The 46,337-nt window shown below is 54.4% G+C and carries 54 protein-coding genes, 6 tRNA genes, 1 other RNA gene, 1 pseudogene and 1 other annotated feature; of the genes and pseudogenes, 5 read left to right on the plus strand and 57 right to left on the minus strand.

Features of this window, described 5'->3' with window-relative positions:
• The 24 genes from BR83_RS0110850 to metG all read right to left on the minus strand — a co-directional run.
• The coding region (locus BR83_RS0110850) for a tetrahydromethanopterin S-methyltransferase subunit H family protein (RefSeq protein ID WP_027357102.1) at positions 1 to 794 on the minus strand (794 nt) is incomplete at its 3' end.
• Between the two features lie 15 nt (positions 795 to 809).
• A complete protein-coding gene (locus tag BR83_RS0110855; protein ID WP_027357103.1) occupies positions 810 to 2,762 on the minus strand; it encodes an ASKHA domain-containing protein in 1,953 nt (650 codons plus the stop codon).
• An 18-nt stretch (positions 2,763 to 2,780) separates the two neighbouring features.
• Positions 2,781 to 3,446, minus strand: a complete 666-nt coding sequence (locus BR83_RS0110860) for a corrinoid protein (protein ID WP_027357104.1) — start codon at positions 3,444 to 3,446, stop codon at positions 2,781 to 2,783.
• Positions 3,447 to 3,826: 380 nt separating this feature from the next.
• A complete protein-coding gene (locus BR83_RS0110865; RefSeq protein WP_027357105.1) occupies positions 3,827 to 4,651 on the minus strand; it encodes an ABC transporter substrate-binding protein in 825 nt (274 codons plus the stop codon).
• Between the two features lie 16 nt (positions 4,652 to 4,667).
• On the minus strand, positions 4,668 to 5,690 hold the full coding sequence (locus BR83_RS0110870; protein ID WP_027357106.1) for a CobW family GTP-binding protein: 1,023 nt from the start codon (positions 5,688 to 5,690) through the stop codon (positions 4,668 to 4,670).
• Positions 5,691 to 5,705: 15 nt separating this feature from the next.
• The gene (locus tag BR83_RS0110875) at positions 5,706 to 6,002 is read right to left on the minus strand and encodes a hypothetical protein (RefSeq protein WP_027357107.1); all 297 of its coding nucleotides are present in this window, start codon (positions 6,000 to 6,002) and stop codon (positions 5,706 to 5,708) included.
• Between the two features lie 14 nt (positions 6,003 to 6,016).
• Positions 6,017 to 6,988 carry an AAA family ATPase gene (locus BR83_RS0110880; protein ID WP_027357108.1) on the minus strand — a complete coding sequence of 324 codons (972 nt, stop codon included), beginning with the start codon at positions 6,986 to 6,988 and terminating at the stop codon, positions 6,017 to 6,019.
• Positions 6,964 to 7,221 carry a thioredoxin domain-containing protein gene (locus BR83_RS0110885; RefSeq protein WP_027357109.1) on the minus strand — a complete coding sequence of 86 codons (258 nt, stop codon included), beginning with the start codon at positions 7,219 to 7,221 and terminating at the stop codon, positions 6,964 to 6,966. The genes BR83_RS0110880 and BR83_RS0110885 overlap by 25 nt, the downstream gene beginning before the upstream one ends.
• Positions 7,222 to 7,304: 83 nt before the next feature.
• Positions 7,305 to 7,520 (minus strand): thioredoxin domain-containing protein, encoded by a 216-nt coding sequence (locus BR83_RS0110890; RefSeq protein ID WP_027357110.1) that lies wholly within the window; start codon positions 7,518 to 7,520, stop codon positions 7,305 to 7,307.
• A gap of 79 nt (positions 7,521 to 7,599) precedes the next feature.
• Complete coding sequence (locus tag BR83_RS17825; protein WP_084327211.1) at positions 7,600 to 8,484, minus strand: TIGR03905 family TSCPD domain-containing protein; 885 nt, start codon at positions 8,482 to 8,484, stop codon at positions 7,600 to 7,602.
• A 3-nt stretch (positions 8,485 to 8,487) separates the two neighbouring features.
• Entirely contained in the window at positions 8,488 to 8,781 is a 294-nt protein-coding gene (locus BR83_RS0110900; protein WP_157833006.1) for an HUIPC motif thioredoxin-like (seleno)protein, read from the minus strand.
• Positions 8,782 to 8,826: 45 nt separating this feature from the next.
• Positions 8,827 to 9,090 carry a hypothetical protein gene (locus tag BR83_RS0110905; RefSeq protein ID WP_027357112.1) on the minus strand — a complete coding sequence of 88 codons (264 nt, stop codon included), beginning with the start codon at positions 9,088 to 9,090 and terminating at the stop codon, positions 8,827 to 8,829.
• Positions 9,078 to 9,350 (minus strand): thioredoxin family protein, encoded by a 273-nt coding sequence (locus BR83_RS0110910; protein ID WP_027357113.1) that lies wholly within the window; start codon positions 9,348 to 9,350, stop codon positions 9,078 to 9,080. The genes BR83_RS0110905 and BR83_RS0110910 overlap by 13 nt, the downstream gene beginning before the upstream one ends.
• 3 nt (positions 9,351 to 9,353) lie before the next feature.
• On the minus strand, positions 9,354 to 10,661 hold the full coding sequence (locus tag BR83_RS15755) for a thioredoxin family protein (protein WP_051618156.1): 1,308 nt from the start codon (positions 10,659 to 10,661) through the stop codon (positions 9,354 to 9,356).
• The gene (locus tag BR83_RS0110920) at positions 10,651 to 11,010 is read right to left on the minus strand and encodes a hypothetical protein (RefSeq protein WP_027357114.1); all 360 of its coding nucleotides are present in this window, start codon (positions 11,008 to 11,010) and stop codon (positions 10,651 to 10,653) included. Before BR83_RS0110920 ends, BR83_RS15755 begins: the two co-directional genes overlap by 11 nt.
• Positions 11,007 to 11,411: a hypothetical protein gene (locus BR83_RS0110925; protein ID WP_027357115.1), complete on the minus strand. Its 405-nt coding sequence runs from the start codon at positions 11,409 to 11,411 to the stop codon at positions 11,007 to 11,009. The genes BR83_RS0110920 and BR83_RS0110925 overlap by 4 nt, the downstream gene beginning before the upstream one ends.
• Positions 11,412 to 11,523: 112 nt before the next feature.
• A complete protein-coding gene (locus BR83_RS0110935) occupies positions 11,524 to 12,459 on the minus strand; it encodes a uroporphyrinogen decarboxylase family protein (protein WP_027357116.1) in 936 nt (311 codons plus the stop codon).
• A 328-nt stretch (positions 12,460 to 12,787) separates the two neighbouring features.
• On the minus strand, positions 12,788 to 13,468 hold the full coding sequence (locus tag BR83_RS0110940; protein ID WP_027357117.1) for a corrinoid protein: 681 nt from the start codon (positions 13,466 to 13,468) through the stop codon (positions 12,788 to 12,790).
• A gap of 126 nt (positions 13,469 to 13,594) precedes the next feature.
• The gene (locus tag BR83_RS0110945; RefSeq protein WP_027357118.1) at positions 13,595 to 14,269 is read right to left on the minus strand and encodes a cobalamin B12-binding domain-containing protein; all 675 of its coding nucleotides are present in this window, start codon (positions 14,267 to 14,269) and stop codon (positions 13,595 to 13,597) included.
• Positions 14,270 to 14,396: 127 nt separating this feature from the next.
• Positions 14,397 to 15,164: a helix-turn-helix domain-containing protein gene (locus BR83_RS0110950; RefSeq protein WP_027357119.1), complete on the minus strand. Its 768-nt coding sequence runs from the start codon at positions 15,162 to 15,164 to the stop codon at positions 14,397 to 14,399.
• Between the two features lie 102 nt (positions 15,165 to 15,266).
• Positions 15,267 to 16,349 (minus strand): CobW family GTP-binding protein, encoded by a 1,083-nt coding sequence (locus tag BR83_RS0110955; RefSeq protein ID WP_027357120.1) that lies wholly within the window; start codon positions 16,347 to 16,349, stop codon positions 15,267 to 15,269.
• Positions 16,350 to 16,518: 169 nt separating this feature from the next.
• Positions 16,519 to 17,052, minus strand: coding sequence for a cob(I)yrinic acid a,c-diamide adenosyltransferase (gene cobO / locus BR83_RS0110965; RefSeq protein ID WP_027357121.1), 534 nt, complete (start codon positions 17,050 to 17,052; stop codon positions 16,519 to 16,521).
• A gap of 42 nt (positions 17,053 to 17,094) precedes the next feature.
• Positions 17,095 to 17,883 carry a TatD family hydrolase gene (locus BR83_RS0110970; protein ID WP_027357122.1) on the minus strand — a complete coding sequence of 263 codons (789 nt, stop codon included), beginning with the start codon at positions 17,881 to 17,883 and terminating at the stop codon, positions 17,095 to 17,097.
• A gap of 54 nt (positions 17,884 to 17,937) precedes the next feature.
• Positions 17,938 to 19,491: a methionine--tRNA ligase gene (gene metG / locus BR83_RS0110975; RefSeq protein WP_027357123.1), complete on the minus strand. Its 1,554-nt coding sequence runs from the start codon at positions 19,489 to 19,491 to the stop codon at positions 17,938 to 17,940.
• A gap of 182 nt (positions 19,492 to 19,673) precedes the next feature.
• Positions 19,674 to 19,966 (minus strand) — a binding site (T-box leader).
• Positions 19,967 to 20,143: 177 nt separating this feature from the next.
• On the opposite strand from metG, the gene BR83_RS0110985 reads away from it, so the two are divergent.
• Positions 20,144 to 20,398 carry an AbrB/MazE/SpoVT family DNA-binding domain-containing protein gene (locus tag BR83_RS0110985; protein ID WP_027357124.1) on the plus strand — a complete coding sequence of 85 codons (255 nt, stop codon included), beginning with the start codon at positions 20,144 to 20,146 and terminating at the stop codon, positions 20,396 to 20,398.
• An 82-nt stretch (positions 20,399 to 20,480) separates the two neighbouring features.
• Here the strand turns inward: BR83_RS0110985 and rsmI are convergent, their stop codons facing one another.
• The 6 genes from rsmI to BR83_RS0111015 are packed head-to-tail and all read right to left on the minus strand — an operon-like array spanning position 20,481 to position 25,567.
• Positions 20,481 to 21,362 (minus strand): 16S rRNA (cytidine(1402)-2'-O)-methyltransferase, encoded by an 882-nt coding sequence (gene rsmI / locus BR83_RS0110990; RefSeq protein WP_027357125.1) that lies wholly within the window; start codon positions 21,360 to 21,362, stop codon positions 20,481 to 20,483.
• The gene (locus BR83_RS15760) at positions 21,359 to 21,646 is read right to left on the minus strand and encodes an initiation control protein YabA (protein WP_083543152.1); all 288 of its coding nucleotides are present in this window, start codon (positions 21,644 to 21,646) and stop codon (positions 21,359 to 21,361) included. The genes rsmI and BR83_RS15760 overlap by 4 nt, the downstream gene beginning before the upstream one ends.
• Positions 21,555 to 22,481: a PSP1 domain-containing protein gene (locus BR83_RS0111000; RefSeq protein WP_027357126.1), complete on the minus strand. Its 927-nt coding sequence runs from the start codon at positions 22,479 to 22,481 to the stop codon at positions 21,555 to 21,557. The genes BR83_RS15760 and BR83_RS0111000 overlap by 92 nt, the downstream gene beginning before the upstream one ends.
• A 45-nt stretch (positions 22,482 to 22,526) precedes the next feature.
• Complete coding sequence (gene holB / locus BR83_RS0111005) at positions 22,527 to 23,516, minus strand: DNA polymerase III subunit delta' (RefSeq protein WP_027357127.1); 990 nt, start codon at positions 23,514 to 23,516, stop codon at positions 22,527 to 22,529.
• Entirely contained in the window at positions 23,517 to 24,125 is a 609-nt protein-coding gene (gene tmk / locus BR83_RS0111010) for a dTMP kinase (protein ID WP_027357128.1), read from the minus strand.
• A complete protein-coding gene (locus tag BR83_RS0111015; protein ID WP_027357129.1) occupies positions 24,122 to 25,567 on the minus strand; it encodes an aminotransferase class I/II-fold pyridoxal phosphate-dependent enzyme in 1,446 nt (481 codons plus the stop codon). The genes tmk and BR83_RS0111015 overlap by 4 nt, the downstream gene beginning before the upstream one ends.
• Positions 25,568 to 25,726: 159 nt before the next feature.
• Between BR83_RS0111015 and BR83_RS15765 the strand changes: the two genes are divergently transcribed.
• The gene (locus BR83_RS15765; RefSeq protein WP_034635234.1) at positions 25,727 to 25,951 is read left to right on the plus strand and encodes a hypothetical protein; all 225 of its coding nucleotides are present in this window, start codon (positions 25,727 to 25,729) and stop codon (positions 25,949 to 25,951) included.
• 157 nt (positions 25,952 to 26,108) lie between these two features.
• On the opposite strand, the gene BR83_RS0111025 is transcribed toward BR83_RS15765, so the two are convergent.
• The 22 genes from BR83_RS0111025 to tadA form a co-directional block, all read right to left on the minus strand.
• Positions 26,109 to 26,369 (minus strand): 4Fe-4S binding protein, encoded by a 261-nt coding sequence (locus BR83_RS0111025; RefSeq protein ID WP_027357130.1) that lies wholly within the window; start codon positions 26,367 to 26,369, stop codon positions 26,109 to 26,111.
• 17 nt (positions 26,370 to 26,386) lie between these two features.
• A complete protein-coding gene (locus BR83_RS0111030) occupies positions 26,387 to 26,953 on the minus strand; it encodes a 2-oxoacid:acceptor oxidoreductase family protein (protein ID WP_027357131.1) in 567 nt (188 codons plus the stop codon).
• Positions 26,946 to 27,710, minus strand: a complete 765-nt coding sequence (locus tag BR83_RS0111035) for a thiamine pyrophosphate-dependent enzyme (protein ID WP_027357132.1) — start codon at positions 27,708 to 27,710, stop codon at positions 26,946 to 26,948. Before BR83_RS0111035 ends, BR83_RS0111030 begins: the two co-directional genes overlap by 8 nt.
• A gap of 27 nt (positions 27,711 to 27,737) precedes the next feature.
• On the minus strand, positions 27,738 to 28,826 hold the full coding sequence (locus tag BR83_RS0111040; RefSeq protein WP_027357133.1) for a transketolase C-terminal domain-containing protein: 1,089 nt from the start codon (positions 28,824 to 28,826) through the stop codon (positions 27,738 to 27,740).
• Positions 28,827 to 28,912: 86 nt separating this feature from the next.
• On the minus strand, positions 28,913 to 29,587 hold the full coding sequence (locus BR83_RS0111045; protein WP_027357134.1) for an ATP synthase: 675 nt from the start codon (positions 29,585 to 29,587) through the stop codon (positions 28,913 to 28,915).
• A gap of 241 nt (positions 29,588 to 29,828) precedes the next feature.
• The gene (locus BR83_RS0111050; protein ID WP_027357135.1) at positions 29,829 to 30,092 is read right to left on the minus strand and encodes a pro-sigmaK processing inhibitor BofA family protein; all 264 of its coding nucleotides are present in this window, start codon (positions 30,090 to 30,092) and stop codon (positions 29,829 to 29,831) included.
• A 73-nt stretch (positions 30,093 to 30,165) separates the two neighbouring features.
• On the minus strand, positions 30,166 to 30,768 hold the full coding sequence (gene recR / locus BR83_RS0111055; protein WP_027357136.1) for a recombination mediator RecR: 603 nt from the start codon (positions 30,766 to 30,768) through the stop codon (positions 30,166 to 30,168).
• A gap of 11 nt (positions 30,769 to 30,779) precedes the next feature.
• The gene (locus BR83_RS0111060) at positions 30,780 to 31,094 is read right to left on the minus strand and encodes a YbaB/EbfC family nucleoid-associated protein (RefSeq protein ID WP_207545634.1); all 315 of its coding nucleotides are present in this window, start codon (positions 31,092 to 31,094) and stop codon (positions 30,780 to 30,782) included.
• 49 nt (positions 31,095 to 31,143) lie between these two features.
• Positions 31,144 to 32,835 (minus strand): DNA polymerase III subunit gamma/tau, encoded by a 1,692-nt coding sequence (dnaX, locus tag BR83_RS0111065; RefSeq protein ID WP_027357138.1) that lies wholly within the window; start codon positions 32,833 to 32,835, stop codon positions 31,144 to 31,146.
• Between the two features lie 176 nt (positions 32,836 to 33,011).
• Positions 33,012 to 33,276, minus strand: an RNA gene (gene ffs, locus BR83_RS16755) — signal recognition particle sRNA large type.
• Positions 33,277 to 33,333: 57 nt separating this feature from the next.
• A tRNA-Ser gene (locus tag BR83_RS0111070) sits at positions 33,334 to 33,428 on the minus strand.
• Between the two features lie 512 nt (positions 33,429 to 33,940).
• A complete protein-coding gene (gene dmpI / locus BR83_RS0111080) occupies positions 33,941 to 34,129 on the minus strand; it encodes a 4-oxalocrotonate tautomerase DmpI (protein WP_027357139.1) in 189 nt (62 codons plus the stop codon).
• 66 nt (positions 34,130 to 34,195) lie between these two features.
• Positions 34,196 to 34,978, minus strand: coding sequence for an ABC transporter ATP-binding protein (locus BR83_RS0111085; protein ID WP_027357140.1), 783 nt, complete (start codon positions 34,976 to 34,978; stop codon positions 34,196 to 34,198).
• 2 nt (positions 34,979 to 34,980) lie between these two features.
• Complete coding sequence (locus BR83_RS0111090) at positions 34,981 to 35,760, minus strand: ABC transporter permease (protein WP_027357141.1); 780 nt, start codon at positions 35,758 to 35,760, stop codon at positions 34,981 to 34,983.
• 53 nt (positions 35,761 to 35,813) lie between these two features.
• Positions 35,814 to 36,818, minus strand: a complete 1,005-nt coding sequence (locus BR83_RS0111095; protein ID WP_207640198.1) for an ABC transporter substrate-binding protein — start codon at positions 36,816 to 36,818, stop codon at positions 35,814 to 35,816.
• A gap of 86 nt (positions 36,819 to 36,904) precedes the next feature.
• Positions 36,905 to 38,017, minus strand: a complete 1,113-nt coding sequence (hisC, locus tag BR83_RS0111100; RefSeq protein WP_034635238.1) for a histidinol-phosphate transaminase — start codon at positions 38,015 to 38,017, stop codon at positions 36,905 to 36,907.
• Positions 38,014 to 39,111 carry an iron-containing alcohol dehydrogenase family protein gene (locus BR83_RS0111105; RefSeq protein ID WP_027357144.1) on the minus strand — a complete coding sequence of 366 codons (1,098 nt, stop codon included), beginning with the start codon at positions 39,109 to 39,111 and terminating at the stop codon, positions 38,014 to 38,016. Before BR83_RS0111105 ends, hisC begins: the two co-directional genes overlap by 4 nt.
• A gap of 74 nt (positions 39,112 to 39,185) precedes the next feature.
• Positions 39,186 to 39,560, minus strand: a complete 375-nt coding sequence (locus tag BR83_RS0111110) for a DnaJ family domain-containing protein (protein WP_027357145.1) — start codon at positions 39,558 to 39,560, stop codon at positions 39,186 to 39,188.
• Positions 39,561 to 39,966: 406 nt separating this feature from the next.
• Positions 39,967 to 40,194 carry a type II toxin-antitoxin system HicA family toxin gene (locus BR83_RS0111115; RefSeq protein WP_027357146.1) on the minus strand — a complete coding sequence of 76 codons (228 nt, stop codon included), beginning with the start codon at positions 40,192 to 40,194 and terminating at the stop codon, positions 39,967 to 39,969.
• A gap of 7 nt (positions 40,195 to 40,201) precedes the next feature.
• Positions 40,202 to 40,429: a type II toxin-antitoxin system HicB family antitoxin gene (locus tag BR83_RS0111120; protein ID WP_027357147.1), complete on the minus strand. Its 228-nt coding sequence runs from the start codon at positions 40,427 to 40,429 to the stop codon at positions 40,202 to 40,204.
• Between the two features lie 353 nt (positions 40,430 to 40,782).
• A tRNA-Ser gene (locus BR83_RS0111130) sits at positions 40,783 to 40,875 on the minus strand.
• A gap of 16 nt (positions 40,876 to 40,891) precedes the next feature.
• Entirely contained in the window at positions 40,892 to 41,332 is a 441-nt protein-coding gene (gene tadA / locus BR83_RS0111135; protein ID WP_034635248.1) for a tRNA adenosine(34) deaminase TadA, read from the minus strand.
• A 288-nt stretch (positions 41,333 to 41,620) separates the two neighbouring features.
• Here tadA and mtaB point away from each other — a divergent pair, with 288 nt between their 5' ends.
• A complete protein-coding gene (gene mtaB / locus BR83_RS15770) occupies positions 41,621 to 42,928 on the plus strand; it encodes a tRNA (N(6)-L-threonylcarbamoyladenosine(37)-C(2))-methylthiotransferase MtaB (RefSeq protein ID WP_034635240.1) in 1,308 nt (435 codons plus the stop codon).
• Between the two features lie 363 nt (positions 42,929 to 43,291).
• On the opposite strand, the gene BR83_RS0111145 is transcribed toward mtaB, so the two are convergent.
• The 4 genes from BR83_RS0111145 to BR83_RS0111160 all read right to left on the minus strand — a co-directional run bounded on the left by BR83_RS0111145 (position 43,292) and on the right by BR83_RS0111160 (position 43,886).
• Positions 43,292 to 43,368: transfer RNA gene (locus BR83_RS0111145), tRNA-Arg, on the minus strand.
• A gap of 93 nt (positions 43,369 to 43,461) precedes the next feature.
• A tRNA-Arg gene (locus BR83_RS0111150) sits at positions 43,462 to 43,538 on the minus strand.
• A gap of 145 nt (positions 43,539 to 43,683) precedes the next feature.
• Positions 43,684 to 43,778: transfer RNA gene (locus BR83_RS0111155), tRNA-Ser, on the minus strand.
• A gap of 17 nt (positions 43,779 to 43,795) precedes the next feature.
• Positions 43,796 to 43,886 (minus strand) — tRNA-Ser (locus BR83_RS0111160).
• Positions 43,887 to 44,345: 459 nt separating this feature from the next.
• Between BR83_RS0111160 and BR83_RS0111170 the strand changes: the two genes are divergently transcribed.
• Both BR83_RS0111170 and BR83_RS0111175 read left to right on the plus strand, forming a co-directional pair.
• Entirely contained in the window at positions 44,346 to 44,618 is a 273-nt protein-coding gene (locus BR83_RS0111170) for a YlcI/YnfO family protein (RefSeq protein ID WP_027357149.1), read from the plus strand.
• Positions 44,606 to 45,010 (plus strand): type II toxin-antitoxin system VapC family toxin, encoded by a 405-nt coding sequence (locus BR83_RS0111175; protein ID WP_027357150.1) that lies wholly within the window; start codon positions 44,606 to 44,608, stop codon positions 45,008 to 45,010. The genes BR83_RS0111170 and BR83_RS0111175 overlap by 13 nt, the downstream gene beginning before the upstream one ends.
• Positions 45,011 to 45,246: 236 nt before the next feature.
• Here BR83_RS0111175 and BR83_RS17645 read toward each other — a convergent pair.
• Positions 45,247 to 46,337: pseudogene (locus tag BR83_RS17645) on the minus strand (IS3 family transposase); the annotation flags it as partial.

Below are 46,337 nucleotides of genomic sequence, written 5' to 3' on the forward strand. Positions count from 1 at the left end.
TTGACAATTGGGCCGCTGAACAGCAGGTCGCTCCACAGCAGGGCAGCTATAGCCTGCCCTGCGGCGTTCATAGCGTTGAAACCTTCACTGCCCCACATTTCCCGGGCCGCCTTCCACATGTAGGTGCCGTTGGAGGAAGCCACCCCGGCGGGCCAGCCAAACTCCTCCTTTACCAACCGGCAGGCAATACAGGAGAAAGAGGTGGAGGGCAGGTTCATTACGGCAGTATCCACCAGGATGGTTTCAAAGGTATCCTCGCCAATTATGTCCAGCATCTTCTTGAGCCCGGTTACCCGCCCTTTGGGGGTCTGGTCTTCCTGGTTGAAGGCCTGGACCACCACGTGCTTGATGCCCAGTTCCTTCAGGCGGGCCACCTGGCCGGGGATGTCCTTGTCCCAGGGGGTGATGCTGTTGTACAGCACCCGGTCCTGGATGCCCAGCCGGGCAATGTATTCGGCCACTTCCAGCCGGGTTTTTTCCACCCACACGTCGATCCCGAAGGGCTGGTCGCTGATGCTCAGGAAAAAGTCAATGTAGGTCTTCATCTCATCCACAGAAGTGGCCACCATGGCCACCAGGGCCGGTATGCCCGTTTGGGCCGAAAGTTCTTCCTGCCGTTTAACATATTCTTTTGCCTTTTCCCGGTCGAACTTCCTTTCTTTGCGGGACTCCAGAATTCGATCACCGTTATGAAACATGGAGGAAATCAACAGGGGCGAGTTTTCCCCGGGCTGCCCGCCGATGTTCCACCGTCCGATGCGGCACACCCGCTGGGGACGGCTCAGTTTAAACATGCAAAACTCCTCCTTTTACTTTCTTTTAGGAATGGCATCCAGGATGTGCTGAATATGCGGGAATTTATCCGTTGAGTGCGGCAGGGCCATGGCGGCGGCAAAACGGTTCTGGAAGTCCGGCTCAATGGCCGTTTCCACAAATTCCACCCGCCGGGCAATCCAGGCCGCCTCTTCCCGCTTGCCCACGTCCAGCAGGGCCAGCTTGGCGCCGTCCCCGGCGGCGTTGCCCACGGCCTGCACGTTTTCCAGGGCACAGTCCGGGAACATACCGATGACCATGGCACTTTCCCGGTCGATGTAGCTGCCGAAGGCACCGGCCAGGGTAACGCTGTCCACCTTATCCACGCCCAGCTTCTCCATCAAATACCTGGCCCCCACGTACAGCGCCGCCTTGGCCAGCTGTACGGCCCGTACGTCGGCCTGGGTGAAGGTAATATCCTTGCCGATAGCCGTTTCTTCAGCCCAGGCCACCACAAACTCCGGTTTACCGTCGGCACCGCGGCGAACCCGGGGGTGATTGATCTTCATGTTAAACCGGCCGGAGCGATCAATGACGCCGGAACGGAAAAGCTGAGCCACCATATCGATAATCCCGGAACCACAAATACCTTTGGCCTCCGTTTTTTGAATTTCCGGGTACCACTTCTCCTGTCCGATGACCTTGTAGGAAACATCCAGGGTTTCCGGGTTGATGCGGATCTTTTCAATGGCCCCCGGAGCAGCACGCATGCCGAACTTGATCTGGGCCCCTTCCAGAGCCGGACCGGTGGCACAGGAAGTACAGAGCAGGCGCTTTTCATTGCCCAGGTCGATTTCCCCGTTGGTACCGATGTCGATGATCAGCCGGATTTTTTCCGGTTCCCGGTAGGGTTCCTCGGCAATGAGTACGGCCACGTTATCTGGCCCCACAAAACCCGATTCCACGGGAAGGGTATGGATGATGGCGCCGCGGCAGATATTCACGCCCAGATCCCGGGCCTTGATGTTCCTCGATTGTTTGGTCCCCGGGGCAAAGGGTGAGCGGCCGAGGAATTTGGGATCAATACAGAGGGCAATATGCTGCATGGCGGTATTGAAGACCAGGGTCATATCCACGATATCGGCGGGCAAAAGGCCAATTTTTTCGGTCATGCGCCGGGCCAGGGTGTTCAGCCCTTCGATAATGGCCTGGTGCATCTTCTCCAGACCGTCTTCATTCATCATGGAGTAGGTGATCCGGGAGAGCACATCCTCGCCGTAGCGCACCTGGGGGTTCATCATGGAGTCCACCACCAGCACCTGGCCGGTGCGCAGGTCGCAGAGGTAGGCAGCCACCGTGGTGGTACCGATGTCCACCGCCAGGCCCACCAGCGTATCCTTTAGCCCCGGTTCCACCCGGATAATTTCCCGGTCACACCAGACGGTTGCCGTGACCTTCCACTGCCCCTCCCGGACCGCATTGGGCAGGTCCCGCAGGACAAAATAGTCGATTTCCAGGTCTGCCGGCAGGCCGTGCTGCTCGTGGAGGGCTTCCCGCAGGCGTTCAAAATCCCCCCGGTGATCTTCCAGGGTGGCCGGTGGCATTTCCACATAATACTTGCGTACGGCGGGGTTCAAATTGAACTTCCGTTCCTTGCCGGTTTCCAGCACTACCTGCTTGGCTCCCCGGCTTTCTTCAGGCACGAAGACCAGCACATCGCCCAGCACTTCGCAGCAGCAGGCCAGGCGGTAATTGTCCGCCAGTTCCGCTTCGTTAAGGCAATCCCTTTCTTCCTCCTGGAGTGGTGAAAGGTGCTCCATGCTGGACTCGATGCCGAATTTTTCAAAAAAACCTTCTTCTATTTTAACCTTGCATTTCCCACAGACCTTGGCACCGCCACAGAGGTTTTCAATGTCCACACCCAGTTCCCTGGCCGCTTCCAGCAGGGTGATACCCCGCTCCACCATTCCCCGGCGCCCGGAAGGCTGAAAGATTACTTGGTGCTGCACTTTTGCTTCATCCTCCCTTTACAACTCTCTTAAAGAAGCAATCATGTTTATGGCTTCCTTCAGGGCGTTGCTGGCATCTTTGGCATAACCATCCGCGCCAAAACGGTCGGCAATCTCATCGGTTACCGGAGCGCCGCCAATCATAATTTTGGCCTTGGGGTTCTTCTCCTTAATAGCTTTAATAATATCTTTCATGCCCACCATGGTGGTGGTCATCATGGCCGAGAGGGCCACAATCTCCGAATCGGTTCTCAGTTGTTCCTCCACGAACTTCTCCAAGGGCACGTCTTTGCCCAGGTCGTGCACCTCAAAACCGGAAGCTTCAAACATGATCTTCACCAGGTTTTTGCCGATATCGTGCACGTCTCCCTGCACTACTCCCATGACCACCTGGCCTTTTACCCCGCCGTCTTCTTTCGTTGATTTCATATGCGGACGAAGTATTTCCAGCCCGGCGTACAAAGCATCGGCGCACATGAGGAGCTCGGGGACAAAGTACTCCTGTTTTTCATACAAGTCACCTGCTTCCTTCATACCGGCCACCAATCCATCAAAAACCGCTTTATTTGCGTCCATCCCTTCATCCAGTGCCTCCTGAGCCGCCTGGCGCACCATTTCCTCATCATAATTGAGTACACCCTCGGCCAGTCTCCCCAGAATGTCCTTTTCCCTTTCAGGTGTCATTTCCCATTCTCCTTTCTTTTAACAATTGTTTTCTTAACCGAACGGTTAAAACTTACACTTTGGTCAACCTGCAATGTCAGTAGCAAGCCACTGTTAAAGTCTCTAAAAAGTTAAACTTTTTAGTAATCTCCTGCGTTAAGGCCCCAAAGCCACTGCCGGAAATTTGCCTCTCCTTTTCGTCCGGTCGCTCTACCCCCCCTCTTTTTTTATAAAATTTAAATTATACTTGCGTGATTACGACGTTGAAGCTTATTGCTCTGCTACTAAACATTTATCTATAGCTAACGTAACCAACATTTTTTCAGAATTGTAAAACGGTTGCCGCCCCAGCGCAAGATTCTTTTCTTCAACGGGCAAAACAGCCCCCTGAATGGTTTATTTTAGCCGGTTAGCGGACGAGAAATTTTCTGCAACAGTTGGGCCACCCTCTCCATCCCGTCGAATAGGCGTGGTCCGGGCCGGCACAACCAGTGGCAGGGAACGGCATGGACGCACTTCTTCTCTACCGCGTCAACCCCCGTCAACAGGGGGTGGTTCAGCATGTCTGCCACATCCCGTACGCAGGGGCGTTCTGGCCGGTCGCAGCCCGGGCACCTCTTTTTTGGCGGTTCACCGGAAACCCGACCGCAGGCCAAAATTACCTCCGGGTTAAAGCGACGTACCCCGTCCCGGGAAAGCAAAATGGCAGGTTCGTGCGCGGGAGCGGGCAAAAGTTCCGCCCCGGCCACTCTCAGGGCGTCATACTGGCAGGAAGCCGGTCCGGGCGTAACCAGGGTCTTCTCACCCATGACAAAAAGAACCCTGATACGGGAACGGCGTGCCACCTTTTCGCGGAGCCCGGCTACTCTGGCCCCGAACGTGGCCACCGCCGAACGGCCCGCTTCACCGGCCCGTGTAATACGCACTATCTCTTCCATTCCCTCCAGCAGTTCCGCAACCCGGCGGGGTGCAAAGTCAAAAACCGTTATTCCCGCCCGGCACAACTCCTCCACGCAACCCCGGTGTATAGCTCCCCCGGCCAGGACCAGGTCGGGCCGCAAGGAGATAATCCTGCCTACGTCCGGACGGTTAAAAAGACCAACCTTTTCTTTACCCGTTGCCTGCGGGGGGTAATCACAGTGGGCGGTAACCCCCACCACCTTCTCGCCAAGCCCCAGGGCGAAAAGGGTTTCCGTATGACCGGGTACCAGCGAGACAATACGCATAATTACCTCCTGCAAACTACCGCTTTTGAAAAAATTCCTGGCGGTTGATTTCCCCCGTTTTCACAAAGTTAAAATCGCCCATGAGCTTTTCCACTGCTGGCATGATTTGCGGCGGGGCAATAAAGACCAGCACATTGATCTGGTTCTTCTTCACCGGCACATCTTGCATCTCAATGGTGCACTGGCCCATCACATAGTTGTACAGGTGAAGCCGGCCCTCTATTTGCACAAAGCCCTTTACCCGGAGCACTTCCCGGGGTAACCGGGCCGTCATTTCCCGGAGATCGGATGGCGCGCCTCCCTTCCAGAAAAAGGATGCAGACATTAGCAGGTCAGGGGGCGTAAGGGATTCATGAATATCGGACAACAGCTCTTCCACGTATCGTTCCAGTTCCTCTTCGCTCATTGGCCGCCCCGGTTCATACCTCGCACCTTCAAGCGGCTGCTCCAAAGATAAAAGCTCGGCCACGTTTATATCGGCATATGTTGCCTCGTAAAATTGGGGATCGGGGTGGTACTTTTTTACGAGATTTTTTATTTCTTCAACCTGCTCCCGGGAAGCCAGGTCGATCTTGTTGATAATAAATCTGGTGGAGGAGGATATCTGCTTTTCCACCGAAGCATAGACCTGGAAGGCATCCAGGAAGTTGGCCGCATCGATAATGCAAAACTGCTCTTTAAACTGAAAACGACCCTTAAATATGGGCAGGTTCAGGTCCTTTTTGAGGTCAACGGGATTGGCCACACCGGTAGATTCAATCAACAAAATGTCCGGCTTGATTTTTTGGGCAATCTCGTAAAGGCCCTTGATAAAATCCGTTTTCACGCAGGCGCAAAAGATGGACCCCTTGCTGATTTCCAGGATATCCAGGTCTTCACCGGCCACCAGCGTGCCGTCAACGCCAATTTCACCAAACTCATTCATTAATACCATCAATTTCCGGTTCCTGGGAAACTGGCGGATGAGACGGTTCAAAAAAGTGGTCTTACCGCTGCCCAAAAAGCCGGTAATAAGGTAAACGTCCGTGAAGTCGGCCATAGTCCTCACCCCCTGCTACCATTCGCCTAAAGGCACCGCTCTTCTCGCCCCGGTCTGAACCTGTAAAATGTTACGGCAGAACCTGCAAACAGCCAGGCTATTATCCGGATGTAATTCACGCCACACCCTTGCGTAAAGAGCCATCTCCTGCTGTCCCAGCTCCTTACTTAATTCCTCCGGAGGCTCCAGCGGCCTGATGCGGTCGTTCTTGCCGCAGTAGGGGCAGACAATCCCAAACAAAACCATGTCCGTCCTGGGAAGCCCCAACTTAAGGACCAAATTCCTGAATTGTTCGATGGTTTCCAGTTCCATGTAACTCGCCCCTCTTAACAACAACATTGGTAAGCCCTTAGGATACGTTCGTCCATGTCAAAGTAGAACTTCGCGTAGGAGGTGCCGTCCCTGCGGGCACGAATCCCGTGCAGGGTATCCGCCAGCTCGATGGTACTGCGCAGGTGGGTGATCATGATCAGCTGCCTGTGCTGGGCCAGCCTTCTGAACAACTGCTGCATATGGTGGTGATATATCCAGTCCAGAGCCGGTTCCACTTCATCCAGCAGGTAAATGGGGCTGTGTAATTCTTCAAAAAGGGCCAGGCTGGCGGCCAGCGAACAGATGGCTTTTTCGCCGCCGGAAAAAAGGAGCGGGTTCTTTTTTCCTTTTCCAGGGAAAAAGACTTCTATGGCCAGGCCGGGCTCACCACCGGCATCCACCGGGAACAGCTCGCCCCCGCCCTCCGGGACAAGTATGCCCAGGAAACTTTGAAAATGGGCGTTGATCCTACCGATAAGATCGCCATCCACCTTTTCGTTAAACAGTGCTTTTACATACTTGAACCGCTCTGCGGGCCCCATTTGCAGAAAACTATCCACCTGGCCCTGCCGGATTACTGTTTTTGTAACATTTTCCAGGCCCAGTTCGGTTAATTTCTGGTAATAACCTGCGGCCGTCAGCTCAACCCCGTCACAGAAGAATTCTTCCGTTCCCTGGCGGCGGGCCTGCCGGGTCAGCTTAACCTGCGGGGCTTTTTTATCCTCACCTAGCTTAATGGTCAGGGCCACCCTGGCCGTTTCCGCCGGAGGGTATTCCTGCGACCCGCTGAAAAACAGGTCCCCATATTGCTGGCAGCGCAGGCGCTGCAGATCGCTCTCGCCCACGGCCCAGGCAATGGCATCCAGTACATTTGTTTTGCCCACGCCATTATTACCGATGATTACTCCAATGCCAGATTTAAAATTAACCACTGTTTCCGTGGCGTAGGATTTAAAACCGCTCAGGACAACTTCCTGCAGATACACCGGGCCTTTCCCCCTTGCATCTTTGCCTTTGCTTTTAAAATGGCGGCAATCAATTCATCCCGGGGAGGAATGGTAGACTCAAAAACCATTTCCCCGTTCAGCGCAAGGGCAGGTATAACCCTGGCTCCCAGTTCCTGCTTGCGCATGATTCCCTCCAGGGTTTTCACATTCCAGATAAACAGCTCGATTCCGTCCAGTATTTCCCGTGGTAAGGACCTTACCGCTTCGGCCATATACGGCCCGGACGCTCACTGGTCGGTGAGCAATAGTTCCACTGTAACCTTTGACATGATCCTCCCACACCCCCACGCCAGAACTAACCGGTATATCTTGCTTTAATGGCCGCGATCAGATCTTCCTGCGGCGGAATAACGGCTTCAAAGACCAGTTCGTTATCCAGGGCAATGCTGGGCAGGGATTTCGCCTTTAACTCCAGAAAACGTTTTATTCCCTCCCGCGTCCTCATGTCCCACTCGTGAACCTCGATTATGTCCCTGATTTCCTGCGGTAAAGCCTTTACCGCTTCCGCCATGTAGACGCAGGCCGCTCATTGCCGGAAATCGGTCAGCAATACATCCACCAGTACCCGGCGCACGTCCCTTCCCTCCCCGCTATGCCTTCACCGTTTCAAAGGAAACTTGTAATTCTTCCCCCGCCCACTCCAGCAAGACGTATTTAAACTGGCCGCCCTCTTTTAGAGGACCCACGTTAATGAAGTCCACTTTACCCAGGCGTACATGTTTCCACTCATTGGTAGAAGCAAAGAGAACCAAATCGACGGAAAACTGTTCGGTCATGGCTTCCAGGGCGGAAAAGACGCTCTCATTGCGCAAGTAGTCGGATAGATTGCTCACCATGAGCAACTCCAGGGAATAGGGGGCATAATCCGAAAAGCCGCTTAATTCCTGGATAAAACCGCTGTAAAACCCCAGGACACGGCACCGCCCCAGTTGAAACCGCAGATAGAGGGGTGCCCGCCGGAGAAATTCTCGATTCTCCGGTTTGGTACAGGGGAGAGTACGGTCAAATGGGCCCTGTACAAAAACCAACTTCTCCCTTCGCACCAGTTCAACCACCCCGTCGTTGTCCCCTGCCGGACCGGTAAGGTTACCCAGGCAGAAAACGGCTTCCACAGGCTGGCGCAACGCTACCCGCAATGCCTCCACATTTCCGTTTACCTCGGCAATTACCGCTACCCTTTGATAGGACGCTGGAGCTTCATAAACAGTGATCGGCTCCTCTTCCCTGAGCTTCCCCTCCCGGGCCAACTGGATGGCCTGGAATAGCTGGTCGGGGCAGGATGTGTCATTCCGGCATTGAATTCCTTTCAGGAGGGGGAGCACTTCACTTAGCTCCCGGCCCTCCAGCAGGCGGCTGATGAGCTGGGCGTTGCCCCGGCAGCCCCCGCCCACAAACCTCACGCCTGTCAGGATATTCCCCGCCAGTTGAAAGTGGATTTCGGGCGGACAAATCCCCTTGGTCTTGTATATATACATGACCTATTCACCCGCCTGTAAGAGCCCCTGCAGGGTCTGTTTTAGCTCTTCCACCGGCGGTGTGGTGCTGAAATACAACCTTCCGTTAATGAAAATGGACGGGATGGGAGCCGGCCCGCCCAGCTCTTCCGACAGCTCCTTGTAACGACGGCCGCCCGTTTCCTGCCGGAGGTAGACCAGTTCCAGCTTAACCCTGTCCCCCATATCGCCTATGGCCTCTTCCACTGTTTCAAGCATATAAACGCAAGGGATACAGTGGTCGCCTTCATAGATGATTTCGATAAGGATGGGTCTCACCTTTCCCACTCCCGGACCTGCCTTTACAGCGCACGCGGCAGGTTTTTATATAATACCGCATTCCCGCAGGGCGGCCACAACCGTTTCCCTGTCGGGACACACGCCCATAATTCTGACCAGATCCCCAATAACTAGAGCCGGTGTAGAGGACAACTTTAATTCCTCTGCCCTTGGATTGGGCCCCCTGTAAAAATGGAGCTCCACCTTTTCTGCAAACTCGTTCTTAATCTCCTCCAGCAAGCGGGTCAAAGCAATGCCGCCCGAACAGGGAGGTACGGACAGAAAAGCTTCGATTTTTACCTTAGACATAATCCTCCCTCCCTCAAGGCGTTAAGCAAGGTAAAGCGGCTGGGTACAACCCCTTCGATCTTGATCAGGCCGTTGATCACCACTGCGGGCACGCAAAACATGTTGTACTCATGGAATTTCTCCATTCCTTCTTCACCCACATATTTGATCAACTGGACCTCTTCCCTGTACTCGTCAGCCACGGCCTGGCACAGCTTGATCATCTCGGTGCATCCGGGACAGGGAGGATTCCCGCTGAAAACTTCCATTTTTACAGCCATTCTCTACACCCCGGCTTCTTTCTTGATGATCTCCACCAGCTCGGATTCCTTCAGCACCCTGCCCACGGCTACCGTTTTGCCGTTAACCACCACCGTCGGGGTGAGCATGACGCCGTATTTTTGCCCCAACTCTGAAAGGGCGTCATGTTTCTCCACCGTCACCCGGCCAGGGGGAAATTTTTCCGCCGCCTGCCGGGCTTCCCTTTCGGCCTGCTGGCACCTGGCGCAAGGCGGTTGGGTTCCAAAAACCAGTACCCTGACATTGCTTTTTAATTCACCTGGATTTTTCTCTTTAAAACGCCAACGCCCCTGAAATACTTTGGACGGGCCCTCTAAAGGAATGTAACCTGCTTCTTTTAACATATTTTTACAGGTCTCTACCGAGAAGCCCCTGCCTCTAGAGGTATCCTCAACCGTATCCCGAGGATTGGGACCTGTCTCAGCATAAATCTGATTAGCACCCGCCAGTAGAGGCAACATTCTTGGCTCGTGAACACCCATGGCTCTGATGGAGTTGCCGACAACTATCCTGGTTACCGCCACCACCTTAGCTAACGCAAGCTCGGATATTTTTCCAAGCTTAGCCAGGGGAACGCCCGGAACCGGCACCCTCCACATAGACGCGCAGTTAACCGCGCCCAATTCCTTTCCCCGAAACATTTCTTCAACTAATTCTTCGGGTGGATGTTCGGGACCTATGGGTTCAACACAATAGCTGAGATCGAGCGCCGAATTTTTGATGGCTTCAAGAGTTCTCAGTCTGCTAGCAGGATCTATCCCCGTGTCTTTACCTTCACGCAACCGAAATACATGGTACACACCTTGAAAACCTGCGTCCAGCAGCTCCGTAGCCTGTTCTTCAGTAAAATCTCCTATGTTGGCAACCATCGGCATATCCGGTGCAAGAGCTTTCCGCACGGCTTTTGCAATCTTTATATAACGGTCAAACGGATAATCCGCGGTGGTCATCAAAAAGATGGCATTTGCTCCTGCATTTTCAAATTCCTTTGCCCTTTCAACAACCTCCTCGAGACTGAGTTCCACACGTGACTCAATCACATTCCAATCTGCCCCAAATGAACAGAAACCGCAATTTCTGGGGCAGGGCCATACGTTTATACCTACTTGAGCAAATATTTCCCCCTTGTTACCAAATTGCCTCCGTGTTAAGGTGTTGGCCACCGACATAAGAGCGTACATTTCGTACGAATGTTCATTTATTTTAACCAGTTCTACTGCTTCCTCTCTGTTTATTTCTTTTCCCGCCAGCGCCTTATTCAAAATGGACTCAATTTTTGGATCAATCTTCACGTGGGCTCCCCCCAAGTTGTTGCGCCCCATCCCCTGCACGTCTTAACACCCACTCGATAATGTCTTTCAGTTCTTCCACCGACGGAATACGGTCGCACACCAGTTCACCGTTAATAAAGATGGAAGGAATGGGGGCATGGTAATGGTATTTCCTGACGTTGTCTTCCCCGAATAGCGAAACGGAGAACTCGTAAAACCTCCGGGCGCCTTCTTTTTGCCTGATATATACCTTTTCCCACTCAAGCAAGTTGGGGAAAAAGGGGACCACAGCCTCCACCACCTTTGCAGCATAGTAGCAGGAAAGGTTGTGATCCCCTGCGTAAATCAGCTCCAGGCGCAGTGACTTCATTCCACAGCGGAATCCCTTCTGGTATGCTGACCGGCGCCCGCTTTCTCCAGGTTCTCTTTGATCCGATCAAAATCAAAGCCTTTATCGCGCAAGGACAGTATACGCTCGCGCATCTCGGGGGTGGGAGCCCTTTTGGCCAGTTCATCAATCAGTTCTTCATACTGGGGGATAACGCTCTCGAAAACCAGATCGCCTTCAATGCAGATGGTGGGCAGAACGCGGCCATTGAGCTCCAGAAACTTCTGAATGCCGGACTGGTTTTTAATGGACCATTCTTTGTATTCGATCATCTCCTGTACATCGGGGGGCATGGCCGCTATGGACTCCATCATGTAGCCACAGGCGGCGCACTGCACGCTGTCCAGGGTAAGCACATCAATCTTGATTTTCCGCTCGGACATATTCTACCCCCCTTTACCAGGACTCGGGATACTTGGCATAGTACTTTTCAAACCATTCCCTGGCCTCCAGAACCTGCTCTATGTGTTCCAACGGAACATCATAGGGCATATCTCACCCGGGGGCGAATACATAACCGTGCGTACCACCGGCAGCCAGGCTGACAATGGCGTCTTCCCGGGGCGAAATAATCCCCAGTGAAAGGGCCAGTGTAAGTTTCAGGTTGCCGCCAAAACCAACCCCATATTTCCTGGCCAGGTCCCGCACAAAAGTCAGGTTCAACTGCTCGTCAATGGCAAATCCGTGGGTACCAATCTGACAAACGGACTCCAGCACTTTTGTGGCGTCGCCGCAGATAAAGAAGCTGGATGTCTTTCCCCTTTCGTGAATAACGGCGATGGCATCCTGGCAATAGGGGTGAACAAACTCCTTGAATGTGGCATCCCGAATCTGGGAAGCCACCGGGTCAACGATAGCAATAATGTCGCAATCCATGTCACAGTACATTTCGACCGATTTTTTTACCACCTGGGCACAGAACTTTAATACATGATGCGCTTTTTCCTTGTTCTTGACCACGTCGGTAAAAATACGCACACCGGCCAGGTGGCTGGCCAGGGTGAGCGGCCCGCAGGCAAGTCCAATTAAGGCACAATCAAGCTCGTCCAGCTGGGGTTTGGCAATCCTGGCGGCCTCAAAAAGCACCGGCCAGCGACCGTCGCTGGGACCGGGAACCTTCAGGCCGGCCTCTTCCACGGTCTTGTCGGACAAGGGGTGGGACTGAACCGATGGAACGTTATCCTTCCAGTATTTGATTTCCAATCCCATGGATTCCGATTCCACGGAAAGATCGAAAACCAGGGGGATCCCGTCGGCCTTGTACTTCCTGGCCGTTTCCACAACGCCTTTGGCAAGCAGTTGCGGATCCTTTAGGAATTTATCCGCCGGTTCGCCAATAACAAAAGCACAGTGGACGCCGGCATAAGGAACCCACGGCGCTCTCGGGGTTCTCTTTCCCCGGATGGCATCAATCAGCATCTGCTTCGCCATAACCTACCCCCCATATTAAAAAATTAAACTCGAGAGACGTTTGTGAATTTTAAATTTTAAAACAATTCACCCCCTGTGTTTATAATCTGCTGAAATAATATTTCACCTCCTTATTCAAGGGGCATCGTAAAAAAGGAGTTTAATCGTGTAAAATTTAAATGCGCTTTGGCTAAACATAAGGCAGAAAAAAGCTTTGCTTCATTTTACCAGGATTACTGCTCCATGTAAATTTCCGTGCGATTAACGGCAATTAATGCCCGGCAAAAGGTCAATATTTAAACCCCAATGGTTTTCCGGTCATGCAAAGAACTCTTTGCCATTCTCAAGCTCACCCCGCACTACCCGCCAGGTGGTTCCTTACCGCCACCAGCAGGTCGATGGCCGCCTTCAATGCCCGGGAAGCATTGGGAGCATAACCGTCGGCTCCCCAGCGGGCGGCCACGTGTTCCGTAACCGGCGCTCCGCCCACCATAATCCGCACCTGCGGATTTACTTCCTTCAGCCTGGCAATAATGGGTTTCATCCTGAGCATGGTGGTGGTCATCATGGCCGACAGGCAAACCAGATCCGGTTTTAGCCTTATATATTCTCTTACAAAGGTTTCCAGGGGAACATCCCTCCCCAGGTCGTAAACCTCGAAGGAGGAAGCTTCAAACATCATTTTCACGATGTTCTTTCCAATATCATGGATGTCACCTTCCACCACCCCGATGAGTACCCTTCCCCTGACGCCCACGTCTTTTTTAACCACGTGCTCCCGGAGCAGCGCCAGGCCCCGGTAAAGGGCGTCAGCGCACAAAAGCATTTCGGGAATGAAATATACCTCTTCTTCATAAAGTCGGCCCACTTCTTCAATTCCCGGCACCAGCCCGTCAAAAATGGCCCTGGTGGCATCCATGCCCAGCTCTATACATTCCCTGGCCGCCTCCACCACCGCTTCCTCATCAAAGTTAATTACCCCCTCCCGCAGGCGCCTCAGCAGTTCCCTCTCCTTTTGCAGGCCAAGCACGCTTGATCTACCTCCATCCCATAAGTCTTCTATACCAGAACCCCGGGCAACGCTACGGTTGAATATTTAGAACTTACCGACTCTTTTCTTCGTTTTTCTACTCCCTGTGGGAATTATGCGGGGAAATTACCGATCATCACAGTTTTCCTTCACCGATTGCATGATCTCCACTGCCTTCTTTAAAGCCAGGTGGGCATCGGGAGCGTAACCGCTAACCCCCCAGCGTCTGGCTATGCAATCGCTCAACGGGGCACCTCCGACCATGATTTTTACCCGGGGGTTACGTTTCCGCAGTTCCTTAATCACTTTCTTCATTTCGGCCAGGGTGGTGGTCATCATGGTGGAAAGACAGACGATATCGGGGCGTACCTTCCGGTGCTCGGAAAGAAAGCTGTGCAGGGGCACATCCCGTCCCAGGTCAATTACTTCAAAACCGGCTCCCTCCAGCATCATTTTGACCAGGTTTTTGCCGATATCGTGAATATCCCCCTCCACCACCCCGATTATTACCGTACCTTTTATCCCCAGATCCTTCTTTTCCACATGCTCTTTAAAAACGGACAGGCCCCGGTACAATACCTCGGCACAAAGGAGTAATTCGGGAATGTAGTAAACCTCTTCCTCATAGAGGCGGCTGACCTCCTCCATGCCGGGTACCAGCCCCTCGAAGATGGCCCTGCGGGCATCCAGACCTTCACGGAAGGCATCTTCAATGGCGGCCAGGAGGTCTCCCTCGTTATACTCCACCACCGCTTTTTTCAGCCTGGCCAGCAATTCCCGTTCCCGCTCCGCCTCCAGCACCCGCCCCCCACCTCCGGACCCTCTAAAGGTACCTATTTACTTAATATCCTAAAGGGAAAACCAGAAATAGACAACAGGTAATCCATAAACCGTCCATTTTTGTCCCCGAAAGGACCGGCAGCCGGTATCAGAGCAGGTGGCGGTTTTGCTTGAAAAACTGGATAAAGTTAAGGATATATTTGATTTCACTGGCATTGAAATCCCGTACCGCCCGCAAAACCGCCTGCACGTTAGGATCTCCCAGAGTTTCAAGAATATCGGAATTCAATGTGGCCAGAAGATCCTCTACATCTTCCTGTTTCATCAGAAAGTAACTAACTGAAGTATTGAGCACCCTGGCAATTTTTTCAAGGGTGTCCAGCAGGGGAGTGGTCTGCCCGTTTTCTATCTGGCTCAACAGGCCCGGGGATACCCCGGCCTTTTCCGCCAGGGCGGCCACAGTCAGCCCCTGCTTTTGCCGCAATTTGCGCAGGCGGTAGCCCAGGCTGTCGGGGCGGTCCGTCTGGTCGAGAAAGTAACGCAGGGTCACATTCAGGGCTTCGGATAATTTCTTCAAATCTTCCAGGTCCGGGGTGGCCTGGCCGTTCTCAAACTTCTCCAGCAAGGATACGGGCAGTTCGCTGATTTCGGCCAGGTCCTGGAGGGAAAGGCCGCGGCTTTCCCGCATAAAGCGCAGCTTTTCCCCGGTAACCGTATCATCGGTATCACCCACCAGGTAGCTCACCGAAACATTGAGCGCCTCGCTGATCCTCTTTAACATGGGGATGGAAGGCTTGCGGATTTCCCTTTCCACCGCGCTGAGATAGGAAGGGGATATTTTCAACTGGCCGGCCAGTTCGGTCAGCGTAATACCCCTTTCCTTGCGGAAGTCCCTTATTTTCTGCCCCAAACTCATACCGTCATCCCTTTCTGCCCACAACTTTTACGAAATCATAGCACAGGGGCAGCAGGAGGTTCAAGCAGCTTTCATAATAAAAAACCCCCTGCGGGGGATTTCTTACGAACCCAGTTCCTTTTTATTCTGGCCAAAACGGTAGGCAGAACTGCCACAACCATCCGGTGCGGTGCAGGCCGAAACGCGCCTGGGGGCCAGTTCCGCCGGCCGGCAGGTTCTGCGCCGGTTGCCGTTGCCTTCGCAGTGGGCCGGAAATTCTTCATTCAGGCAATCCAGCAGGGCAGCGGTAAGCTTACCGGCAGCCAGGGTGGAACCGATAACCAGTATCCTGCTTTCGTGAAAACGGCCCTTTAACGGTTCAAGGGTAGTGCAGGAGGGAAGATAATCCAGCCGCATCCACCCCTCTTCGCACTTAAAAATGCCCTTGGCCCGCACGATCTCACCAAGGCTGGTCGTGGACAGGTTTTCAAACAGGGCGGTAAGCCGCGTCCTGGAAAATACGCCCTGAAACCGGCGCGAAAAACCATAATAATTGGGAATGTCAGCGGCACTTTGAGGTCTCCGGCACACCTTCCTCTCCCGGGGAGAAGAAAACCCGGTTTGCGAAACAACTTCCAGCTCCGCCGGGTTTACCTGCCCGTGATGGGCAGTAATAAAATGGGCCCGGTTATTGAGTTCCTTGATTTTCCTGGCCAGTGCCCGCACCTTATTTTCCGGAACCAGGTCGCACTTATTCAGCACCAGCACATTGGCCCGGCAAATTTGAGATTCGGTAAAAAAAGGCGAGCGGCTATACAACTCCTCAAAGTTGCAGGCATCAATAACATGAACAATGCTAAAACAATGTTCCGTTAAATGCAGGCCCATTACCTTTGCCGCCGCCAGCAGCCCCTGAACCGCTGCCACCCCGGGATATTCTATGATCAGCCTGTCCGGTGCAAGGGAGCTGGCCACATAGGGGATCTGCCTGGCCAGGTCAGCACTCAAGGTGCAGTATATGCATTCACAACCCAGCTCCAGTACATCCGGAGCATCCTGGGCCAGCAGAGCCCCGTCAATGCCCACCTCTCCAAATTCCCCCACCAGAACGGCCACCCGCTCACGGGAGGACAGCTGGCTGACCAGGTGGTGAATAAGGGTGGTTTTCCCGCTCCCCAGATAACCCGTTATTATATTAATGATCATGGTCACTACACCCTGTTTTTTATTAAATAAAAATTTGTCTTTTATTTTACTTTTAATCCCTTAATCTGTAAAGCCGTTTTCCGAAAATAATAGCCGGTGCCGTGTGCTGGTTACCATAAAACCCACCCTGCAAAAAGGGTGGGTGCGGGGTATTTTCAAATTCAGTTCTTTAAAACTCAACCCCCCGCTGGGCTTTGATTCCCTTTCGGTAGTGGTGTTTGACTTCCCTCATTTCAGTGACCAGATCCGCCCGGTCGATAATCTCCGGCGGGGCATCCCGGCCGGTCAGCACCAGGTGCAGGTGGGGCGGCTTTTTGTCCAGCAGGGCCATAACCTCTTCCAGGGTTATCAGGCCGAACTTCAGGGCGTAGAGGATTTCATCCAGGATGATCAGGTCGAAATTGCCGGCGGTGATTTCTTTACCTGCTTCCTCCAGAGCATGCCGGGCCGCCTCCCGGTGATCTTCCATGGTTTTACCGTTACCCGCCCGGGTGAACCCTTCCCCCAGCTGGCGAATTTCAAAACGTTCACCCAGCCGGGGAGGAACGTTCAGCTCACCATAGTGCCAGCCTCCCTTGATAAACTGCAGAACCAGCACCCTCATCCCCTGCCCCCAGGCCCGCAGGCCCATCCCCAGGGCGGCGGTAGTTTTACCCTTACCGTTGCCGGTAAAAACCAGAATCAGCCCTCTGGTCTCGCTCATTTACCTCTCCCCCCAGCTAATTGTTCACCAGCAAGAATAATATCAAATATCACCCACTGCAGGCAGCCCGAACAGCCGCCGGGCATTCTCCGTCGTCACCCGGGCCAGTTCCTCCAGGGACATATCTCTTATGGCGGCTATTTCTTCAGCCACGTAGCGAACATAGGCCGGCTCGTTACGCTTTCCCCTCCTGGCCTGGGGAGTGAGGTAAGGAGCGTCGGTTTCCACCAGCAGGCGCGACAGGTCCACCCGGGCGGCCACCTCCCTGGGCCGGCGGGCATTGGGATAGGTCACCGGCCCGGCAAAGGAAATGTACAGCCCCATGGCCATACATTCCCTGGCCATTTCCCAGCTGCCGGAAAAACAATGCATTACTCCCCCCGCCGGTCCAACACCGTCCCTGCGCAGAATTTCCAGGATGTCGCCGTGGGCTTCCCGGTCGTGAATGATTACCGGCAGATCCAGTTCCCGGGCCAGGGCCAGCTGCTCCCGGAAAACCCTCTGCTGCACGTCCCGCGGGCTCAGGTCCCGGTAATAGTCCAGGCCAATCTCCCCGATGGCCACCACTCCCTGCTGGCGGGCCATTTCCCGCAGCCGGTCGAGGTAATCCACCGGCAGGCCGGCAGCATCATGGGGATGAATACCCACGGCGGCAAATACACAGGGGTATTTTGCAACCAGGCCTGTAGAACGGGCGGAAGAAGGGAGATCATAACCGGCATTAATAATTTGTACCACTCCCTCCCTCCGGGCCCGATCCAGCACTTCTTCCCGGTCGTCTTCAAATTTGCTGTCATCCAGGTGGGCGTGGCTGTCAATAAGATGAAACATGCTCATCCCCTGTCCTGAAAAATGTTTACTGCCTGTCGTTTTATACATGGTTGCCTAATTATCCTTTTCCAGGGTCTTCAGGTCAATGCGCGGGAAGAGGGCTTCCCCCCGCTTCACCCTGATCCCCGCCGGCAGGCGACCCCAGCTCAGGGATTCCCAGGTATGGAGCTCCGGCCGGTCGGCAATGCCCAGCTGGGACCAGATCCGGCCGGGTGTACGGGGCATAAAGGCAGTGACCAGCACGCCGATAAAGCGCACGCTTTCCGCCAGGTTGTAGAGCACGGTATGCAAACGCTCCCGGCGGGCGGGATCCCGGTTTAAAACCCAGGGCTCCGTCTCATCGACGTACTTATTGGCCCTGTTGACCAGCTTCCAGATAGCGCCCAGGGCGCTGGATAGCTCCCGGCGGTCGATCAACTCTTCCACTGCTGCCGGTGTCTGTTCAGCTACCTCAACCAGATCCCTGTCCACTTCTTCTGCCGGGCCGGGTTGCGGCAGAACCCCCCGGGAGTACTTTTCAATCATCCCCAGGGTCCGGCTGACCAGGTTGCCCAGATCATTGGCCAGATCTGTATTAATGCGCTGGACCAGCGCCTCCTCGGAATAGTAAGCATCGGCACCGAAGGGCATTTCCCGGAGCAGGTAGTAGCGAATGGCATCTGACCCGTATTTATCAATTAAAATCAGGGGATCCACCACGTTACCCTTGGATTTGCTCATCTTCCCGCTCTCCAGCAGGAGCCAGCCGTGGCCCACCACCTGCCGGGGCAGCTCAATGCCCGCGGCCATGAGGATGATGGGCCAGATGATACTGTGGAAACGGACGATATCCTTCCCCACCAGGTGGACATCGGCCGGCCAGAATTTGCGGAACAGGCTGTCATCCTCGCTGCCGTAGCCGAGCGCCGAAATATAATTGGTAAGGGCATCCACCCAGACATAGATCACGTGTTTGGGATCGAAGGGTACCGGAATACCCCAATCGAAGGTGGTGCGGGAAACACATAAATCTTCCAGGCCGCTTTTGATAAAGCTGATCATTTCGTTGCGCCGGGAAACGGGCTGGATGAAATGGGGATTTTCCTCGATATACTGCAGCAGCCGGTCGGCATAACGGGAGAGGCGGAAGAAATAACTTTCCTCCTGTACCAGTTCCACCGGGCGGCCGCAGTCCGGGCAGTTGCCCTCCTCCAGCCGGCTTTCCGTCCAGAATGTTTCGCAGGGCGTGCAGTACCAGCCCTCATAAGTGGCCTTGTATATGTCACCCTGGTCGTAAAGCTTCTGAAAAACGGCCTGAACCACCCGCTTGTGCCTTTCCTCGGTGGTACGGATAAAATCGTTATAACTTATATCCAGCTGTTTCCATAAATGCTTAAAACCGGCCACAATCCCGTCCACATATTCCTGAGGAGACATTCCTCTGGCCCGGGCAGTACGTTCAATTTTCTGGCCGTGTTCGTCTGAACCGGTTAAAAACCAGACGTCATAACCGGTAAGGCGCTTGAACCGGGCCATGGTATCGGCGGCCACGGTGGTATAGGCATGGCCGATATGCAGGTTGTCGCTGGGATAATAAATGGGTGTGGTGATATAAAACGTCTTCCGCAAAAACAGATCCCTCCTGTATGCCGGATATTCAAATTTTATTGCAGGCTGAAACAAGCGCCGGTCCGGCCTGTGAGGCAAACGGAGCGCGCCCGTGCAAACGGCAATATTTCGCCCGGCCCGGAGCGCTGGCGGGAATCAGGGCACCATTGCCCGCCCCCGCTATAAAAAAACTCCGTCCTCTTCACCGGGACGGAGGTCTTTCCGTGGTACCACCCAGATTTACCCCGGCCTCACGGTCCGGGGCCTCGGCCAGTACGGCTGCAAAGGCACAAAAACCCTTGCCGCGATACTGCAAGCATGGATAACGGGTGCCTGAACCCGGCCCCACCTACTGACCCCTTTCCCAACCCTTCAGGGCGTTCAGCGGGCAGCTCCAGGGCCATGTTCAAACTGTCTTCCCCGGCAGGGCTTTCACCTTACCCCCGCTCTCTGTACGGGTACTGGCAGCTTTACTCTTCCCCTTCATCACCTTTTCCCGACAACTTGATTGTATTGAAATAGACCTTACTTGTCAAGTTTTCCCTGGAGATAAAAAATTTATACAAAAAAAACCAAAAACTATTGACTTTAACTGGGTATCTTGGTACCATTTACTTGTATAATAAAATAATTTCTTGTCGATTAATGCAATATATAAGGGGAGGGAAAGTCTTTGAAATCGACAGGTGTTGTCAGAAAGGTGGACGAGCTGGGAAGGGTGGTCATACCTATTGAGCTGCGGCGGACGCTGGGTATTGATGAAAAGGACGCCCTGGAAATCTACGTAGATAACGAAAAAATCATCCTCAAAAAATATGAACCGGGCTGCGTTTTCTGCGGCAACGCATCGGACGTGCAGCTCTACCGCGGTAAGCTCGTGTGCCGGAACTGCGCCATGGAGATGTTTGAAAACGCCAAGGCCATGTAGAATACGTAACATGTAAGGAATTATAAATACTTTATTCCTTATATTACCTGTGAAGGACCATGGCGGAGGGCCGGGAGGAATTTTATTCACCCACCGGCCCTTTTAAATTCTCTCCAGCGTTCCGGACCACCAGATTGTAAACTTCCCGCCTGGGCATTCCCCGCAGCCGGGCCACTTCCCGGATAGCTTCCTTCTTATCCATCCCCCGGGACTGGAGAAGGTAAACATGTTCCACCGGGGTAAGCTGCCGCCAGGGCTCGTCTTCTGCACCTGCTGTTTTTCCCTCCCCGGCGCCGGCTACCACCAGGGTAAACTCGCCCCGGGGAGAGTTAAGGCGAAAATATTCCACCGCCCGGGGCAGTGTTCCCCGCCATATTTCCTCAAATTTCTTGGTCAGTTCACGGGCCACAGCTATTTTTCTCTCCCCGAAAATTTCCGCCATATCGGACAGGCTTTCCACCAGGCGGTGGGGAGCTTCGTAAAAAATTATGGTTCGCTTTTCTCCCTTTAATTCCTGGAGCTTACGGCGGCGGGCACCGGCAGCCGCCGGAAGAAAGCCCTCAAAACAAAAGGATGAAGCAGGCAAACCGGATGCTACCAGGGCGGCAAGGGCTGCATTGGGACCGGGCAGGGGTACCACCGGAATGCCCTGGCTCACCACCAGGGCAACCAGTTCTTCCCCGGGATCGGAAATACCCGGCATACCGGCATCGGAAACCAGGGCAATTTTTTGCCCCCCGGCCAGCAGGTTTAAAAGGTGACGGGCCATTTGCCTGTGGTTATGTTCGCGGTAGCTGACCACCGGGGTGTGGATATCGTAATGGGCCAGGAGCTTCCTGGTCCGGCGGGTATCCTCCGCGGCAATCAGATCCACTTCCCGGAGCACCCGCAGGACACGCAGGGTAATATCCTCCAGGTTGCCGATGGGGGTGGCGCAGAGAAAGAGAGTTCCCTGCTGGCTCACCTTCCCCCCTCCCGCTCCCTGTCCCAAAACGCCTCACAAAACAGGCATTCCGTAGTCCGGATGCGGCCAAAGTGAACGTTGCAAATATGGAAACCCTGCTGGTAGAGGTCCCACAGGTTTTTCAGCCCTTCCCGGGCAGGAATGTTCTCGCTTGCCTGCCCGTAGGCCCTGGCCAACTCCTCCCGCAATTTATCATTTTCCTCCATCAGCAGGCGGATCTGCTTTTTCAGCTTCTGCATATCGTTCCCCAGCGTCTGGATCCTGGCTTCCATTTCCTTGATCATTGCGGTCAGAGCCTGCACACTGGTCACCCCTCGTCCTGGTGATTACCTCGTTAAAAGAATACTCCCTGTTGAGCCTGGTTTCCTTTAATTCCACCATTACGGTTTTACGAAAAATATTTACCGCCGTAACCCGGCCCTCTCCCTGGGGCGTCAGCACCCGGGCACCAATTTCGGGATGTTCATTCCGGGCCTCTTCATAAATTTCATTTTCATATTTTAAACAGCACATCAACCGGCCACAGATACCGGAAATCTTGGTGGGGTTCAGGGAAAGGTTCTGCTCCTTGGCCATACGTATGGAAACGGAGGCAAAATCGCATAACCAGGTACTGCAGCATAACTCCCGGCCACAGCAGCCCAGGCCCCCCATCATTTTGGCCTCATCCCGGACCCCGATTTGCCGCAGCTCAATGCGGGTACGGAAAACCGCAGCCAGATCCCTCACCAGTTCCCGGAAGTCAACCCGCCCCTCAGCGGTGAAATAGAAAATAATCTTGTTCCCATCAAAGGTCTGTTCCACATCAACAAGTTTCATGGGCAGGCCGTGAGCGGCAATCTTCTCCAGGCAAATATGGAAAGCCTTTTTTTCCTTCTGTTTGTTTGCGGCTATTTTTTCCAGATCTTCATCCGTAGCCCGGCGGATCACTTTTTTTAAAGGGGTGACCACCTCTTCATCCGGTACAATGGTAGGGCCGATTACCACCTGCCCGTTTTCTATACCCCGGGCTGTCTCCACGATAACCGTATCGCCGGGCTTGAGCTGGTGTTCACCCGGGTCAAAATAGTAGATTTTGCCCGCTCTTTTAAATCTAACCCCTACAACCCGGTAGGGCATGTCTTTCCCTCCATTCCAGCCTGCACAACCAGGCACCGCCGTTCATTAACCGGCGCCAGCCAGGCGCATAAATAGCATTTCCATTGCCAGCCTGGTATTAACATTTGCCAGAAGAGAATCCCTGGTCTTTTCAATTTCTTTAATTATCCTCAACAGGCGGCCGCGGCTATAAATGCGGGCTTCCCTGTCGATCAGAGGAAAAAGGTCCCGGTTGAAAAGCAGTTCCGGCGTCCCGGTTTCCTTACAGACCAGCAAATCCCGGTACCATAACAGGAAAAGTTCCAGGCAGGTCAAAGCGTCTTCCTTATCCCCGGCCACAGCAGCTGCCAGCTGTAAAGCCTCCGCCAGGGACGCCCGGTTTAAACCTGCCGCCAGATCCAGCATTTTCTGCCGCAGGCCAAAATAACCGCCTTCCGTACCGGCCAGCCGTACGGCCCGGCCGGGACAGCCCCCGGAGAGCCGGGAGAGCAGTTCCACTTCTTCATCGGGAGCATCCGTTACTCTCTTCAGGATCACGGACACCTGTTCGGGAAGCAGCGGCTGGAAAGTAAGAACCTGGCAGCGGGAAATAATTGTGGGCAGCAAAGCATGCGGACGGTCGGAAATTAAAATGAGCACCGTACCGGCGGGCGGCTCTTCCAGGGTCTTTAAAAGGCAGTTGGCCGCTTCCTGGGTCATCAGATCCGACTGTTCCACCACAAATACCTGCCGCTGCCCCTGGAAAGGAGAAAGGGTAATAAGGCGCAATACTTCCCGTACCTGTCCAATCTTGATGGACGCCCCCTCGGGGACAAGCCGGTGCAGGTCGGGGTGGTTCCGGGCGGCCACCTGCCGGCAATCCCGGCACCGGCCGCAGGCATCCCCCTGTTCGGGGTTCCGGCACAGCAGGGCAGCCCCAAAAGCCAGGGCCGTGGTGGTTTTACCCACACCTTCCGGTCCGGCAAATAAATAGGCATGGCTGGCCCGGTTTTGCTCCACTGCCCGGCGCAGGGCCCGAATTATCTCTTCATGTCCTGTCAGGTCCGCCAGTTTCATTTAAATTCTCTCCTCTACCGCCTTCAAGATCCGCCGGTGGAGTTCGCTGCAGTCCAGGCACCCGTCCAGCACCAGGTAGCGCCCGGGCTCCTGCCGGACAAGCTGCAGGTAGCCCCGGCGTACCCGGTCGAAAAAACCCGGTTCTTCCCTTTCTATGCGGTCCCTGCCCGCCAGCCGGGCCAGGGCCGCGGCCGGCGGCATGTCAAGCAGCACCGTCAGGTCCGCCGTCAACCCTCCCGTGGCCAGAGCGTTAATTTTTTTCAGCTCGCTTAAATCAAGATGGCGCCCGTAGCCCTGGTAGGCCAGGCTGGAATCCACATAACGATCGCTGATTACCACCCGGCCCCGGGCCAGAGCAGGCCGGATGATGCTGGCCACCAGCTCGGCCCGGGCACCGGCGTAAAACAGGGCTTCGGCCAGGGGGCTCAAGCCAGACAGTGCCGGGTCGAGTAAAAGGTTGCGCATTTTCTCCCCCAGCGGGGTACCCCCGGGTTCCCGGGTAAGTACCACCGGGTAACCCCGCCGGATCAGGGCTTCCGCCAGCAGCCGGGCCTGGGTTGTCTTCCCGGCACCATCAATACCTTCAAAAACGATGAAAAAGCCCTTCAACAAACCACCACCCGCAACCTGGCCAGCCCGGGATCTTCAGGGCCATGCACAGGAAACGATAGTTTTCTCACCCATTGCAAATAGTCCACCATTTCCGGACCAATCTCCTCCCCGGGGTAAAGCAGCGGTATGCCCGGCGGCGAAACGCTTACCAGTTCGGCACAAATGTGACCGGCACACTCTTTGAGGGGCAAAGAGCGGCTGGAAGCCAGCCAGGCCTCCCGGGGCGTAAGCCGGACCCGGGGAAGCGGCGGCCGCTCCGGATAAATTTCCGGGGCCCGCCTTCCCCGCTCCCGGCAGGCAATTTCCTGCAGGCCGCGGACAAGAAGGCGGCAGTCCCGGGGAGTGGTGCCTATGCCGATAACAACTACCAGGTTATAATAATCGGCCATTTCCACCTGCACCCGGTAATCCCGGGCCAGAATGCAGGCTGCCTGCAAACCCGTCAGGCCCAGGTCCCGCACACAAATTACCAGCCGGGTGGGATCCAGGCGGGAGGCCCCCGGACGGCCCAGGTGTTCTTCCCCCAGCACGGTTATGCCCGGTAAACGGGAGAGGGCCCGCCTGGTTTCCCGGGCCAGGTCCAGCGCCCTTTCCAGCATATCCCTGCCCCGCACGGCCAGCTGCCGGCGGGCTCCGTCCAGGGAAGCCAGGAGGAGATACGAAGGGCTGCTGCTCTGCAGGAGACTCAAGGCCCGGGCTGTTTTCCAGGCATCTATCCTCTTCCCTTTAAGATGCAGGAATGAAGACTGCGTTAGGGAACCGCCCATTTTATGCATGCTCTGCACGGTGGCATCCACACCGCAGAGCAGTGCTGCCGGCGGGAATTCCTCGTGAAAATGAAAATGTACCCCGTGAGCTTCGTCAGTTACCACAGGCCTGTCCAGCCCGTGGCCCAGTTCCACCAGCCGGGGCAGGTCAGCCGTAATTCCATAATATGTGGGATGGATCACCAGGAGCCCCCTGGCCTGCGGGTGTTCACGCAGGGCCCTGGCAACACTTGCGGGAGCAGGCCCGGCAGCTATACCAAACTCGTCCAGGATTACAGGTTCAAGAAAAACAGGCCTGGCCCCGGAAAATATCAGCCCTCCCAGCACGGACCTGTGGGCGTTGCGGGGAAGCAGAATCTCCTCCCCGGGGCTGCACAGGGCCAGCAACAGCGCCATTATGCCCACCGTGCTGCCGTTAATCAGGAAAAAAGTCTGCCCGGCACCGAAAAGTTCTGCCGCCAGGGCCTGGGCCCGGGCAATTACACCACCTGGCCGGTGCAGATCATCCAGGCCGGGCAACTCGGTGAGATCCAGCTGAAGGATCTCCTTATTTCCCTGCCATTCGGGGAAAATGGCCTGGCCCTGGCGGTGCGCGGGCACGTGCAGGTGAGCATAATTCCGGGCACAATGGGCATAAAGGGCTGCCAACAGGGGTGCATCCTGCTGGTTCATAAAAGTTTTCACCTGTTAATAAGTCAAATTTTTGGTTTGGCAGCTTTATTTTAACATAGCTGCCCTGCGTCATAAAGCATTGCCATTACTTTAATCTTATATCCGGGTAAGGTGGCGGTCAAAATAACTTTAAAGAAAAAAGAAAGGAGAGGCTTCCAGATGAGAGGTGAAGAAATTGATGTAAAAAGCCTTTCCCGTAAGTACAGGACCAACGTCTCCCGCCTGATCCGGGCCTGGAAAAAGGGCCTTTCGGACATGGAAATCGCCAGCACCACCGGTATTGATCCCGCCACCCTGAACAGAATCCGCAGCGATATTGAAATGGCCCACCGGCGCCTGCGCCTGGCCCGGAGAAAGGATTTAAGCCACCTGCTTTATCTCTAGAACCATTGCCTGCATTGCTTCATAGTCTTATAGTAGCTATCATTTCTTTTTAAATTTATGATGCCCGGGCATCGTAATAATTTTGCAACCAGCCCCGCCGTATGGCGGTGCTGTTAAGATAAAGGCCCTTTCCCCGCGGGGAAAGGGCCCTTGATTATCAGCCGGCTTTTTTCTCTTCTTTCTTTTTGCTGACGCTAATGGCACAATCAGGGCAAACTATCTGACAGATGCCGCAGGCAATGCACTCGTCATTGGGTTCCACCGAAGGAGTGCCGTATACCCCCAGGACATCTGACCAGGAGAGGCATTTTTTGGGGCATTTTTGCATACATAACCCGCAGCCCTTGCAAAGGCCGGGGAAAATTGTCCAGAAGCCTTTGGCAACTTCTATGGTCCGGGCTTTAAAGTGCTGTGTCATTTACTCACGCCCCCTTCCTAAATAAGTTGAGCCACAAGCTCCATACCCCGTTCCAGGGCCCGGAAATTCAATTCCCGCAACTTCGGGTTCTTTTCAAATTTATATCCCAGTTTTTTCTCAATGGCATTCCGGGCATCTTCCACGGAGATAACCCCTGTAGCCTTGATTACCGCACCCATAATGACAATGTTGAATACCCGGGGGTGCAGTTCCTTTTTGGAAACCTCAATGGCGGGAATGGGCAGGATTTTTTTAGCCTGGGTGGGCAGGGCATCCTCGATGCCCTCAATGCTGGAATCATATACAAACAGGGTTTGCGGCCCCACATACTGCCGGGTCCGGTGGACCGCCCGGTCGCTCAAAGCAATTACAATGTCCCCGGTTTGAAATTTGGGCGCCCCAATGGGTTCATCACCGATCTGCAGGTAGGCAATGGAAACGCCCCCGCGCTGCTCCACGCCAAAGTTGGGAATGTACAGGGCCTCGCGGCCTTCCTCATTGGCCGCCTCGGCGATGATCTCCGCCACCGATTGTACCCCCTGGCCGCCTTCCCCGGCCAGAAGGATCTTCACCGCTTTAGCCATTCGCTTCGCCCTCCTTCTGGCCGCCGGGTACTTTAATTTCTCCCACTTTGAAGTACTTGGGCATCTCTTCTTCCACCATCTTCCAGGTTTCTTCGGCGTTGGTGCGCCAGTTCGTCGGACAGGCGGAGAGGACCTCTACAAAGGAAAAACCATTACCGGCCATCTGGTTCTCCAGGGCCTTCTTCAGGTAATTTTTCAGCTGCCGCAGGTTGGCCACCGTACCCCGGGCCACATATGCCCCTTCGCGGGTAATGGCGGCGACCATCTCCGGACCCTGGGTGGGATAGCCGGTTTTTTCCGGATCCCGGCCATAGGGTGAAGTTTCTGTTTTCTGCCCGGGCAGCGTCGTCGGCGCCATCTGGCCTCCCGTCATACCGTACTGGGTATTGTTGACCAGGATTACCGTAATCTTTTCATTCCGGGCCGCAGCGTTTACCAGGTGCTGCGAACCGATGGCATAGCCGCCCCCATCGCCCATATAGGCAATTCCGATAAGGTTGGGATTGGCCCGCTTTAAACCGGTTATAACAGGTGTGGTCCGGCCGTGGTGGGTCTGGATGGTATCCACGTTAAAGAAATCCCAGGCCAGCAGGGAACAACCGATATCACAGCCAAAAACCGCACGATCCTGTATGCCCAGTTCATCAATGGCCTGTCCCAGCGCCTTCAATACCAGGCCGTGGCCGCAGCCGGGGCAAAATTTATGGGGTTTGGTATCTACACGCCAGCTCTTGGGCATGGCAGGTTGTACAGACATCCAAAAAAGCCTCCTTTCTCAATTCCTTTAACCGGTAATCTCCTTCACGCGGCTGACCACATCTTCAGCAGTGATACCCACACCGGGCTTGAAAAGCTCCAGCATTTCCACGGGGCATCCAAAGGCCGCTTCCTTCAGAAGCCGGGCCAGCTGTCCCTGGGCCGATTCCACTACCAGGAATTTCCCGACCTTTTCCGCAGTTTCCCGCAGGGCTTTCACCGGAAGGGGCCGCAGGGTGATGGGGCGGAAATAGCCAACCCTGACACCTTCTTCCCGCAGCTCTTTTACAGCAGCCTTACAGGCCCGGGATACCACACCGTGGGATACTACCACCAGCTCGGCATCCTCCAGACCAAAGGCTTCATGCTCGGCTACTTCGGGGGCAATTTTTTCATAGTCCTTGAAGTATCCTTCCAGCACCTCGTATAATTCTTCTTCCACGTTGTAGGTATTGCGCAGTTGCGTGGGAGGCCTGTCCACTCCGGGAACACCGGGTTTGCCTAAAAATGGCTCCGCCTGAACCAGTTCAATACCTCTAATGGCGGGGTCGTAAATGGTGAGGGACTCCCTCATTTTTGCCTGGTAGCCGTCACCCAGGACAAAAGTGGGGAAACGATATTTCCAGGCTGTGTTAAAGGCTTTGATGGTATAATCAAAAAGCTCCTGGTGATTGGCCGTGGAGTAAACAATGCGCAGGCCCTCGCCGTTACCTCCCAGCGTGGTCATGGTTACTTCTTGCTGGGAGTAAATTACGGTGGCTGTGGAAGGACCACCCCGTTGCTGGATTACCACTACGGTAGGCAGGCGCATGGCTTCAGCCATGGACATGGGTTCCTGCATCAGGGTGTTACCCGGCCCTGCCGTTGCCGTGAAAGCCTTCCGTCCCGCCAGTACCCCGCCGCAGGTGGTAAAGCCGGCGGAAAGTTCATCTTCCGTCTGCAGGAACTCCCGGCCGTACCTGGGTGCCAGGCGGGTCCAGTAGTGCATGATTTCGTTTTGAGGGGTAATCGGATAGCCGTACATAATATCAGCACCCGCTGCCAGCGCAGCCCAGGCTACCACCTCATTGCCGGTCATAAAGACCCGCTTTTCACCCTCAATTGGTTTGTCAGGCATAAAGACCTACACCTCCTGAAAATCTTATCCTGAAAATGTCCAGTGCGGTTTTCCTGAACATTCCTCTGGCCTTTATAAAATAAAAGTTACCACAGGGCATGGGGCATGAATCGCTTAATGGGCCAGACCGGGTGACCTGCCGCATCACGGGTGCCGATAACCCGGGCCAGTTCCTCCAGAACAGTAGTGGCTACCACCGGAACGCCCAGTTGCCTGGCGGCTTCGTCCACCATCCTGGCTCCATCCTGAACAAATTCCACGGTGGTTTCATCCCCCAGGTGGCTGTTGTTGATCAGCCCATCCACTCTGCCCAGGGACCGCACATATTCCACAATTTCCTGGACCGAGCCGGTCATGGGCCGGCCTACATTTACCACCGCAAAAATTTTTAAATCAGGATCGGTAGCTGCACCTTCCACCAGGTTCAGGGTTCTGGCTCCCTCTACGCCATAACCTATATCGAGAATTACATCCCCGGGAAACCTCAGGGCCCAGCGGTTGGCAGGATAAAAAATGCTCCCGGTTTCCCCCAAACCCATCATCTCCCTGGTTTCCCAGGCCACGACATTTATCCCCATTTCCGCCAGCTTTTTTTTAAGCGGCCGCAAAGTATAACATGGCTCTACAATATCCAGATCAACCAGGTTAACCCGCCGGCCGCGGGCAGCCAGCAATAAAGCCCGGTTAACCGCCACTTCGCTCTTCCCGCTGGCATATTCTCCAATATAGGCTTCTACTATCCGGCCGGAAATACACCTCACCCCCGTAAAAAATTGAAGTCAAAAATTTAAAAACTTATATTTACTTTCTAAAAAGACTATAAAGATCACAAGAATGAAAACCGGGACAGCGGGGGGTTACTGTCCCTGACTAACTTATGTTCAATTTAAGGTTTTTTTTATTACATTTGCCATTTCCCAATCCTTACTTAGTATATTGCAAAATGGATTCTACGTCAACACAAGTTAATAATTGCATAATTTTATATATCATAGCAAAAAATCACACAAAAAAGTAATGCAATAAAATTAACAGAAGCACACCGGGTACCTGAAGCAATCCAGCAGTGAGGAGAGTCACCGGGTTAATTGCGATTTTTAGACCCAACTGGCCCAAAAAGGTATTGAACAGTAACAACAAAATTCCCCCCACAAGAATACACAATACCAGCTTCAAGCTTAATTTAAAAAACCGGTACAAAACACCACCCATTAGAAATAACCCTAAAAGCCCCAGACATATTAAAAATATCAGCTTTAATTCCATTATCCCCACTCCTCCCGCCAGCAATCCTGTCCCACGGCATGTATATGGAGCGGGGTGGTAAAATATGCCTTATTTATGTTATTTCCCGGCGGCCCTCCAGGGCCATGGCCAGGGTCATCTCATCGGCATATTCCAGGTGGGCGCCCACGGGCAAACCGTGGGCAATACGCGTTACCTTTAAGCCCAGGGGTTTAATCAGCCGGGCCAGGTAAAGGGCGGTGGCATCCCCCTCTACATCCGGATTGGTGGCCAGAATTACCTCCCTGATCACTCCCTTATTCAGGCGGGCCAGGAGCTGCTTGATGGTAAGGTCTTCCGGGCCCACCCCCGCCAGGGGGGAAATAGCCCCCCTTAGAACGTGATAAAGACCCCGGTAACCCCGGGTTTTTTCCATGGCCACCACATCCCGCGGTTCCTGAACCACACAGACCAGCGTGGGATCCCGTTCCGGGTCGGAACAAATCTGGCAGATTTCCCGGTCAGTGAGATTGGCACAAATTGAACAGTAACGCACACTGTCACGGGCAGAAACCAGGGCCCTGGCCAGGTTATGGGCTACTTCCGGCGGGGCGTTCAAAAGATAAAAGGCCAGGCGCTGGGCCGTTTTGGGCCCGATACCGGGAAGCCTGGCGAGTTCTTCAATCAGACGGTTTACGGGGCCGGAAAGGTACCTCACCGTTTTCACCCCTAAAAGAGGCCGGGCAGGTTTAACCCACCGGTCAGCTTGCCCATCTCCCTGGTCACCATTTCCCGGGACTGGTTGAGCGCGCTGTTAACGGCTGTCAGGACCAGTTCCGTCAACATCTCCACATCTTCCGGGTCCACTGCTTCCGGCTTTATTTCCAGGGCCACCAGCTCCTGCTTGCCATTTACCACGGCCCTGACAACCCCTCCCCCGGCCGTGGCTTCCACGGTCCGGTTGCCCAGCTCCTCCTGCAGGCGCATCATTTCCGCCTGCATCTTCTGAACCTGCTTGAGCATTTTGTTCATATTGCCCATCATAATTTGCTCTCTCCTTTACATTACATTTTTCGCAATTCAACCGGCCTGCTTACTTTTCGTCTATTTCCTCTCCCCCGAACAGCTGGATGGCTGCCGCCGCATCAAGCCGTTCCTCTACCTCCAGCACCTGCTTCTTCTCCGGTGAAGCCTTGCCGTACACTATATTCACCCGCCAGGTCCCCGGGAACAGAGCAGACAGAACCTCTTCCAGCACCCGGCGGTTTGCCGTTGCCTCCAGCAACTCCTTAAACATGTCGTCGGGTTCAAAGGCTACAGTCAGGCAGTTTTCCTCGAGCTGTTCCGGCCAGCCATGGGAAAGGTAATTGTATACAGGAACACTTTTGCTGCGCACCAGGTCGAGGAATTGCGGCCAGCACTGCCTGACCCTGTCCAGGGAAACTCCCTCGCCGTCGTTTCCGGATGCAGGTTTTCCCGGGGGATTTTCTTTTACTTCCCGCACCCTGTCCCTTTCTACCGCGGCATCCTTTTCACCGGCCCGTGAACGCACGGCGTTTTTATCCATTATTTCCCCCCGGAGCTGGATCTTTTCCTTCTTTTCTTTTTTTCCTGCCGGGTTCTGCAGCCCACCAGCCTCCAGCTGTTCCAGCCGGGATTCCAGCTGTTCCAGCCTCAAGGCTAAAGCGCTCAGGGAATCAGCCCCGCCGGGGCGGGTGGCTTCCACCAGGGCCACCTCCAGCAGGATACGGGGCTGGCTGGCCCACTTCATTTCCTGTTCCACCCGGGTGAGCAACTGGAGGATATACAGCAAATGTTCCCGGCTGAATTCATTGCTCCGTTCAAGCAAGCGTTCCTTTTCTCCGGGTAGCAACGCCAGTTCCCGGTGGGGTGAAATCTGGACCAGCATGAGACGGCGCAGGTACGCTGCCAGCTCCTGGACAAAAAGGCGCAGGTCCTTTCCTTCCGCCGCCACTTCCGCTACCAGGTGCAACAGGCGGTCCGCCCGGCCGGCTGCCAGCGCGCGGGCAGCCTCATCCAGCAGATCGTCCCGGACGGTGCCCATGATCCGGTGGACATTTTCTGCCGTAACAACCATATTACCATAAGCTGCTGCCTGATCCAGGATGCCCAGGGCGTCCCGCAGGCTGCCGCCGGCAGCCCGGGCAATCAGATATAAGGCTTCTTCTTCCACCTGAAAACCTGACCCGTCAGCCACCTTCCGGAGGCGGGCCAGCATATCTTCAAGGGCAATGGGACGGAAGTCAAAGCGCTGGCAGCGGGAAAGAATGGTCAGAGGAACCTTATGCGGTTCAGTGGTGGCCAGCACAAAAACCACATGGGCAGGTGGCTCTTCCAAAGTTTTCAGGAGAGCATTAAAAGCTTCACTGGTGAGCATATGCACTTCGTCAATAATATAAACCCGGTAACCGGATTGGACAGGTGAGTATCTTACTTTTTCCCGCAGGTCCCGGATCTCGTCTATCCCCCGGTGGGAGGCAGCATCTATCTCCACCACGTCCATGGAAATGCCCGCGCTGATCTCCCGGCACACCGCACACTCATTGCAGGGTTCGGGACCCTGGCGGGCAGGACAATTCAATGCTCTGGCCAGGATTTTAGCCGTGGTTGTTTTGCCCGTACCCCGGGGACCGCAGAAGAGGTAGGCATGGGCAACTCTCCCGGAAAGCAGGGCATTTTGCAGCGTTGTGGTGACGTGTTTTTGCCCAACAACTTCCTCAAAGCGGCCGGGGCGCCACCTGCGGTACAGGGCCTGGTATGACATGGCATCTCAACTCCGCGGATTTGTTGGTGCACCATTATTTAAACTGCAGGATAATTTGCTTTACTCCAGATGCCTTAGCACAAATTCGTCACCGGTGAGTAATTTCCTCTTTAAATTTCCCGGCAACAAAAAATAAAGAACTGCCTTTAAAGCAGTTCGTAACGAAACTTTATTGGCCGTGCACCTGCCGTTGAATGATGACTTCCGGGCGTTACCCCTGCAGGTAGCTCGGGTCAGGCACCCTTGCGGCACCCGGAGGTGCTTCCTTAGTGCTGCTTCCGCCAGGACCTGACACGGTTCAGAAGTCTCCGTCGCGCAAGACCCAACCGTCGTCACCCCTTACAGGGGCCAGACCCCACAAGTCACACCCGCGGGCAGGAATTCGACCCCGCTACAGCGGCTTGCGGGTTCAGGGCACCGCTACCTCCCCGTCTAGCACGGCCAATGCCTCCACCGGTCGCAGGCCACTCAGGTCAAGTCCTGGACCGCATGTTACAATGGCGGAGAGAGTGGGATTCGAACCCACGAGACAGGCTTTGCACCCGTCTACTCGCTCTCCAGGCGAGCGCCTTCAACCACTCAGCCATCTCTCCACACCATGGCCGTGGCCTACAATAACCGGTATATTGTTTCTCCCAGGAAATATTATAACCATCTTGCTTCAAAAACTCAAGAGGGAGGTATACGGTAAATGCCCACAAGGAAGCATTTACTTTTCTCCCCCTTAAATATTTTATAAAGGCAGGCGGCATTTGGCAAGCACCATCGGGATGCAAAAAACCCGGGCATTATGCCCGGATCAGACTGCCGATAAAGTGCCACCAGGGTGTGCCCTGGTTTTAGTCGTCGCTCCCGGTCGTATCGCTGGCCGGGCCGAAAGGCCCCGGCTCCGGTCTTCGGCGGGTACCGGCCACATTCACACCTCCTGTGTTCAGGTGGCCTCCGCGGACATCCGGTCCGCGGCCCCGCCTCATCCCGTCACCGTGGCCTGGCCCGGCAGCGCTCACTCCAGGTCGCTCCTCCTTTAAAACCAGGGCCCATAGGGAGTTTGTTAACACTCTACCCCACCCGGGCATTATACCCGGGGTTATCAGTTTAAGCACCCCTATTTATCTCTGTCTACCAGCAGGACTCCCCCCACGCCCACGTTTTCACGTTCCGTTTCCTGAATAAGAATTGTAAACGCCTGGGTGGGGATATTCATGATTTTGCTGGCCGCCTCGGTAAAAGACTTAACCAGTTCCGCTTTCTGCTCCTTGTTCATCTTCGGGCCGTGAACCATTATTACGGGCATCCTGACACCCCCTTTACAGGACTTTTCACCGGCAGCGCCTTTTTTGCGTAAGGCGCTTCACCCACATCAGACCGCTTTCAGGCTTTCCGTCCGGATGAGATCCAGTAAATATTTTTTCAGGTGCCAGAATTCGGGATCATCTTTCATCTCGTAAGTACGGGGCCGGGGCAGGGGAATCTGCACCGTTTCTTTAATCTGCCCGGGGCGTGCAGTCATTATGTGCACCGTATCGCTCAAAAAAACCGCTTCTTCCACATCATGGGTTACAAACAGAATGGTCTTCCGGGATTCCTCCCACACTTTCAGCAGGATCTCCTGCATGATTAACCTGGTCTGGGCATCCAGGGCGCCAAAGGGCTCGTCCATAAGCAATATCTCGGGATCGTTGGCCAGGGCGCGGGCGATAGCCACCCGCTGTTTCATCCCCCCGGAAAGGCTTACCGGGTAAGCTTCTTCAAACCCCTTCAACCCGATCAGTTCAGTGTAATGCTCGGAAATGGCATGACGATCTGCCGCCGGTACACCACGCAACTCCAGGCCGAATTCGATGTTGCGCCGCACCGTCAACCAGGGGAAAAGGGTATAGGATTGAAAAACCATCCCCCGGTCCGGCCCGGCTCCCTTAATTTCCCGGCCGTCCAGCAGCACCTTCCCGGCAGTGGGCTCGGTTAACCCGGCTACAATTCGCAGGATGGTGGATTTACCGCACCCCGATGGACCGAGAATGGTCACAAATTCCCCTTCCCGCACATCAAAGCTGGTGGCCTTAAGGGCCTCCACACTGCTGCGGCCGCCGTTAAAGGTTTTGGATACTCCCTGAATACTTAACTTCACGTTTTTAGGCAACACTTCTACGTCCCCCGCCGCTGGTAGGCAAACAAAGTATTGTAGATAAACTTAAAGATTAAGTCGGTAATCATGCCCAGGAGGCCGATGGTCAGGATGCAGACAAATATCTTTCCCGTGTGGCCAAACCTGGCCGCATGCATAATGGCATACCCCAGGCCGGAACTTGCCCCCACAATCTCAGCCACCACCAGGTAGGTCCAGGCCCAGCCGAAGGTAATGCGCAGGGTATCTACAATTCCCGGCAGGGAAGCGGGAATAATTACCCGGCTGAAAACGGAAAGCCCCCTGGCCCCCAGGGTATAGCTCACTTCAATGAGCTCAAGGGGCACGTTTTTGGTCACATCCATGATCATGAGCACCTGCTGAAAAAAGGTCCCCCAGAAAATAACCATGATCTTTTCCGGCTCACCAAGGCCCAACCACAGGATAAACAGGGGGATAAAAGCCGAAGCAGGCATATAGCGGATAAAGCCAAACATGGGCTCAAAAAATCCCAGGGCCCACTTCCAGGTGCCCATGAGCATACCCAGGGGAACCGCAATCACGGCTGAGAGCAGGAAGCCGGAGGTAACGCGAAAGGTGCTGACCAGGGCATGTTCAAAGAGTGAGCCATCCCGGATCATCTCTACCGCCGTCCGGGCCACTTCACCGGGGGTCGGCAGTAAAGATGCCGGCACCAGTTGCCCGTAGGCCAGCAGGGACCAGATAGCAAACAGAAGGGCAAAATGTGCGGCCCCCAGGGTGCCGTATAAAGATTTGTTAATTTCCTGCCGCAATAACATTGTCCAACCTCGTTATACTGGCGCAAAAAGGCGCCGGATATTAAGCTGATCAGTTATTTAGTAACATTTTTTAAGTAGCTGCCATCAATCATTTTATTGACATCGGGCTTGTTGTTGATCACCTTCTTATCATAATAGAAGTCCACTGCTTTCTGCAAGGTATTCTGGATTCCGCCATCGAAAAACTTGAGGTTATCCTCCAGGCTGTACAGGCGGATGCCATCCATAAAAGTCTCCGGGTCCATATCCATCGCCCTGGCCATGATTTCTACGGCTTCTTTCTGGTTCTGGGCAAAGAATTCCATAGCCTTGGCCAGGCCATTCACCAGGGCCTGCATCTCCCGGGGGTGGCTTTCGGCAAAATCCCTGCGGAATGCTACCGCGTCAACAATCAAACCCGGCGTTTCCCTGGAGGTTATGATCAGATTGCCCTTGCCATCTTCAATTCCCCTGGACAGCCAGGGTTCCCAGGTCACCGCCGCATCCACTTTCCCGGCAACGAAGGCCTGCCCGGCATCCCCGGCACTGCCGGACTGCACCATTACAATGTCGTCCTCGCTCAAGCCGGCTTTTTCCAGGCAGTTCAGCAGGAAGAAGTGACTGGTGGTACCCACATCCAGGGCCACGGTTTTACCTTTCAGGTCGGCCACCGACTTTATATCCTTCCTGGCCACTATACCGTCGCCGCCATAGGAGTCGTCCAGTGCCCAGACAATTGTCAGCGGTACTCCTTCCGCTTCCAGGGTGGACTCAATATCCAGGGTGGTCGCAACTCCATCCACCTTGTTGCCCTTCAGGGCTGCCTTTCGCTCGGCCAGGCCCTGAATAACGGAAATCTCCACCTCCAGACCTTCCTCCTTGAAAAAGCCCTTGTCACGGGCTAAAAACAACGGGCCGTACCCCGGCCAGGTAGGCAGGGTCAGGCGTACTTTCTCCAGCTTTTGCTCCTGACCGGTACCCGCCTGTTGTTGACCGGTTTCCTGTCCCCCACAGCCGGCTGCAATGAGGGTCAGAATAAGGATCAGGGATAAAACCGCCAGCTTGCCCAGTTTGTTCACCTTAATTCTCCCTCCCATATAAAGTTTTAATATTTTAGCGCAATAAACTGTTCGACAAAAAAAACTTTTTTCCTTTAAACAGGTAATTAACTTCTCCTGGAATTTTTAGCCATCAGGGCTTCCACCAGAGCCCTGTTTTCTTCCGGCCGGCCCACAGTAATGCGCAAACAGGTGGGCAGGTTAAATCCATGGCCGGGACGGACTATAATTCCCCGTTCCACCAGGTAATCAAATACGCCCCTGCCATCCTCTCCCGTATCTACCAGCAGGAAGTTGGACTGGCTGGGAACAACCTTCCAGCCGCAGGCTGATAACTGTTCAGTTAGCCACTGCCGCTGTTCCCTGTTGTACCTGCGCATGGTTTCTACATACGTACGGTCGCGAAAGGCAGCCAGGGCGGCTGCCTGCCCCAGAACGCCTGCATTAAAGGGTGGACGGACCCGGTGTACCCGGGCCACGAGGCCGGCATCGGCAAGCAAATAACCCACCCGGGCCGCTGCCAGGCCGTATATTTTGGAAAAGGTGCGCATCACCAGCAGGCGGGGCTCAGCACCAAGGAAAGGTATGGCGGTATAACCTGCCGGGTCGTCGGTATACTCGTTATAGGCCTCATCCACCGCCACCAGCACCCGCTCCGGCAGCCGCCGCAAAAACGGTAAAAGCTCGGACGCGGGGAAAGCCGTACCGGTAGGGTTGTTGGGGTTGCAGATAAAAATCAGTTTTGTTTTTTCTGTAACAGCCGCCGCTACCTTTTCCAGGTCAATGTGGTAGTCGTTTAAGGGAACGGTAACCGGCACAGCGCCGGCCAGGTGAGCAGCCGCAGCATAGGAACCAAAAGTGGGAGAAGGAATTATTACTTCATCCCCCGGATCAAGGAAGGCCAGGGCTACCAGGTTGATTATTTCATCGGCACCGTTGGCCAGGAGAATCTGCTCCGGTGACAGGCGGTAAAAATCTGCCAGTTCCTGGCATAGAGCGCGGCCGTAAGAATCGGGATAACGGTGCATGGACGCAGCCGCCTCCTGCACGGCCCTTACTGCCGCGGGAGAGGGGCCATAAGGGTTTTCATTGAAAGAAAGCTTGTACACCCGTTCCCGGCCCAGGCGAGCCCGGAGCTCTTCCAGGGGGAGATCCGGGATTTCCTCTGGAAAGGCCTGCACGGCGGCGGTCCGCCGGGCGGCCAGCAGCTCGGGTTTCATATGCTTGTCCCACCACTCTTTCGTCCCAACTCATCAGCAGCCAGCAGGGCCTGTACCAGCATATTTTCATCAACGGTAAAGGGCAGGTTTTGAATATCTTCCGTCGCCAGGGCGCCGGCCGCTACCGTATGCAGTTGCTGAGATGTAACATGTTCAAGCCCCAGATCAGCAAAGGTTACAGGTAAACCCAGCTTCCGGTAATAACCGATCAGTTTCTCTGCTTCAGCAAAATTATTTTCCATCATCAACTGAACCAGAATGCCAAAGGCCACGGTTTCCCCATGGCAGCGCCCGTGGGTTTCCGGGAGGCAGGTAAGGCCGGAGTAAACCGCGTGGGCGCCCGCCGTGCGGCACTCATCGCCCCCCAAACCGCTGACCAGGCCGCTGACCATGATTATGGCATCAACCACTTCAGCCAGGGGTACGTTAACCTCCTGGAACCTGGCCGCCTCCAGGGCGGCTTCACCATGCAGGACCAGTATTTCCCGGGCCACCGCCGCCAGCTGCAGGGCACTGCGAATTACGGCGGAATCACCACGGTTCCGGGCGGTTGCTTCAAGCTCATACCATTTGGCCAGGGTATCCCCGATGCCGGCAATCAAAAATACGGCCGGGGCCCGGGCAATGGTAGCCAGATCCACCAGTACCATCTCCGGCATGCGGGCCTGCCGGGATATCTCCTGAAAAACACCCTGCTCGTTATAGACAATAGAAATACCGGTAAAAGCCGCGCAGGTGGCAGCTATAGTGGGAACGGTCACCACCGGTACACCGGCGACCCAGGCTGCACTCTTGGCCGTATCCAGGGCTTTACCCCCGCCCACGCCAATGAGCATCTCCGCCCCGGCATCCCGCACGGCGGCAGCCAGCTTTTCAATATTAACCGGGGAGCATTCTCCTCCATACCATACCAGGCCGGCTACCTCCCTGCCTGCTTTCCTTAACCCTGCCGTCAGGCGCTCCCCGGTAACCTGGAGGGCGGTTTCCCCACCGGCAATCAAGACCCGCCGCACCGCCCGGGGCAATAACTCACCTAAACTTTCCAGCGCCAGTTCTTCCCGTACATATTTAGTTGGAGCAAGGCAGCGTTGCATAAAATGTTAATCACCCCAAATCATAATTCGGGGTGCTTCGACAAATACCTTCTTCGATATGGGCAATTTATTCCCTAAAATCCCCTTCCCAGCTTTCTATAAATTTTTTCCCTGTAATATCTTACAGCGGCATTCGTGCCCCTTCTTTCCATGAGCAGGTTGAACCGCAATATTTTTTCGTTTAATTTTCTGGTCAGTTGCTGTTTTTCTTCTTCCTGGTAACAAAGATCAACCAGCTGTTTCAGGGACATGATCTCCCTGTGCAGCTCGAGTTCCGGGGGCAGTACACCGGCATTTTTTAAAATAAGGTAGGAGGCCCGGAGCTCCTCGGGAACCCCGGACAGATCGTCCAGCTGCAGGGGCCTGCCCCTGCCGGGCAGGTTGTCAAACTCTCCCCTTTCCATGGCTTCCCGGATCTTATTTTCGGCAATTATCGCCACAATATCCATTCTTCCACCTCCACCGGCCGCTGGCCAATCACCCGCTGCCTGCTTTATCCTCCCGGGAAGTTCGTAAGCGGGGTCGGGACACCCCGTCTATCTAAAAAAACGCCTCCCTTTAACAGGGAGGCAGCAGCGAAACCAGGTCAAATCACTTGGTCCGACACATCAGGACGAAAAAATGGCGGAGAGAGTGGAATTCGAACCCACGAGGCAGGTTTTGGCCCGCCTACTCGATTTCGAGTCGAGCAAACAGATTCAAATCCCTCAAACCCGCACTATGTCTGAACTTCTCGTTTACTGCCTCCCACTAGTTTAGCTCGATTCGGTTTTTCAAAAAATTTCACTTCGCGGAATCGAGTTAAGTATCTTTCTTCACTATGTCTTTCTTCTCTATGCTTTCGCAAAATACTGTTCAAGCAAGAAGGTTTTTAAACTCGTCAACGGTTAGTCCAGCCTGCCTTAAGATAGACCTCAAAACTCCCTGCTTTATGTCCCTGTTACCGTGAAAAGGGACGATAGCCCTTCTGCCGTCTGGGTGGCGGAGAATATAATGGCTCCCGGTCACATGGTCAACTTCAAAGCCAACTTTCTGCAGGGCAGCAATGACTTCCCTCGCTTTAAGAACAGGTAACTTCCTCATATTTAATTTAGGCCACGTCCACTGTAATAGTCTCTACTTCCGCTTTCTCAAAGCCAAAGGGTAGCGGCTCTCCATGTTTTTTCAGGCTCTCGATGTACCCTCTTATGGCGTCCTCAGCCATTGCCAGGGCTTCTTCCCTCGTTTCCCCCTGGGTGACGCAACCCGGCAGTGCCGGTACAGAAGCAATATAGCCTCCTTCTTCGGCGGGTTCGAGGTAAACAATAAAGCGGGCCATGTTCTTCCCTCCCAAGACGTATTTCAGCCCTTACATAGTATGCCTTGGCGAAGCAAGATTTAGCTTTTCTATGGCTAAAACCCTGCTCAAGTAGAGGCGTTTCTCAAAAGCTTCAGCTTTTGCCTCACCCGGTAGCGGTGGCTTTTGGCCGAGTGCTTGCAAGTAGGAGAGCAATATTCTTTGCTTCTCTCCCAAGTGGCAGGCACCTCCCCAAGGAACTTCACTACTTTTCTCTCTGCCATAAAAAGCATGCCTCCCTTCAACTGGGGAGGCAGTAGCGAGTCGAGTTAACTCATTGGGCTTCGCTAGCTTAACTCGATTCGTGCATTTCTAGCAGTTCCCATGGCATAAAATGGCGGAGAGAGTGGGATTCGAACCCACGAGGCCGCTTTTGGCAGCCTACTCGATTTCGAGTCGAGCGCCTTAAACCACTCGGCCATCTCTCCGTTATAATCCTTCCTTTTACCTGTCTTTTTGCCTTAACTCACGAAAGAACCTCTGGATAATGGCCGCACATTCATCGGCCAGTACACCGGAAACAACTTCCAACCGGTGGTTGAACCGGGGCTCCCTCACTATATCCATAACGGAATCCACCGCTCCTGCCTTCGGGTCCCTGGCCCCGTAAACCAGCATTCGCACCCGGAACTGCACCATGGCACCGGCACACATGGGACAGGGCTCAATGGTACTGTACAGGACGGTATCCACCAGGCGCCAGTCCCCCAGACAACGGGCTGCTTCCCGCATGGCCAGAATCTCCGCATGAGCGGTACTGTCTTTAAGGGTCTCCCGGAGGTTGTGTCCCCGGCCTATGATTTTATCTCCCAGCACCACTACCGCCCCGATGGGCACTTCGCCCATTTCATAGGCTTTTTGCGCCTCGGCCAGAGCCTCCAGCATGTAGCGGCGATGATCCGTCAACCATCCCCCCCACCGGAATACCCGGAATGCTTCTTACCGGCAGAGTTATTTTAACATAGCAGCCCTACCCTTGACAACCCGCGTTTCCGCTAAACCCGGTTCGACGCAGCCAATCCGTCCCGCACGGGCGCGGAAGTCCCCGAAAGCGGCAAACGGAAACCCGCCCGGTGAAACCGGATGACAAACCAGATTAGGAAAAGCAGACAATGTGGTATAATTTTAAGGGTCCTGTAACGGAGCAAATGTCCGATGGCGGAGGGAACGTCATTGTCCTATACCTTCAAGGTTAAAACCCTTGGCTGCCCGGTCAACCAGCAGGAAGGGCGGGCTCTGGAGCTGGCCATGCAGGAAGCAGGTTTTTCCCCGGCGCAAAAAGCAGCCGATGTTTATATTATCAACAGCTGCGTGGTAACCCGGTCCGCGGCAGCCGAAGCCCGACGGCTGGCCAGCCAGGCTAAAAAAGAGAATCCCCGGGCTCTGGTGGTTCTGGCCGGATGCTACCCGCAGGTGTACTGGGAGGAAATAAAGGAAAAACTTCCTTTTGTGGATATTATCATCGGCACCACCGGTAGAACCCGGCTGCCGGCCATTATAGCCCGTGAGCTTGCCCGGTGCCAGCGGGAGCAAAAGATAATCATTACGGAACATGAGCCGGGTGAAAGTTTTGAGGATTTCCCCCTGACCGGCAACTACGGCCGCACCCGCCCCGTCATTAAAATCCAGGAGGGTTGCGACGAGGCCTGCACCTATTGTATTGTCCGGAAAGCCCGCGGGTTACCCAGAAGCCTGGCACCGGAAAAGGTAATTGCCCGGTTGGAACATTTTGCAAACATGGGTTACCGGGAGATAGTCCTGGCCGGCACCCACCTGGGGGCGTATGGTAAGGATCTGCCCGGATGGAACCTGGCCCGCCTCATAAGGGAACTGGACGCTCTCCCCTATCCGTTCCGCCTGCGCCTGAGCTATATCGAACCTATGGATTTGCACCCGGAGTTTTTACAAACCATAGCCCGTTCCCGCAAAGTCTGCCCGTTTTTGTACCTGCCCCTCCAGAGCGGTTCAGACCGTATCCTCCAGAAAATGGGGCGCAGGTACAGGAGCGGGGACTTTGCCCGTCTGGTGCAAAAGGCAAGGGAATTAATCCCGGACCTTTCCATCTGGACGGATTTAATCGTGGGCTTTCCCGGGGAAACGGAAGATGATCACCGGCAGACCATGGACCTGGTTGAGGAGCTGGCTTTAAGCCACCTGCATGTGTTTCCCTACTCACCACGACCGGGAACGGAGGCCTTCAGTTTCCCCGAACAGGTAGCCCCTGATATTAAAAAAAGAAGGGTCCGGGAACTGCGTGCCCTTGACGAAAAACTTTCCCTGCGCTTTCACCGGCAGCTGGTGGGCAAACAGGTGCAGGTGCTGGTGGAAAAGGTGGAAAACCCGGGGGAAGGATTATCGGAACATTACGTGAGGGTACGGTTCCCGGCTGCCGCTGCGGAACTGAAGGGCTCCCTGGTGCAGGTTCAGGTTACGGCTGCGGCACCCTGGGGAGTGGAAGGGCACCTGGTAAAAAAACAGTAAAATTCCCCAAAGCACGCAGGACAGAAAGCCATAAATAGCAGGCCCCGCAAATCCTTGCGGGGCTTCAGGCTGTCGATAAAGTGCCCCCGGAGATTGCCCTGGTTTTAGTCGTCGCTCCCGGGTCGTATCGCTTGCCGGGCCAAAAGGCCCCGGTTCCGGTCTTCGGCGGGTACCGGCCACATTCACACATCCTGTGTTCAGGTGGCCTCCGCGGACTTCCTGTCCGCGGCCCCGCCTCATCCCGTCGCCCGGGCCTGGCCCGGCAGCGCTCACTCCAGGTCGCTCCTCCTTTAAAACCAGGGCACATAAGAAGTTTGTCAACAATCTGAAGCCCCGCAAATCCTTGCGGGGCCTGGCTTTTTCTGGTGCGCCCGGAGGGACTCGAACCCCCGACACGCGGTTTAGGAAACCGCTGCTCTATCCTCCTGAGCTACGGGCGCACAACTAAAAGATAAGAATTAATAGTGCCGGGAAAACCCCGGCATCTGCCTGGCATACAGCAAGCGGGAACAAGTTACTTAACTTATTTATGATGGCGTGCCTGGAGGGACTCGAACCCCCAACCTTCTGATCCGTAGTCAGATGCTCTATCCAATTGAGCTACAGGCACACAGCAGCATACCCGGCACCTGTAATTGTACCAGAGGAGTCTTTAAAAGTCAAGACCGTGAATTGCCGGGTTTCAGATCAGGACAACAGGTTTGGAGGCAATCTAACCAGAAGACGGTGTGCTTTTAAGCACACCGCCTCTTACCTGGCGGAGAGCGAGGGATTCGAACCCTCGAGACAGTTTTATAACCGTCTACTCGCTTAGCAGGCGAGCGCCTTCGACCTACTCGGCCAGCTCTCCACGCAAATACAATCAACTGGCGGAGGGAGTGGGATTCGAACCCACGGGGCTGGTAAACAGCCCAACGGTTTTCAAGACCGCCTCCTTAAACCACTCGGACACCCCTCCAGACCATGCCCGATGCAAGTAAAAGTATAACACAGGAGCTCTTGCCTGTCAACCAAATTAAAGGGGCGGGTGTGAACCGTCTGTGATATTGTGAGGGTAAAATCCGTCAGTGAAAATGTCAGTATGAAGGAGATGGTTACCCTGTCGCAGACGGAACTGAAGCGGATGCTGGTTTTGCAGCGGGTTCTGGAAGGCCAGGCTGGTGCGTTTCTGCTCAAGATCCCCGGCACGCCAAGTGATCCAGTCGGCGATCCCGTTGGCCGCATTCGATTTTGTCCCCAGCCCCCTGAAAAAGAAATGAGACCTCGCGCGCCAAAACACCCCAAAAAGGAGTGTGAGGTCTCATGTTAGATATTCGCCAAATAGTGGGTGCAGTCCTTCTTTTCGTCACCCTCGCTCTGGAATTGACCTTTCCTTTACGTTATGATAACATGGTCATATAACAGGAGGTGTTACAAAATGGATAACACACGTATGGTGCATGTCAGGTTACCAAAAAGTATCATCGCACAAATGGAACAACTCTTGAGACTTCTCGGCGTTAGCCGTAATGAATTTATCGTCCAGGCGGTCGCGGAAAAAGTGGCCCGCGAAATACGGCTCAGGGGGTTGCGGGAAACCCGGGGAATTCTCGGACCGGAGGACGCACCGGAGTGGGCGGAAGTACCGGGAGTGGATTGGGTCCGGAAAGTGCGCGGTGAGGATGGTGAGCCGCCGGCATGGGCTACCTGATAGACACCTGCGTCCTGATCGACCACCTGACCGGAAGACTGTCCCCCGATGCGGGCGCCTGGCTGGAACAGGTGGTGGCGTCCGGTTCAGCAGCCACCAGCGTGATCGTCTACCACGAACTCCTGTACGGAGCTCGTACTGAAAAAGCAAGAACCGCCGTCGAAAAGCTGTTGGAAGCATGGGAAATGCTTCCCGTGGACCGCAGAGTTGCCGGGCGCGCCGCCGAAATCCGGCGGGATCAGGCCGCAAAAGGCAGGACCCTGGGAATGGCCGACTGCCTGATCGCGGCGACGGCCGAGTTGAGGAACCTGAAGGTGGTCACCTCAAACGTCAAAGACTTCCCTACTGTCGAAACGGTGCTTCCCGAAAAAATAGCCACTATAGGACTGTAGCTGGTAATCCTCCGGGTCGCTCGCCGGGCCGGTCATCACCACCGCCACCTCCGGACAGCCCGGCAGTTCCCGGAGATACTTGTAAAGCTCAACTCAGATGCGCCGCCTCATGCAGACGACCATGGCCTTGCCGTCTAAAGCCTCCAGTCGCCTTTCGAAGTGGGGCACGGCGTCGCGCAGCTAACGGGCAAAGCCGTCGATGAAGTCGTACCGGGCTGGCCCCCTAATTATGGAGATTATGCCACAAAAGATTCGGCTTTCATTAATTTGCTCATAAATACCTTATGGAACTCCTCAGGGCTTATATACCCCAAGCTACCATGCCTCCTTTTCCGATTGTAATACTCTATATACCTGGATACCTCTGCATAGGCTTCCATAAAGCTCTGAAATTCATGACGGCTATAGCATTCAGTCTCCAGGATAGAATGAAAAGCTTCAATATGGGCATTTAGATTAGGGGTTTTAACAGGTATACGCTCATGGACAATTCCTAGTTTTTCACAGGTTTCCTGGAACTTCTTGGCGATGAACTGGGGCCCATTATCTGTACGAAGTTTAGGCATCTTCGCCCCTTTATATAGGCCTCGCTTCCTCAGAGCATTTTTCACTACCCGAACAGCATCAATAGCAGTACAAGATAGGCCCAGGTGATAATCAATTACCATACGGTCAAAAACATCAAGTAGGGATAGCTGGAAGAAAAATTGGTCTGTCACTTCACATCCATTTCCCAGAGTTGATTAGGACCGGTAACTTCTTCTCGCTTGGCTAAAACCCGAGGCTTCTCTCTTTTAACTTTGCGCTGGGGCAGGAGAATATCCAGTTCCTTACATAGCCGGTAAACCTTCTTGTGGTTTATGATAAGGCCATAATCTTCCCGCAGGCATACAGTAAGCTTGCGGTAGCCGTAAGGAAAACCTTCCCCGCAAACTAGTTCAGTCAGGTATTCTTTAATCTGTTCATCGGATATTTTCCTGCCCTCACGGGTTAAAGAATAAGTAGACCTTGGCCTACCGCAGCGCTTTAACTCCTTGGCGGAAGCATCCTTTTCTTGGGGTTCAGATTTTTCCTGGGTTCGCCTTGTTCTAAAAGCATAGTAGGTGGAGAGGGGCAGGCCGACAAAGCCGAGAACAAGGCGAACGCTATAACCCTGGGAAATCCACTTTTCTGCTATGGCGACTTTGTCGGCTAACGAGGGTTTACTCTATCCCTTAGCTCTCTAAGAATAGCCAGCTCCAGCTCTTTCTCTGCTAAGAGCCTTTTTAACCGGTCATTTTCGGTGCTGACTGCTTTAAGCCTTTTTTCAAGTTCTTCTAAGCGTTGC

The sequence above is a fragment of the Desulfofundulus thermocisternus DSM 10259 genome (assembly GCF_000686645.1).
GTDB classification, from domain to species: domain Bacteria; phylum Bacillota; class Desulfotomaculia; order Desulfotomaculales; family Desulfovirgulaceae; genus Desulfofundulus; species Desulfofundulus australicus.

Bases quoted from the DNA above. Each gene is read 5' to 3' on its own strand.
- BR83_RS0110860 (WP_027357104.1), bottom strand. From the start codon at position 3,446: ATGACACCTGAAAGGGAAAAGGACATTCTGGGGAGACTGGCCGAGGGT.
- BR83_RS0110865 (WP_027357105.1), bottom strand. From the start codon at position 4,651: ATGCGTATTGTCTCGCTGGTACCCGGTCATACGGAAACCCTTTTCGCC.
- BR83_RS0110870 (WP_027357106.1), bottom strand. From the start codon at position 5,690: ATGGCCGACTTCACGGACGTTTACCTTATTACCGGCTTTTTGGGCAGC.
- BR83_RS0110875 (WP_027357107.1), bottom strand. From the start codon at position 6,002: ATGGAACTGGAAACCATCGAACAATTCAGGAATTTGGTCCTTAAGTTG.
- BR83_RS0110885 (WP_027357109.1), bottom strand. From the start codon at position 7,221: ATGGCCGAAGCGGTAAGGTCCTTACCACGGGAAATACTGGACGGAATC.
- BR83_RS0110890 (WP_027357110.1), bottom strand. From the start codon at position 7,520: ATGGCGGAAGCGGTAAAGGCTTTACCGCAGGAAATCAGGGACATAATC.
- BR83_RS17825 (WP_084327211.1), bottom strand. From the start codon at position 8,484: ATGTATATATACAAGACCAAGGGGATTTGTCCGCCCGAAATCCACTTT.
- BR83_RS0110905 (WP_027357112.1), bottom strand. From the start codon at position 9,090: ATGTCTAAGGTAAAAATCGAAGCTTTTCTGTCCGTACCTCCCTGTTCG.
- BR83_RS0110910 (WP_027357113.1), bottom strand. From the start codon at position 9,350: ATGGCTGTAAAAATGGAAGTTTTCAGCGGGAATCCTCCCTGTCCCGGA.
- BR83_RS0110920 (WP_027357114.1), bottom strand. From the start codon at position 11,010: ATGAAGTCACTGCGCCTGGAGCTGATTTACGCAGGGGATCACAACCTT.
- BR83_RS0110925 (WP_027357115.1), bottom strand. From the start codon at position 11,411: ATGTCCGAGCGGAAAATCAAGATTGATGTGCTTACCCTGGACAGCGTG.
- BR83_RS0110935 (WP_027357116.1), bottom strand. From the start codon at position 12,459: ATGGCGAAGCAGATGCTGATTGATGCCATCCGGGGAAAGAGAACCCCG.
- BR83_RS0110950 (WP_027357119.1), bottom strand. From the start codon at position 15,164: ATGAGTTTGGGGCAGAAAATAAGGGACTTCCGCAAGGAAAGGGGTATT.
- BR83_RS0110955 (WP_027357120.1), bottom strand. From the start codon at position 16,349: ATGATCATTAATATAATAACGGGTTATCTGGGGAGCGGGAAAACCACC.
- cobO (WP_027357121.1), bottom strand. From the start codon at position 17,052: ATGAGCGAGACCAGAGGGCTGATTCTGGTTTTTACCGGCAACGGTAAG.
- BR83_RS0110970 (WP_027357122.1), bottom strand. From the start codon at position 17,883: ATGTTTCATCTTATTGACAGCCACGCCCACCTGGATGACAGCAAATTT.
- BR83_RS15760 (WP_083543152.1), bottom strand. From the start codon at position 21,646: ATGATCAAGGAAATGGAAGCCAGGATCCAGACGCTGGGGAACGATATG.
- BR83_RS0111000 (WP_027357126.1), bottom strand. From the start codon at position 22,481: ATGCCCTACCGGGTTGTAGGGGTTAGATTTAAAAGAGCGGGCAAAATC.
- holB (WP_027357127.1), bottom strand. From the start codon at position 23,516: ATGAAACTGGCGGACCTGACAGGACATGAAGAGATAATTCGGGCCCTG.
- BR83_RS0111015 (WP_027357129.1), bottom strand. From the start codon at position 25,567: ATGAACCAGCAGGATGCACCCCTGTTGGCAGCCCTTTATGCCCATTGT.
- BR83_RS15765 (WP_034635234.1), top strand. From the start codon at position 25,727: ATGAGAGGTGAAGAAATTGATGTAAAAAGCCTTTCCCGTAAGTACAGG.
- BR83_RS0111025 (WP_027357130.1), bottom strand. From the start codon at position 26,369: ATGACACAGCACTTTAAAGCCCGGACCATAGAAGTTGCCAAAGGCTTC.
- BR83_RS0111030 (WP_027357131.1), bottom strand. From the start codon at position 26,953: ATGGCTAAAGCGGTGAAGATCCTTCTGGCCGGGGAAGGCGGCCAGGGG.
- BR83_RS0111035 (WP_027357132.1), bottom strand. From the start codon at position 27,710: ATGTCTGTACAACCTGCCATGCCCAAGAGCTGGCGTGTAGATACCAAA.
- BR83_RS0111040 (WP_027357133.1), bottom strand. From the start codon at position 28,826: ATGCCTGACAAACCAATTGAGGGTGAAAAGCGGGTCTTTATGACCGGC.
- BR83_RS0111050 (WP_027357135.1), bottom strand. From the start codon at position 30,092: ATGGAATTAAAGCTGATATTTTTAATATGTCTGGGGCTTTTAGGGTTA.
- BR83_RS0111060 (WP_207545634.1), bottom strand. From the start codon at position 31,094: ATGATGGGCAATATGAACAAAATGCTCAAGCAGGTTCAGAAGATGCAG.
- dnaX (WP_027357138.1), bottom strand. From the start codon at position 32,835: ATGTCATACCAGGCCCTGTACCGCAGGTGGCGCCCCGGCCGCTTTGAG.
- dmpI (WP_027357139.1), bottom strand. From the start codon at position 34,129: ATGCCCGTAATAATGGTTCACGGCCCGAAGATGAACAAGGAGCAGAAA.
- BR83_RS0111090 (WP_027357141.1), bottom strand. From the start codon at position 35,760: ATGTTATTGCGGCAGGAAATTAACAAATCTTTATACGGCACCCTGGGG.
- hisC (WP_034635238.1), bottom strand. From the start codon at position 38,017: ATGAAACCCGAGCTGCTGGCCGCCCGGCGGACCGCCGCCGTGCAGGCC.
- BR83_RS0111105 (WP_027357144.1), bottom strand. From the start codon at position 39,111: ATGCAACGCTGCCTTGCTCCAACTAAATATGTACGGGAAGAACTGGCG.
- BR83_RS0111110 (WP_027357145.1), bottom strand. From the start codon at position 39,560: ATGGATATTGTGGCGATAATTGCCGAAAATAAGATCCGGGAAGCCATG.
- BR83_RS0111115 (WP_027357146.1), bottom strand. From the start codon at position 40,194: ATGAGGAAGTTACCTGTTCTTAAAGCGAGGGAAGTCATTGCTGCCCTG.
- BR83_RS0111120 (WP_027357147.1), bottom strand. From the start codon at position 40,429: ATGGCCCGCTTTATTGTTTACCTCGAACCCGCCGAAGAAGGAGGCTAT.
- tadA (WP_034635248.1), bottom strand. From the start codon at position 41,332: ATGCTGGAGGCTCTGGCCGAGGCGCAAAAAGCCTATGAAATGGGCGAA.
- BR83_RS0111170 (WP_027357149.1), top strand. From the start codon at position 44,346: ATGGATAACACACGTATGGTGCATGTCAGGTTACCAAAAAGTATCATC.
- BR83_RS0111175 (WP_027357150.1), top strand. From the start codon at position 44,606: ATGGGCTACCTGATAGACACCTGCGTCCTGATCGACCACCTGACCGGA.